This window comes from Kribbella sp. CA-247076 (assembly GCF_050942445.1).
Taxonomy (GTDB): domain Bacteria; phylum Actinomycetota; class Actinomycetes; order Propionibacteriales; family Kribbellaceae; genus Kribbella.
The window spans coordinates 390169-445623 of record NZ_CP192051.1; the positions used below are offsets into that span (position 1 = coordinate 390169).

The window sequence follows — 55455 nt, forward strand, 5'->3', positions numbered from 1 at the left end:
CCTGGCCACCCCGTCACCGGGTCCGGCGGACCCGGCGACACCGCAGCAGACCCCGTCCGCGGTACCAGAGCCGAGCCTGTCACCGTCGGCGGTGCCGAGCCTGTCGCCGTCCGCAGCGGTGCCGAGTCTGTCGCCGTCCGCGGCGGTGCCGAGTCTGTCGCCGTCCGCGGCGCCCGGGCCGGTCACCGGGCCGGAAGGCGTCAGCAGCAAGCCCGCGATCCCGCCGAGGCCGGCCGAGAAGGCGCCGCCGGCGAACCCGGTCGCCGCCTGCAAGACCTGGCTGAAGCAGGTCGCGGACGAGCGCGGCGAACCCGCGCCAGGACCCGCCGCCAAGGTCGTCGCCCGCCTCGACGGCCGGCCGGGCACCGTCCTGGTCCTTGCCGACGGCAAGTACTGGGCCGGCTGCGACACCGCGTTCGCCCGGAACGGCAGTGAGGGCTCGATCCGGCAGCCGGGCAAGATCGCGCAGCCGGCACCCCGGGACATCAATGCGTTCGCGGTGGCGGGCAACCTGATCCCGATCAAGGGCAAGCAGTACGAGTACTACTGGGCCGCCGGCCGGCTCCCGGCCGGGGTCGCGAAGATCTCGTACACCTTCCCCGACGGGAAGACCACGAAGGCGGTTGTCAAGGGCAACTACTGGTTGATGCAGCACCAGACCGCGACGCCGTGGAAGGAGGGCTCGGCGCCCGGGCCGCGGATCAAGGTCACGCTGTCCGGCGCGAACGGCCAGACCCTGCGGACGTTCTCCCTGGTCTGGGGCGAGCACACCTGCGCCCAGATCAGCCACGGCTGCTGATCGACGCGAACCGCCAGGCCATCACAATCGCCGCCCGGCGCGCCCCGCACGCGGGCGCGCGCCGATCCGGCGGGGATTGTGATGGCCTGGGCGTTCAGCAGGCGGCGAACGTCCCGGCGGCGACGTACGCCTTCGCGACGTACATGCCGGGGTGGACGCGCAGCCAGACGTTGCTGGTGCCCTGCGAGCCGGTGACGCTCGAGCCGGTCGTCTGGCACTCGACCGTCACCTGGGCGGACTTGCCGGCCATCCCGACGACCGCGCCGGACGAGTTCGGCGAGTTCCGCACGTTCAGGTAGCCGGACGTGATCGACACCGTGCCGCGGCCGCCGTCACCGGTCCACAGATACGTCACGTCGACCCAGGCGTTGTTCGTCAGCCCGAGCCCGTCCCAGAACGTCCCGTCCGCGAGGTCGATCCCGGCCGGGTTGGCGACGGTCCGGCCGAACTGGTCCTTCCCGCCGTTGTAGCCGTTCTGGTACGCCGCCTGCGCCTCCGGCCGGCCCTGCGGCAGGTCCTTCCACATCTCCCGGGTGGCGCTCGGGTTCCAGTAGTCGTCCTTGGTGTTCCACGGGCCGACGTCCCACACCGGCTCGAACGCGCACCGGGACGCCGTACACACCTTGACCGAGTAGGTGCCGGTGCCCTTGGCGGACAGCCCTCGGCGGGACGGCAGGGCGACGAAGTGGTCGCGGTTCACGATCACGTGCCCGTTGGCCGTCGTACCTCCGACGAGGCCTTCACGGGTGGCGAAGACCCGGGACTTCAACGGCGCGGCCTGGACGCTCATGCGGCTCGGGTCGGCCTGGTCGGTCGGCTGCACCTGCACGTCGCCGACCCACGGGACGCCACCGGCCGGTGGGGCGCTGACGATGATGCGCAGTTGGACCTGGTCGCTCGGGCCGGGCAGCGCGGTCGGCGTACCGGCCTTGGCGGGGGTCCACTCGGTCCACTTGTCCTTGACCCAGGCCCGTACGTCGACCTCCGCCGACGAACCGTCCGGCGTACCGGTGGTGTAGCCGACGACGACGGCCGACGTGGGTGCGTCGAACCGGACCGGGACGAGCTCGGCCAGGCCGGAGCGCTGCTTGATCTCGCTCGAGCCGACCGCGGCCGGGGCGTCACCGAGGACGATCCGGCTGCCCTCGACCTTGACGTTGCTCGATCCGGCGACGGGTTGGGCCGCGACCTGGACCGGATCGGTCGGTGCGGCGGTGCTCTGCACGGTGGTGTGCAAGGTCGTGGTGAAGATCGCGAGCGTCGCGGCCAGACAGGCCGTGAGCTGAGCGCGGCGGGTGGTACGCATGGGCGGAGACCTCCGGGGCGGTGAAGGTGTGCTGCGTGATTCACCCAATGTGACAAATCAACCGGGCCTCTGTATAGCCCGTGAATAAATTTCTTCGAAGGAGTTGGTGTACGGACAGAACCGGATCGGTCACCCAGCGGGTCTGGACCCGTGTGACACAGGCAGAGGAGATTCGATGACCGGGACCGCGGACGCCGACTTCGAGCGCTTCGTGTTGGCGCAGTCGACCCCCTTGCTCCGCTTCGCGGAGATGCTGTGCGGCGATCGGCACACGGCCGAGGACCTGGTGCAGCAGGCGTTGATGCGGTCCTATCCGAAATGGCACCGGCTGGACGGTGACCCGCTGCGCTACGTACGCCGGGTCCTGGTCAACCGGTTCCTCTCCCAGGCCCGCCGGCGCTGGAACAACGAGGTTCCCAGCGACCCGGTGAGCAACGACTGGGACCAGCGAGCGGTGGCGGACTTCGCCGGCGAGGTCCAGACCAGGGAGGCCGTGCTCTCGGCGCTCTCCGGTCTGACCGTGCGGGAGAGAGCCGTGGTCGCGCTGCGCTACTCGCAGGATCTCTCCGAGGCCGAGACCGCCGAGTTGCTGGGCATGGCCCCCGGGACCGTGAAGAGCACGGCCGCCCGGGCGCTGGCCAAGCTGCGGCTGGCACCCGACCTGATCGATTCCGGAGTTGGAGGACACTGATGAGTGACGAGCAGCGGGTACGCACCGCACTCGAGTACGACCTGGAGCCCTGGCAGCCGGACGCCGCCGACCTGATGCGTCGCGGCCGTCGGCTGGCCTGGCTCCGCCGTGGACTGGCCGCGGCGGGCGTCACCGCCTTGGCCGGAACCGTTGCGACGGTGTCCGCCGCGGTCGGCGGTCCGTCCGCCGCCAGAAGCCTGCTGGCCGGCGACGGCAAGCCGCCGGTCCCCTCGGTGCTGCCGGCCGACACCCCGACGCCGTCGGTCGACCCGAGCTGCCTGCCGACGTTGCCGAGGGCAACTGTGTCGGTGCACCAGACGATCGACCCGAACAACCCGCCGACGCCGGCCGTGCCCTCGGTCCCGGGCAGACCCGGGAAGCCCACGCTGCCCGGGGTGCCGTCCGGCAAGCCGTCGATCCCGACGGTCACCCCGTCGATTCCTGGCAAGCCGGGGATCCCGACCGCTGCGCCGTCCTTGCCCTCCAAGCCGACGCTGCCCTCCAAGCCCACGCTTTCTGGCAAGCCGACACTGCCTGCCAAGCCCACGCTGCCTTCCAAGCCCACGCTTCCTGGTAAGCCGGGGCTTCCGTCCGGCAAACCGTCGCTTCCTGGCAAGCCGGGTCTTCCGACCGCCTCGCCGTCCAAGCCGACGCTGACTGGCAAGCCCACGCTGCCTGCCAAGCCCACGCTGCCGGTCCAGCCCACACTGCCCACCAAGCCGGGTCTCCCGTCCGGGAAGCCGTCGCTGCCGTCCGTCGAGCCCACGCTGCCGTCGGTGCCGACCGCGCTGCCCTCGGTGGCGGTTCCGAGTGCGAAACCCGGGCTCCCGTCGGCCAAGCCGGTCCCCACGCTGCCCGACTGCGTGTACGGCGTACCGACCGCGATGCCGTCGGTGCCGGGACCGAAGCCGACCGTGCCCGCCGAGCCGTCGCTGCCGGTTCCCACCAAGAAGCCGCCGAAGCCGGCCGTCCCCACCGTGACGGCCTCCGCCGGGGCCAAGGTCACCGTCGACCCCGGTAAGCAGCCGACACTGCCGACGGCCAAGCCGACCCTCCCGACGGCCAAGCCGTCCGTCCCGAGGCCGACCCTCCCCAAGGGGACCCCGAGCCTCCCGACCACGTTCCCCACCGGCAACCCCTCCTCAAGCCGGTGAGGACCTGAGGTCGTCGCGACGACCTCGTCACCGGCGGGTAGGCGGTCTGCGAGTCCTGCCTACTCGCCGGTGACCCCATCCGTGAGTTCGCGGACGACGTCCAGCTGGCCGGCGTGCCGCGCGTACTCCTGGAACACGTGAAAGAGAATCCAGTTCACCGTCGGCCGTTCCTCGCCGAACCGGCCGCCGGCCGCCGCGCGGGTGGCGGGATCCACCCCCGTCACCAGACGACGGGTGGTCTCGCCACCGTCGTGCAACCGGGCGAGCAGTCCGGCGAGAGTCTCGTCGGGTCCGACCGACCACCTGCCGTCGGGGCTTCCGCCGGAGTCACCCCACGGCTCGTCCATCTGCTCCGCCGCGAAGCCCCAGTGGAGCCAGCGCCGTTCCATGTACACCAGGTGCTTGAGCAGCTCCAGCGGCGACCAGCCGGACGGCAGCCGGCTGGAGGTCAGCTGCTCCTCGGTCAGTCCGGTCAGCTTGCTCTCGATCACACCGCGGTAGTGGTCCAGGTAGCCGAGGTGCAGCGCGATCGTGTCGCCCTCGTCGATCGAGGGCACGGTCATCGCAGGCTCCGGAGGAACTCGCCGGTGGCCTCGTCGGCCGGGTAGAACGACTCGATCATCAACTCCGAGACGGTGACGTCGAGCGGCGTACCGAACGTCGCGATCGTGGTCAGCAGCGAGAGGTCGCGTCCCTCGTGCCGCAGGTTCAGCGGTACGACGACCTCGGTCGGGCCGGGGTGGACCGGCTTGTCGCCGGCGGCGTACTCCCGGAGTTCGTCGTACAGGTCCTGCAGCTCGGGGTCCGCCGTACTGGCGACCTGGCGTTGCAGGCTGGTGAGCGCGGCCGCGCGGACCTCGGCGAGGTTGGTGATCCGGCCGGCCAGGCCGTCCGGGTGCAGGGTCAGCCGGAGCGCGTTGACCGGTGCCTTGAGCAACTGTTCGTCGACGCCGGTGGTGAAGAGCCCGATGCCGGCGTTGGCCTCGACGATGTTCCACCAGCGGTCGATCACGAGCGCCGGGTACGGCTCGTGCGCCTTGAGCAGGCGGCGCAGCGTGGTCCGGATCGCGAGCATCGACGGCGAGTGCAGGGACGCCTCGCTGTAGATCGGTGCGTAGCCGCCTGCGAGCAAGAGCTGGTTGCGGTCCCGCAGGGGTACGTCGAGGTGCTCGGCCAGCCGTAGCACCATCTCCCGGCTCGGCTTCGACCGGCCGGTCTCCACGAAGCTCACGTGCCGGGTGGACACCTCGACCCGGTTCGCCAGCTCGAGCTGACTCAGCCGACGGAGCTCCCGCCATCCGCGCAGGAGCTCACCCACCGGACGCTGGAACGTCTCCTCGATCGTCGCTGCCATGGTCCGACCGTAACCGCTCGGGTGGTCGCCGCGATTACCTCCGGCGTCATCGACCGGAGGCGTCGGCCGGCGGCAGGGTTCTGGTCATCCGAACATCCGAGGAGGAACCATGAACGCCAGCACGCTCGCCGACCAGTACTTCGCCCTGTGGAACGAGACCGACGCCGACCGCCGGACCGAGCTGATCGAGCAGAACTGGACCGCCGACGCGACCTTCGTCGACCCGAGCTTCGAGGTCACCGGCCGCGACGACCTGAACAAGCTGATCGGCGCCGCCCAGCAGATGTTCCCCGGTCTCGCCTTCCACCGCATCGGCGAGATCGACGAGCACCACACCTTCCTGCGCTGGACCTGGCACCTGAAGGCCGACGGCCAGGACCCGGTCGCCGGCGGCACCGACATCGTCGTCCTCGACGGCGACCGCATCAGCCAACTCATCGGCTTTCACGACTTCGCCCCGGCCCACTAGGCGATGGCGTCGAGCAGGCGGGCGCAGCGGACGGGTCCTCGGTGAGGCCGACGGACAGGCCCCAGAGCCAGTAGTCGACGGTGCGGTAGGCGACCCAGTCGTGCGCGCGGTCGCGGTCGAGGGCGGCTTCGTGGACGGCGAGGTCGAAGTAGCCGACGATGTCGGTCATCTCGTCGAGGCGAGTCCACAGGATCCGGGCGAGGTCGTACTCGATGTCGCCGCGGAGCAGGACCGGGTCGACCGTCAGCCAGGGTTCGCGCGTGCCCGCGAGCACCTGGTCGGAGTGCAGGTCGCCGTCGACGGCCAGGTCGGCGGTGGGCTCGGTCAACGCGGGCGCCACGGCCAGCGCCGCACGGAGGATGCCGACGTCGAAGGGGCGATCCAGTCGCTCCCACTCACGCTCCAACCCGGCCGACCGCTCCGCCACCACGTCAGCGGTCGACAGCGCGTCCTCCGGTGGCGGTACGGCGAGCCGTCGCATCAACTGCCCGAGTACGGCGACCGCCTCGTCGACCGGCCTGGTCGTCAACGGCGTCGACAACCGCTCCAGCAGCATCGCGCCGGCGTCGACGTCGGCGTCGTACAGCAGCACCATCCCGCGCCCGTCCCAGAACCGCAGCGCCCGCACCTGCTCCTCGACCTCACGCCCCGGCGGCGACATCCGCAGTACCCGATCACCCACCGGCACCACGATCGCGTTCGACCCGAACGCCACCGGCCCGCTCACCGTCAACCCCCACACCCCACACTGCCTCTCCACCGCCCGAGGCAACCCCGCCAGCCACTCCGCCCCCTCCCCCCACCACCGAGGCATCCCCAAGAACCCATCCGGCACCTCGATCATCCGGCCAAGGTAGCCCGGGGCAGATCCCGCTGCCCCGAAGCCAGGTCTGTCCGGGGAGCGGACGGCGGATCATGATGTGGGCATGGGCGGAGATGCGTTGCGGTTCGATACCGGTATTTCGCGGCAGGTGGAGGCGGTGTACACGGCACCGGACGTGGTGGAGCAGCGGCGGATCGTGCGGATGGCGTTGGCGTTGCGGCCGGGGGACCGGGTGCTGGACGTCGGGGTCGGGCCGGGACTGCTGGCGGCGGAGATGGCGCCGGAGGTCGGGCCGGGCGGGCGGATCTGCGGGATCGACGTCAGCGAGAGCATGCTGGCGATCGCGAGTGCCCGGGCCGACGTCCCGGGCGGCCCGGGGATCGAGCTCGAGCTCGCGTCGGCCACGAGCCTGCCGTACCCGGCCGAGAGCTTCGACGTGGTCGTCTCCACTCAGGTCTTCGAGTACGTCGACGACGTGATCGGCGCGCTCCAGGAGGTACGCCGGGTGCTCCGCCCGGCCGGCCGCGTCGTGCTGCTGGACACCGACTGGGACTCGGTGGTGTGGCGGTCGAGTGACGACGAGCGGATGCGGCGGGTGCTGTCCGCGTTCGAGGAGCACCTGGCCGATCCGCATCTGCCCCGCACGCTGGCCGACGTACTGGACAAGTCCGGTTTCACGCTCACCCACCTGCAGGTGGTGCCGATGCTCAACGCCGGGTACGGCGACCACATGCTGAGCGCCGGCCTGATCGACATCATCTCCGAGTTCGTGCCCGGTCGACGCGGCGTCTCCGAGGACGCGGCGCGGGCGTGGGCCGACGATCTCCGGGCGCTGGGGAAGAGCTACTTCTTCAGCCTCAACCGCTACCTGTTCGTCGCGTCGGCGCTCTGACCGTTCGTCGCCGTACGCCGTCCGTAGCCGTGAAGACCGTGCGTCACCGGAGGGGTCCGAACTCGGCGGGCGCACCCTGGGATACGCCCGCCGGGGCCGGTCGTTCTCCCGCCCCTCAGTGGGAGAACTCGCGGCTCGGTGAACACCACCCATGCCCGAATGGCACTGACCGAACCGCGGGACCACCTACTGGTACCCCATGCGCCGGCGGTTCATACCTCCCGGCACGCGGAATCCCGGCGATCTTCACATTCCTCGAACCCGGGCGGACGTGGTCGGCGACCCCGGCCGCGCCTACGCTGGACGGCGGTTCCGCGCGCCGGGGGAGGCCGCGGACGTCAGGGGGAAGGACCACGGATGCTGTTCGACGACGAGTTGACCGACGACGACCTGGACGAACTGGAAGCCCTCGGCGCCGCCGAGGACGCGGACCTGATCGTCACCGCGGCCCTCGGGCAAGAAGATGCCTGAGGCAAGGATCGTCTGGCGGGGCAAGCAGCTGAACAAGCGGACCGCGGCGATGGTGGAGGCCGCGGAGAAGCTGTACCGGTCGAAGTTCGCGATCCTGCAGGGGTCGTACAACGCCGGCGGTGTGGCCGCGTCGGCCGGGACCCACGACGGCGGCGGCGCGGTCGACGTCGACGTCGCGTCGAAGAGCCCGGCGCAGCGGCGCGCGGTGGTGAAGGCGATGCGGCAGGTCGGGTTCGCGGCCTGGCTGCGGACGCCGGCCCAGGGCAACTGGCCGTACCACGTGCACGCGATCGCGATCGGCGACAAGGACCTGTCCCGGGGTGCGGCCAACCAGGTCGCGGAGTACCGGCGCAAGCGCAACGGGCTCGCCAACCGGGGCAAGGACGACGGGCCGCCCGGGTACTACGGGATGACGTGGGAGCTCTACCTCAAGGCGCACCCGCCGGCCCAGCCGGTGCCGGACGCCACCATCTCGCTCGGCGCGATGGCGCACGCCCGCACGCACGACGTGATGACCGGCGCGTGGGGTGCCGACCGCGCCCGGGTGATCGCATGGGCGGCGCACCCGAAGGTCGGCGCGATCACCAAGGCGGAGACCGTCCCGCCGAGGGGTGTGCCGTGGCACCTGCACTTCCAGCGGGTCATCCGCAAGGTGCAGCTGCACTTCGAGCTGGAGGTCACCGGGGTGTTCAACTCCGCCGTGGCCGCGGTGATGACGCGCTACGGCTACACGATCGTCGCCTGACGCGGTCCTCCACGCCATCACAATCGCGCCCGCCGCGGGCAGGTGAGCCTGCGCCCGCACGGATCCCGGTGATTGTGATGGCCTGGCGGTCCGCAGGAACGGGCAGGGCCCCACCGGTAGCAGCCGGTGGGGCCCTGGTGTCCACTACCGCCCGGGCATCCCCGGTGCAGCTGTGGAGGTGGAGAGCGGAACCGACGCCGATGCAGGGGTCAAGACGTCAGCTCCGCTTGCCTGTGTGGAGTTATCTCGTGTCGACCGCCCAGACGTGCGCCTGGTGGATCGCCGCCGGAGCGCCGACCGGGCCGAGGTGGTTCATCGTCGGTACGACGACGGCGCGGACCTCGGACCGCTTCACTTCCTCGAGCAGCGCGTGGAACGCCGCGGACTCGGCCGCGTCGCGCTCGGTGTACACCGTGGCGAGGGTGAACCCCTCGGCGCTGGCGAAGGCGGCGAGCGAGTTCGTCGCCGCGGCCAGCTCCTCCGCGCAGCTGAGCGCGTCGGCCCGCACGTACCCGAGAACGGTCGGCCTGGTCGTCATCGTCCTGGCTCCGCCATGCTGTCGCCACGGCTGTCCACCGGCACCGGCTCGCTCGTCACCCGCAGGGACGCGAACCGGCGCCGCATGGCTTCCTCGTACTGCGCCGCCTGCTCCGCGGCGGCGGTGTGGTCCGCGATCGGGTGAGCGCCGAACCAGACTCGCACGCGGCGGTGCGAGGCGGGGATTTCGAGCGTCTCGGTCATCAGCGGTCCTTCGGCGGTCTCGATCGGTGCACCGGACGGCTTTGTCCGCTGCTGTGAAAAGAACACAACAACCGCAGGCCCCTCCGGAACAGTTCCGAAAGGACCTTTACAGAGCCTTGACGCAGAGTAGGGAAACCCTACGAAAGCGCTGGTCAGGGCAGTCGCGGCGAACCGGTCCGGACCGGTTGAAATGTCCTGTCAAGAATGCTGGCAGGGATTTGCCAATAACGATTCGGTGTCACCGCTTTTTCGACCGGCACCGAAATATATGACGTCCTGCTAACCGTTTGCACTCACCTGCTTACCCACCGGTATCCGCAGGCCGCCGCTCGCCACCAGCACCCCGAGTACGGCGGCCGCCAACGGTACCGCGAGACCGGCACGGAACCCCTCGACGGTCAACTCGTCCGCGGCCGTCAGCACCGCGGCGACGACCGCCAGCCCGAGCGCGGACCCGAACTGGAACGACGTCGTCAGTACGCCGCTCGCCAGCCCCTGCTCGTCCTCGGCGACCCGCTCGGTCGCCGCGATCGTCAACGGCCCGTACGCCAGCGCGAAGGCGAGACCCAGCAGCAGGAAAGCGGGCAGCATGGCCGCGAACGTCGTACCCAGCGGGAGGAAGGCCGTGTAGGCGAGGACGGCGAGGACGAAGCCGCCGAACACGACCCGGCCGTTGCCGAAGCGGTTCACCAGCCACGGGGTGAGGGTCGGCGCCAGCACCGAGTCGATGCCGATCACCATCAGCGCCAGCCCGGTCTCCCACTCCGACCAGTGCCGCAACTCCTGCAGGTAGAGGACGGCGACGAACTGGAAGCCGACGAACGAACCGACCAGCAGGATCGCGCCGACGTTGGCCCGGATCAGCGCGGTGTTCCGCAGCAGGCCCAGCCGGACCAGCGGCGAGGCCACGCGCTGCTCGATCAGCACGAAGGCCGCCAGCAGGACCAGGCCGCCGGCGCCGGTCGTCAGGGTTTGCGTCGCGGAGACGTCCGGCGCCCGGACGACCGTCGCGACCAGCAGCAACATGGCACCGGTGAGCGCCAGGGCTCCGGTGAAATCGAACCCCTGGCGAGGGGTCGCGCTCGGAGCGTCCCGGGGGATCAGTGCGATCGCTCCGGCCAGGATCGCCGCCGACACGATCACCGGCGCGAAGAAGACCCAGCGCCAGTCGATCGCGGTCAGCAGTCCGCCGGTAACCATGCCCAGCGAGAAGCCGCCGGCCGCCGTACCGGCGTACACCAGCAGGGCCCTGGTGCGCTGCGGGCCTTCGGGGTAGGTGGTGGTGATGATGGACAGGCCGGCCGGGGTCATGAAGGCCGCCGCGACACCGGTGACGAACCGGGCCAGGATCAGCACCCAGCCCTCGGTCGCGAACCCGCCGAGTCCGCTGAACACCAGGAAGACGGTCAGCCAGGTGACGAACATCCGGCGCCGGCCGAGCAGGTCCGCGGCCCGGCCGCCGAGCAGCACGAACCCGCCGTAGCTGAGGGCGTAGCCGCTGACGATCCACTGCAGTTCGCCGGTGGCCAGGCCGAGCTCGGCCCGGATGGACGGCAGTGCGACGCCCATCATCGAGATGTCGATGCCTTCGAGGAAGATCGCGCCGCAGAGCACGAACAGAACGGCCCACGAGCGGCCGGTCAGCCACTCCTGGGTGGCGGGTGATGCCACGAAAGACTCCTTCGATTCATGGTTACCTCTTGTAACTGACCCCATCATCGGGAACCATGAGGAGCTGTGGAAGAAGGCACTTCAAAGGAACCGGGTGACTCCTGCTGCACCGTGGACGCGTTCCAGTGGGACACCCGGGAGGACTGTGAGGTCCGGCAGATCCTGGACCGGATCGGCGACAAGTGGTCCCTGCTGGTGATCGCGCTGCTGGACACCCGGTGCATGCGGTTCACCGAGCTGAGGAAGACGATCGACGGGATCAGCCAGCGGATGCTGACAGTGACGCTTCGGCAGCTCGAGCGCGACGGTCTGGTCAAGCGGACCGTCCATCCGGTCGTGCCACCACGCGTCGACTACGAGCTCACCCCACTCGGCGTCACCCTGCACGCCACCATCCAGCCGCTGGTCACCTGGACGGAGACCCACCAGTCCGAGATCGCCGCCGCCCGCGCGAGGTACGACGCGTCGGCGGTGTCCTCGTGAAACTCGCCGGATGACCGGGTACGGCGACCAGCGTCAGAGCACCCGCGAGCACGGCGAACGCCGCGAGCGCGTTGAGGGTGAAGGGTAGATCGAGGAGCACGGTGACCGCGGGGGCCGCCAGTGCGCCGACGAGGAGGGCGAGCGAGTCGGCGGCGAAGAACAGCGCACCGACGCGGCCGAGCATCCCGGCCGGAGCGGTGCGCTGGATCGCGGTCTCGGCGGTGATCAGCAGGATGCTGCCGGGGAGCCCGACCATCGCCGCGGCGGCGATCGCCCAGGGGACGTTCGGTGCGTTGAAGAGGGCGAAGTACGCCCCGGCGGTCAGCAGTTGGGTCACCACGAGGACGTCCCGGATCCCCAGCCAGGTCAGGGCTTTCTTGCTCAGCGCGGCGCCGATCAGGTAGCCCGCACCGAGCCCGGAGATGAGGTAGCCGAGCACGTACCCGGGGGCGTGTAGACGCTCGACGGTGAACGGGACGAGCAGGGCGGTCAGACCGGCGTTCGCGGTGAGGAAGACCGTTTGGCCGAGCAGGATCCCGCGCAGGGTTCGGTGGCCGGCAACGTACCGGAATCCGGCGAGCGGGTGCTCCGCGCTGTCGGCCGATGGGTTGCCTGCTCGCTCGGCGGTCGCGTGGCGGCGGGTGTGGACCGTGGAAATGGTTGCCGCCGACAACAGGTAGCTGACGATGTCGACGGCGAGCACGAACTCGATTCCCGGGCCGGCGAGCAGGAGTGCACCGAGTGGCGGTGCGGCCAGCCGGCTCGTGCTGCCGGTGAAGGCGTTGAGAGCGTTGGCCGCGGCCAGCTCGTCGCCGGTGCCGACGACCGCGGGGAGCAGTGCGCGGGCGGCCGGGCGGAAGACGGTGGTGGCGGTGCTCTCGATCAGGATCGCCAGGTAGATGGGCCAGATCCGGTCCGCGTCGGCGAACACGATCAGCGCGACCGCGGCCGCGCTGACGAGGTCGGCGATGCACAACGCGCGGACCAGGTCGCAGCGATCGAGCAGGACGCCGGCCCAGGGTCCGATCAGCAAGGCGGGCAGAGCCTCCAGCGCGAGGGCCAGGCCGGTCGCGACCGCGGATCCGGTCAGCGTGAAGACGTGGAAGGGGATCGCGACGATCAGCAGCCAGGACCCGATCCCGGAGACGGCGTTGCTGATCCACAGTCGGCGGAAGTCGCGGTTCCTCACGCCGCGGACGCTATCTTGCTGAGACAGATCTAGGCAAGAGTGTTCTGTGGGAATAAGATGTCCTGGTGGAACTGGGCGAAGTACTCCGCGATCGGCGCAAGGCGGCCGGCCGGACGATCGCGTCGGTCGCGGTCGACGCCGGCCTGTCCGTCCCCTACATCGCCAACCTGGAGAACGGGCGCGGCAACCCGACCGTCTCCGCGCTGGACCGGCTCGCGACCGCACTCGGTGCCCGCCTGGAGCTCGGCATCGCCGACGAACCGTCGCCGCACCCGCCGTCGGCCGGCGCGGAGCTGCTGACCGCTTCCCCGCGATCGTCCGAGGTGGTCGCCGTCCTCGCCGACCGTCAGTCCCGGCCGCGGGCCGCGGTCCGCAGGCACCTCGTCGAGACCTTGGACGCGCTGGGCGTGGTCCTCGGCCGGCCGCCGGTGGTCGCCGACCTGGACCGGCTGCTGGATCTGCTGTTGCTGGCTGAAAATCGGTCGAGTGGTGCCGGGCGGGGACCGTAGGGTCCGGAGCATGGAGATCGGGGCGCGGATCGCGCGGGCGCAGTTGACCGGACTGAGCAGGTCGCGGCGGCCGGTGGTCGCCGGGCCGTTGGCGGGGATGCTGCACGAGCGCGACGACGCCTGGTACATGTCGACGATGGTCGCCGCCGAACCAGGCCGGCCGTTCGATCCGGACGCCGTACCGGGTGCCCTGGTCGCGGTCCGGAAGGCGTTCGCCGACCGGGGCCGATGGTTGAGTGCCGAGCTGATCGACGAGGCCAACCCGGGCCTGGCCGAGGCCCTCGAGGCGCAGGGCATGACGATCGTTTCCCGCCCGCCGCTGCTGGTGGTTGAGCCGGACGGCCTGCGCGTCCCGGAGCTCCCGGCCGGCGTCACCGCCCACTTCGTCACCACCGACGAGGAGCAGGCGGAAGCCAACGCGGTGTCGGCGGACGCCTTCGAGATCGAGGGTGGCGCGAACTTCGCGCGACACGCTGATCCGGTCGACGGCGGCTGCGTTCTCGTTCGCGTCGACAGCGTACCCGCGGCCAGTGCGTCCTGGACGGCGGTGGCGGACGCGGTCACCGAGGTCGCCGGGGTCGGCACGATCCGCACGCATCGCCGTCGCGGGCTCGGCTCGATCGCGACGGCGTACGCGACCCAGCAGGCCTTCGAGCTCGCCGGCGCCACGCTCGCCTGGCTCACCCCGGGCGACGACGGCGCCGACCGGATCTACCGCGGCCTCGGCTACGCGCCGAGGGCGACCGCCGTCCACCTGGGCGACCCGGGCGGTCACCTCGCCGACCTGCGCTGACAACACGTCGGCGGTCGTAGCAGCGCAGTTGCTTCGGGGCGCTGAGAAGTTTCTTGGGCGGTCTGTCGATCGGATGCGATCCCGTTCGACCTGAGGGCGTGGCGCGGACAGCGCCGACGAACGCACTCACCTTGGAGAACCATCATGACCGCCACCGCAACCACACCGACCGTCGAACGCGCCCCGACCAGCACCCGGACCCTGCTCGGTGCGCTCGCCCTGACCGGGCCGCTGTGGGCCACCGTGTCGCTCGTCCAGGCCGCGACCCGCGACGGGTTCGACCTGACCCGGCACCCGCTCAGCATGCTCGCCACCGGCTCGCTCGGGTGGCTCCAGATCACCAACTTCGTCGTCGCCGGCCTGCTGGCCGTCGCCGGTGCCCGCGGCCTGGCGCGGGCCCTCCCCAGCCGCTGGGCGCCGCGCCTCGTCACGACGTACGGCGTCGGCTACATCCTGGCCGGCGTGTTCACGATGGACCCCGGCGGCGGCTTCCCGGCCGGTACGCCGACGGACACCCCGGCGACCTTCAGCTGGCACGCCGGTCTGCACCTGCTCGCCGGAACGGTCGCCTTCATCGCGCTGAGCGCCGTACTGGTCGTCCTCGGCCGTCACCTGCTCCGGCGGGGCGAGCGGCGCTGGGCCGTCGCCGCCTTCGCCGGGGCGGCCGCCGTCCCGGTCGTGGACGTCGCTTCGATGGCCGGCGTCGGCGCGGGCTCACTGGTCCTTGCCATCGGCATCCTCTCGGCCATGCTGCTGCTCTCCGCGATCGCCGCGAAGCTCCGCAGCGCCCTCTGACCCTTCACACTGCACCCCAAGGAGAAAAGTCATCATGAAGTTCGCACTCGTCTACCAGTACGACCCGACCACCGACGGCCCCACCGAGGCGGAGATCCCCGAGTGGGTCAGCGTCGACCAGCAGATCAAGGACGCCGGCGTCTACGTGTACGCCGAGGGCTTCCACGCGGTCGGTGCCGGCCGCACGCTGACCCGCCGCGATGGTGAGGTGGTGGTCGAGGACGGCGTCGCCGCGCGGTCCGGGCCGGTCGTGGCCGGGTTCATCGTCGTCGACGTCGCGGACATGGACGCGGCGCTGGCGTGGGCCGAGAAGGTCCCGACGGCCCGGTACGGCAGCGTCGACGTCCGGCCCGTCGTCGAGTGGAACGGCTGACGGCGCGCCGTCGGCGAGTCCGAGGAGGAGTCCGATGAAGTACATGCTGATCATGCGGGAGACTGGCGAGAAGCCGGCCGACGCCCCGGAGCCGTCGTTCGAGGAGTGGGTCGAGGCGATGGGCCGCTTCAACGGCGAGCTGATCTCGGCCGGCGTCCTGATCGCGGCCGAGGGACTGGACGACCCGGACCAGGGCGTCGTGGTGGACTACGGCTCCCAGCCGCCGATCGTCACCGACGGCCCGTACGGCGAGACGAAGGAACTGTTCGGCGGTTACTGGATCCTCGACGTACCGACCATCGACGACGCCGTCGAGTGGGCGAAGCGGGTACCGCTGACCGGGCCGGGGACCAGGGCCGAGATCCGCCGGATCACCAGCATGGACGACATCCCGGCCGGCAACGAGTGGACCGAGAAGGAACGCGACTGGCGGGAGGCGACGGGCCAGCTGTGACGGAGGCGTCGAGCGGCCGGCGGGCCGTGGAAGCGGTGTGGCGGATCGAGTCGGCCCGGATCGTCGGGGCGCTCGCCCGCTACACCGGCGACTTCGCCCTCGCCGAGGACCTCGCCCAGGAAGCGCTCGCGGAAGCCCTGGTGGCGTGGCCCCGCGACGGCATCCCCCGGGAGCCGGCCAACTGGCTGCTCACGGTGGGACGCCGTCGCGCCATCGACACCTTCCGCCGCAAGACCGCGCTCCGCGAGCGGTACGCCGAGTTGTCCCGCGACCTGTTGGAGGGAGACATGACCGCAGGAGGTATCCACGGCGCCCGGCCGGACACCGGGGACCTGCTGTGGGATCCGGACCGGATCGACGACGACGTGCTCGCCCAGTTCTTCATGACCTGCCACCCGGTGCTGTCCCGCGAGGCCGGCATCCCACTCACCCTGAGGGCGCTCGGCGGCCTGACCAGTGACGAGATCGCCCGGGCCTTCCTGGTCCCGACCGCGACCGTGCAGGCCCGGATCACCCGCGCCAAGAAGACGCTGGCGGCGGCCGGGGTGCGGTTCGAGCTGCCGTCCCCGGAGGACCGGCGGGCCCGGCTGCCCGCCGTACTCAACTCGATCTACGTCATCTTCAGTGAGGGCTCGTCCGCGAGCACCGGGCCGGAGCGGATCCGGACCGATTTGGCCGGCGAGGGGATCAGGCTGGCACGGGTCCTCGCCCGGCTGGTTCCCGACGAGCCCGAGGCGCAGGGTCTGCTGGCCCTGCTGGAGCTCACCGCGGCCCGGTTCCCGGCGCGGGTCGACGAGAACGGCGACGTCGTACTGCTGGAGAACCAGAACCGGCGCCGCTGGGACCGCGACGCGATCCGGCGCGGCCGGGCGGCGCTCGCCCGGGCCGAGAGCTTCGGCCGTGGGCTCGGTGCCTACGGGTTGCAGGCCGCCATCGCCGAGTGCCATGCGGTCGCACCGGACGTGGACAGCACGGACTGGGCGCGCATCGTTGCGCTCTACGAGGCGCTCGGAAGGCTCGCGCCGTCCCCGATCGTCGACCTCAATCGCGCGGTGGCGGTGACGATGGCCGACGACGCCGCTGCGGGGCTGGCGATCGTCGACGAGCTCATCGCCGCCGGTGCGCTGTCCGGGTCACATCTCCTGCCGGGCACCCGCGCCGAGATCCTGATCCGGCTCGGCCGCCCGGCTGACGCCGCCGCAGACCTGCGGCGTGCCCTGGAACTGTGCGCCAACGAGCCCGAACGCCGCCTGCTCCAACGCAAGCTGGACAGCCTGACCTGACGTGGGTCACTCGCGCCGGTAGATCGACAGGGTGATGCCACCGTCGAACGATCGGGTGTCGGTCAGTCGCAGTGACTGCGGCACGCCGTCCGGGAACAGCCGGCGTCCCGCACCGACCACGGTCGGGTAGACGAACAGCCGGTACTCGTCGACGAGGCCCGCCGAGATCAGTCCGTGCGCAAGGGTGATGCTGCCGGTGCAGACGATGTCTGTGCCCGGCTCCTCCTTGATCCGGCGGACGGCGTCCAGGTCGGGCAGGATCGTGGTCGGCTCCCAGCCCGGATCCCGGAGCGTGGTCGAGACGACGTACTTGTGCACCTGGTTCAGGTACGCCGTGACGCCGGTCGTGTCGTCCTGCTGCAGCGGCCAGAAGCCGCGCATCTCCTCGAACGTGACCCGGCCGGTGAGGAACCCGTCCGCCCGGGCCGCCTGCTCGGTCAGCACGTCGAGCAGGTCCTGCCCGCCGCCGCCCGGGTCGAACCAGTCGCCCGCCTCGACGACGCCGTCCACGGTGATGTTCTGGGTGACGATCAAATCTCGCATCAGCTCTCCTCTGCTCGTAGATCCCAGCTGGTACGTCGGAGCCGACCGCCACCCGTCGACGTCAGCGGACGGTGAAGCCCGCCTTCCGGAAGGCGTCGGCCAGCGACGTCTCGTCCATCGGAGTCTCGGCCTGCGACCCACCGCGGCCACCGCGGCCGTCCCCACGACCGCCCTGGCCGCCGACCCCCCGGCCACCCCGTCCGCCCTGACCGCCCGGGCCTCCCGATCCGCCCGATCCGCCCGGCCCACGGCCCTGACCGCCCGACCCGCGCCCTTGCCCACCGGGCCCGCGACCTTGGCCGCCCTGACCAGACCCGCGACCTTGACCACCTTGGCCGCCTTGACCACCTTGGCCGCCGGGTCCACGGCCGCCCTGGCCGCCCGCCGTACGGGATCCGCCCGCCGTCCGGGAGCCGCCCGTCGTACGGGAGCCGCCCGCCGTCCGGGAGCCGCGGTCGCCCGGACGTCCGCCGCCCGCGCCGGGCTCGTCGTCGAGGCGCAGCGTCAGCGAGATCCGCTTGCGCGGGATGTCGACCTCGAGCACCTTCACCTGGACGATGTCGCCGGGCTTGACCACCTCGCGCGGGTCCTTGACGAAGTTCTTCGACAGTGCCGACACGTGCGCCAGCCCGTCCTGGTGGACACCGATGTCGATGAAGGCGCCGAACGCGGCCACGTTGGTGACCTGGCCCTCCAGCCGCATCCCCGGCTTCAGGTCGGCGATCTTGTCCACACCCTCGGCGAACACCGCCGTCTTGAACGCCGGCCGCGGGTCGCGCCCCGGCTTCTCCAGCTCGGCCAGGATGTCGGTGACCGTCGGCAGGCCGAACATGTCGTCGACGAAGTCGGCCGCGTTCAGCTTCTTCAGGTCGGCGGACCCGATCAGCGACTTCACGTCCCGGCCGGTCGCGTCGAGGATCCGGCGGACGACGGGATAGGACTCCGGGTGCACGCTGGACGCGTCCAGCGGGTCCGCGCCGTCGGGGATCCGGAGGAACCCGGCCGCCTGCTCGAACGCCTTCGGCCCGAGCCGTGCCACCTCCTTCAGCGCCGACCGGCTCGTGAACGGCCCGTGGGTGTCGCGGTGCAGCACGATGTTGTCGGCCAGGCCGGGGGTGATGCCGGAGACGCGCGTGAGCAGCGGCGCGGACGCCGTGTTCAGGTCGACGCCGACCGCGTTCACACAGTCCTCGACGACGGCGTCGAGGGAGCGAGACAGCGCGTTCTCCGCGAGGTCGTGCTGGTACTGGCCGACGCCGATCGACTTCGGGTCGATCTTCACCAGCTCGGCCAGCGGGTCCTGCAGCCGGCGGGCGATCGAGACCGCGCCACGCAGTGAGACGTCCATCCCGGGCAGCTCCTGGGAGGCGAACGCGGACGCCGAGTACACCGACGCGCCGGCCTCGGAGACGACCGCCTTGGTCAGCGTCAGCTCCGGGTGCTTCGCGATCAGTTCGGCGGCCAGCTTGTCGGTCTCGCGCGACGCCGTACCGTTGCCGATGGCAATCAGCTCGACGTTGTGCGCGGCCGCGAGCGCGGCCAGGGTGGCGATCGACTTGTCCCACTGGTTCTGCGGGACGTGCGGGTAGATGACGCCGGTGTCGACGACCTTGCCGGTGGCGTCCACGACGGCGACCTTCACGCCGGTCCGGAAGCCCGGGTCCAGGCCCATCGTCGCCCGGGTGCCGGCCGGCGCGGCCAGCAGCAGGTCGCGCAGGTTGGCCGCGAACACCCGGATCGCCTCGTCCTCGGCGATCTGGCGCAACCGCATCCTGAGGTCGATGCCGAGGTGCACCAGGATCTTCGTCCGCCACGCCCAGCGGACGGTCTCGACCAGCCACTTGTCCGCCGGGCGGCCCTGGTTCTCGATGCCGTTCTGGCGGGCGATGGTGGTCTCGTACTCCGTCGGGCCGTCGGGCTCCACGCCGGCCGGGAGCGGCTCGACGGTCAGCGTGAGCACGTCCTCCTTCTCGCCGCGGAACATCGCCAGGATCCGGTGCGACGGCATCTTCGTGAACGGCTCGTCGAAGTCGAAGTAGTCCGAGAACTTGGCCCCCTCGGTCTCCTTGCCCTCGCGGACGGCCGACGCCAGCCGGCCCTGCGTCCAGAGCCGCTCGCGCAACTCGCCGATCAGGTCGGCGTCCTCGGCGAACCGCTCGACCAGGATCGCCCGCGCACCGTCCAGCGCGGCTTGCGGATCGGCCACCCCGGCTTCGGGATTCACGAACACGGCCGCGGCCGCGAACGGCTCCACGTCGGGGTCGGCGAGCAGGCCGTCGGCGAGCGGCTCCAGCCCGGCCTCGCGCGCGATCATCGCCTTGGTCCGCCGTTTGGGCTTGAACGGCAGGTAGATGTCCTCGAGCCGCGACTTGGTGTCGGCGGCAAGGATCGCGGCCTTCAGCGCGTCGTCGAGCTTGCCCTGGCTCTCGATCGACTCGAGCACTGTCCGCCGGCGTTCCTCCAGCTCCCGCAGGTACCGCAGGCGTTCCTCGATCGTGCGCAGCTGCGCGTCGTCGAGCATCCCGGTGACCTCTTTGCGGTACCGCGCGATGAACGGGACCGTCGACCCTTCGTCGAGCAGCGTGACCGCTGCCCGCACCTGGCTCTCACCGACCTCCAGCTCGCTGGCGATCCGCTGCTCGACCGACTGCACCACCACGTCCGATTCCCCTCTACCGACAACGATCCACGGGCGGCCCGCACCCGCGTGGCCCATATCCTTCCCCATCCCACCCCCCACCCCGAAACCCGATACCCCTCCCTGTGGACAAGTTCCGTGCAATGATCACGCCACGGCCTGGGAGGAACACATTGCGGCATTTCGGCGAGCACGTGGTGCGCGTGGCGGCACGCCCATGAACGGGAGGCCGGAGTCGCCGGGGCGCGGTCCGACCTGGATCGGCATCCCTGCGCTGGTGCTGATCCTCCTCGGCGTCCTGGTGCTGGTCGACATCACCTCCCGGCAGCGGTTGAGCCGTGACCTGCTGGACGACGGGATGGAGACCGTGGCCGACTCGGTCCAGGTCGAGGTCACCGGTGGAGCGGGCCGGCCGGCGATCTCCGAAGTACGCGTCGACTTCACCGCCCACGGCGTGGACCGGATCAGGACCACGCTGGACAGCATCAGGAGCGACCGGCAGGGGATGCCCGAGGGCGTGCAGGCTCCGGCCGCGGGGACGCGCTACGCGATGCCGCTGCACATCGTCTACCGCCAATCCGACCCGTCGACCGCGCTGGCGCTGGCCGACGCGCGCGAGTGGGCCGACGACAAACACGTCTCCCGCCTGGGTCTCGGCCTCGTCGGAAGCGGTGCCGCCCTGCTCCTGCTGGCCATGCTTCTGCTCACCGTCAGCGCCCGCCGCCGGGGCCTGTCCTGGTACCAGTGGTACGCCGAGGCCCCGGCCCGCCACCGCAGATAGACGAACTCCCCGCACCGGCGGTGCGGGGAGTTCGTCGTACTCGTCTCAGGCTGCTTCGAGGGCGAGGTCTTCCTCTTCGGCAACCTCAACCGGCTGCTTCGCCGGGCGCATGAGGGTGCAGGCGATGACGACGGCGGCGGCGACGATGGCTGCCGCGATGCCGAAGGCCAGGTGGTAGCCGGAGGTCAGGGCGTCCAGGGGAGCGGCGCCCGCGGCCTCCAGGCCGGCGGTACGAGTGGCCGACAGGGTCGCCAGGACGGCCAGGCCGAGCGCCGCGCCGACCTCGGCGGTGGTGCCGATCAGGCCGGAGGCCAGACCCGCGTCCTCGGGCTTCACGTCCGCCATCGACAGGCCCATCAGCGCCGGGAAGCAGATGCCGCCACCGAAGCCCAGCAGCGCCAGCACCGGCAGCACGTGCACGAAGTAGTTGCCGTCGACCGGGGCCTGGGTGAACAGCGCCAGGCCGAGCACGACCAGCGACAGTCCGGCGATCAGCGGACGACGCGGACCGAACCGCATCACCAGCTTCTCGGAGTACTTCACCGACAGCAGGCCCATCACCACGGTGGTCGGCAGGAACGCCAGCCCGATCTCCAGGGCGTCGTACCCGAGCACCCGCTGCAGGTAGAGGGAGCCGAGGAAGAAGATGCCGAACATGCCCGAGGTCGCCAGCGCCTGGATCAGGTTCGCCCCGGTCAGGTTGCGCGAGCGGAAGATCCGCAGCGGCACCAGCGGGGTGGCGGCGGTCGCCTCACGGACGATGAAGCCGGCCAGCAGGACGGCGGTGACCAGGCCGAGCAGGAGCGTCCGCGGCGCGGTCCAGCCCTCTTCGGCGGCCGGCTTGACGATGGTGAACACGCCGACCATCAGCGCCGCGGTGATCAGCACGGCACCCGGCACGTCGGTGCCGCGTCCCAGCCCGAGGCCCTTGTCCTTGGCGATCAGCTTGACGGCCAGTACGGCGGTCAGCGCGCCGATCGGCAGGTTGATGAAGAAGATCCAGTGCCAGTTGATCGCCTGGGTCAGCACCCCACCGGCGAGCAGCCCGATCGAGCCGCCGGCCGATGCCACGAAGGCATACACGCCGATCGCCTTGGCCTGCTCGCGCGGCTCGGGGAACAGCGTGACGATCATGCCCAGGATCACCGCGGAGGTCAGCGCACCGCCGACGCCCTGCGCGAAGCGGGCGATCACGAGGGTCTCCTGCGACTGTGCGAGTCCGCACCACACCGAGGCGATGGTGAAGACGATCAGGCCGCCGACGAAGACGTTCCGCCGGCCGAGCAGGTCCCCGAGCCGGCCGGCCAGCAGGAGCAGGCCGCCGAAGGCGATCAGGTAGGCGTTCACCACCCACGCCAGCGAGGAGCTGGTGAAGCCGAGGTCGTCCTGGATGGCCGGCAGGGCCACGTTCACCACGGTGACGTCGAGCACGATCATCAGCATGCCCGCGCACAGCGTGTAGAGGGCCAGCCAGCGCGAGCGGCCGCCCTGCGCGGCCGGCGTCGTCGCCAGGGTGTCGGTCGTCGCGTACATTTCCGGTTCTCTCCTTGGTCCGTTGGGGGCCTTACACCCCTACGTCGGACCAGGCCGGCTCAGATTGACACGTTCTCCGAAGTTTTTCTGGAGGGTTTCGACAGCCAGTACGCGATCAGTGCCGGGACCAGCCCCGAACCGACCACGAACAGGGTCGGCAGCCGGGAGAGCAGCGCGAACCAGGTGATCAGCCCGATCACCCCGCCGGCGACCGGCAGCGACCGCCGGAGCAGGAACAGGTTCGCGGACCGGAACAAACTCTTCGTGGTCGTCTCGTCACCCGCGGTCGGCAGGACGGCGAGCGCGCTCAGGTACAGCCCGACGATCATCCCGGTCAGCGGAATCAGCACGGCCAGTGCGAGGATCCGCGCGACCCCGGCGCTGCTCGCCCAGAAGGTCAGCCCGAAGGCGAGCGCGACGCCACCGAAGTACAGCCCGAGGCCGGTCAGCCAGAACCGCCTGAAGGCCCACTTGAACTGCTGGAAGTACCGGCGCAGCAGCGACGGCCGGTCCTGGCTGATCGCGTCCGGCACCACCCGCTGCATCGCGAACGCGGCCGGGAACAGCGTGACGATGCCGACACTCAGCACGAGGAAGACCAGTTGCAGCATGAGCAGGTCGCCGACGACCGACAGCTTCGACAGGACGGCGTTGGTCCGGCCGGCACCTTCCACGGCTTGCCTCCTCGTTCCGCACGGGTGTTGGTTGATCGTATGATCACGATCAATCACGAACCACAGGGGACTGCATGCTTGCACCGGAGCGCCACGAGCTGATCCTGCGGAGCCTGCGGCGGCACGGCCGGCTCCGGGTGACCGAACTGGTCACCGAGCTCGGCGTCTCCGCGATCACAGTACGCCGCGACCTCGCCGAGCTGGACGCGGCCGGTCTGCTCCGCCGGGTGCACGGCGGTGCGATCGGGCCCAGCGCCGAGGGCCGCAACGGCGCCCACGGCAGTCAGCTCACGCTCGGCATCGTCGTCCCGAGCGCGGCGACGTACTACTCCGACGTGATCCGCGGCGCCGAGGCGATGGCCGACCGGTACGGCGCCCGCCTCGTGCTCGGCGTCTCCGGGTACGACGCAGTCAAGGAGCAGGAGCGGATCGAGCGGGTGCTCGGGATCGGCGTGGCCGGGCTGCTGATCAGCACCGCCCTCGGTGACCGCGAGGCTGACCGGATCGGGTCGCGGCTCGACGACATCGACGTACCCGTGGTGCTGATGGAGCGGGCGTTCGGCTTCCCGGCGGTGGCGCGGGAGTACGACCACGTGCGTACCGACCACGCGTACGGCGCGATGCTCGCGCTCCGCCACTTCGCCGGGCTCGGTCACCGGCGGATCGCGATCAACCTGCAGGCGACGGTGACGGCGTACTGGCTGCGCCGGGGGATCGAGGCGGCGGCATCCACGCTCGGGGTCGAGCTCTTCCTGTCGCCCGTGGACCTGCCGGAGCACGGGGAGGATCCGGCCGCGCTGGCACAGCTGGACGCGTTCCTGGCCGAGGTCGAGTCGTTCGGCAGCCGGGCCGTGCTGGTGCATTCCGACGAGCACGGCGCGCGGCTGGTGGAGCGGGCGATGGAGCGCGGGCTGCGGGTCCCGGAGGATCTCGCGGTAATCGCGTACAACGACGTGACGGCCGCGCTGGCCGTCGTACCGCTCACAGCGGTGTGCCCGCCCAAGTTCGCGCTCGGGCAGACGGCGTGCGAGCTGCTGCTGCGCAAGCTCCAGGCGGGTCCCGGCCCGGTGCAGCACCTCAGCCTGCTGCCGGACCTGAACATCCGCACCTCGTGTGGAGCGGTCCTCGCGGCGCCGGTTCGTTCCGGAACTGATCGATAGTGATCATTCGAGCGCCAGGGTATTGACGAGGAAAGCCCTTTCCCATACTTTCGCTGCACTTGGGTGGTGGTCCGGTCACGGACCCCGGCCGAACCAGGCAGCGAAGGAGTTCCCCTGTGAGACGTGGTGTGGGACTGACCTTGCTGGCCGCCGCGCTCAGCGTCGTGGTCAGCAGTTGTGGCAGCGGGGTGATCGACAAGAGCACGGACGGAGTCCCGCCGGCGGAGGCCACCGGGACGCTCCGCGTGCTCCTGCCCTCGTTCCCGCCCAGTACGACGGGCCGGGAGGAGTTCGCCAAGGTCGTCGCGGACTTCAACAAGGTCTATCCGAAGATGAAGGTCGAGCCGGACTTCGCGACGTACAAGAACCTGAACGAGAAGCTGTCCACCTCGATCGCGGCCGGCATCCCGTACGACGTGATGGTCACCGGCGTCGGCTGGGTACAGCCGTTCGCGTCGAAACGGATCTTCGCCGACCTCGGTGACTACGGCGTCACGCCGGACGTGATCAAGGAGAAGAGTCTCGGCGCGCTGATCCCGGCGGCGACGTACGACGGCAAGCTGTACGCCTACCCGCTGGTCGCCGACGCCCGCGCGGTCGCGCTGCGCAAGAGCGCCTTCCGCGAGGCCGGCCTCGATCCGGAGAAGCCGCCGACCTCGCTGGCCGAGATCAAGACCGCGGCCGAGAAGCTGACCAAGCGCGACGCCGACGGCAACATCACCCGCAGTGGATTCGACCTCGCCTCGGCGACCGGCTTCCGGCAGTCGTTCACCACCTTCCTGGCCTCCACCGATACGCCGCTCTACGTCGGCGGCGAGCCGAACTTCAACAACCAGCAGGGCCTGGACACGCTGCTGTGGATCAAGTCGATGATCAACAACGTCCAGCCGTACGGCCAGCAGAACGCGGCTCAGCAGCCGCTGGTGTTCAGCGGCGAGGCCGCGATGGGCATCGTCAACGGTGGGATCGACTGCTCCGAGAAGGGCGTCGGCCAGAAGGTCTGCGACGACCTGAAGTTCTTCCGCTTCGACAGCGGCAAGGAGATCGAGTACGTCGGTGGCGACCTGGCGTCGATCGGGTCGCGCAGCCGGCACAAGGACGCGGCCTGGACGTTCATCGAGCAGCTCACCAAGCCCACCACCCTGGACGCGATCGCCAAGCTGAACAAGAAGATCCCGGCCTACAAGGACGCGAGCAACTCGCCGCAGGCGAAGTCGAACCCGTTGAGCCAGTTCGTCGCCGACGGGCTGGTCTACGCGGTGAACGAGAACGAGGTGCCGTCCAACTGGCTCGAGATGCGTGGCAACTTCGACATCCAGCTCACCCAGGCGGTCCTCGGTCAGAAGGATCCCGCCAAGGTGCTGGCCAACCTGGCAGGACAGTCACGATGAGTACGACGCTGGAACGTCCCGCACTCGACAGTCCGCGCACGGTGGCTCCGGGCAAGGACAGCCGGACGCTGATCAAGAGCCAGGTCCGGGCCGGCTGGGCCCTGCTGGCTCCCGCCCTGCTGCACTCGGGCGTCTTCATCGTGATCCCGGTGATCGCGGTGCTGGTGCTCAGCCTGACCGACTACAGCTTCGGTGACACCTGGGCCTGGGTCGGGTTCAGCAACTACACCGACCTGTTCCGCGACGTCGACTTCCAGGCGTCGCTGTGGCACACGGTGCTGTACGCGATCGTGGTGATCCCGATCTCGATGGCGATCGCGCTCGCGGTCGCGATCGGGCTGAACCAGAAGATCCGCGGGCTCGGGTTCTTCCGGACCGCGTTCTACATCCCGACGGTGACCGCGACGGTCGCGGTGGCCACCATCTGGCTGTGGATCTACAACCCGGGCTCCGGCCTGGCGAACGGGTTCCTCAGCCTGTTCGGCTTCGCGCCGAACCGCTGGCTGGCCGACCCGGCGACCGCGCTGCCGTCGCTGATGGTGGTCGGCATCTGGCAAGGGCTCGGGACCAAGGTGATCATCTACCTGGCCGCGCTCCAGGGCGTCTCCCGGGACCTGCTGGAGTCGGCCCAGCTGGACGGCGCCAACCGCTGGCAGCGGTTCGTGAACGTCACCTGGCCGGCCATCGGCCCGGTCCAGTTCTTCGTGCTGATCACCTCGATCGTCGGCACCTTCCAGGTGTTCGACCTGGTCTACGTGATGACCCAGGGCGGGCCGGGATCGGAGACCCGGGTGCTCGTGATGGACATCTACCAGAACGCGTTCCAGGACCTGAAACTCGGCTACGCGTCCGCCGAGACCGTGATCATGATGGTCGTGATCGCGCTCTTCATCGGGGTCGGACGCCTGCTCCAGAAGGCGGATGTCAATGACTAGCGCAACCCTGCCGGCGGTCGCCGCCGGCCAGTCGTCCAAGGAGTCCGCGTTCCGGCCCGGCCGGATCCTGCTGTACGTCGTGCTGACGGTGGGCGCGGTGCTGATGATCACGCCGTTCGTCTGGATGGTGCTGACCGCGTTCAAGAGCAACGCCGAGATCGCCCAGTTCGGCTGGCTGCCCGAGGAACTGCGCTGGCGGAACTTCGTCGAGGCGATGCAGACCGCGCCGTTCCTGCGGTACTTCCGCAACAGCCTGATCATCGCGGTCGGCGAGACGGCCTTCACCCTGGCGGTCTGTACGACGGCCGGCTACGCGCTGGCGAAGCTGCCGCTGCGCGGGTCGAAGATGCTGCTGAACTACTTCATCGTGCTGCTGCTGGTGCCGTTCCAGATCATCCTGGTGCCGCTGTTCCTGATCGTGAAGTCGATCCCGCTGTTCGGCGGCAACAACATCCTCGGCCAGGGCGGTATCGGCTGGCTGAACTCGTGGTGGGGCCTGATCATCCCGCTCGGCGCGGCCCCGCTGTTCACCTTCCTCGCCCGGCAGTTCTACGTCTCGGTGCCGAACGAGCTGGCGCAGGCGGCCCGGGTCGACGGGCTCGGCGAGTTCGGCATCTTCTGGCGCATCATGACCCCGTTGATCAAGCCGGCCCTGATCACGATCGCGGTGTTCCAGATCGAGGCCGCCTGGAACGGGTTCCTCTGGCCGCTGATGATCACCACGTCCGACTCGATGCGTCCGCTGCAGCTCGGGCTGGCGATCTTCTCGCAGAACCCGGCCGAGATCGAGTGGCCCTACCTGATGGCAGGTACGGCGCTTGCGACGCTGCCGATGATCGTGCTGTTCGTGTTCGCCCAGAAGCGGTTCGTCGAGGGAATGGCGAACGTGGGCATCAAGGGCTGACGAACAAACGCCCCTCGCTTCGCTCGGGGCGGGGAGGTGGTGGCGGAATCGCCCTCGGTTCGCTCGGGGCGGGAGGTGGAGGCGCAAGCGGCCCCGGAGGTGGAGGCGGAAACCTCGTCCAGGTGCTCACCCCGCCCCGGGTGAGCACCTGCGAGGCCCCCCACAACATGCGGTGGTCCCGAAGAAACACCGGAGCGTCCCACTCGGTCCCCCCGCCGGGTCGCTCACCCTTTTATCGTCACAGTGTGGCCGCCGTTACATCATTCCTCCGGAAATTTCGGGCGGATTCCGAAGGATTTGCTCGCGACCCTGCGGAATGACGGCGGTCGTACACGGTTCGCACCCGGCCCGCCACGGTGGGTAGAGAATGGTTGCTCGGGGCACCTGGGACGACATGCGGATCCGGGTGCTCACGATGAACGTCCAGCACGACGCCGGCGACCCACGCCGTACCGGGCTGATCAACGTGGAGCTCCGGCGGTTGTCGCCCGACCTCGTCGCGTTGCAGGAGGTCCGCAAGGACCAGCTCGCCACGCTCCTCGACGGAACCGGGCTCGCCCACGTCACCCACCAGGAGGACGTCCTGCGGTCCGACTGGTCCGACGGCACGGTGCTGGCGACCCGGTGGCCGCACCGGGTGGTCGACGTCCAGGAGCATCGGCCGGCGGAGGGGGACGTGCACTGGTGGACGCTGGCCGCGGCGGTCGACGTACCCGAGCTGGGGGAGCTGCTGTTCATCCAGCCGGCGACGCCGTGGCGGCTCGACCAGGCCGGGGCCCGCGAGGCGCAGTTGCTGGCGGCGGTCGAGGTGGATCAGCTGCACCGGTTCCGGTTGCCCTCGATCATCGCGGGTGATCTGAACGCGACGCCGAAGTCGGCCGGGATCCGGTTCCTGACCGGGCTGCAGTCGCTCGGCGGCCGCAGCGCCCACTACCACGATGCGTGGGTGGTCGGCGGCAACGGGACCGGGTACACCTGGACGGTCGCCAACCCGCTCGCAGCGGCGGAGATCGAGCGCCTCGTCGGTCAACCACACCACCGCCGCCGGATCGACTACATCTTCGTCGGATCCGCGCACTCGCATCCCACCGCCCGCGCCCGGATCCTGCATGCGGAGCTGATCGGCGACGCCCCCGTCGACGGCGTCTGGCTCAGCGACCACTTCGGCGTCCTCGCCGATCTGGAGTACTCGCTTGACCCGTTGGCCGGTTAGCATTCCGTTCGTGACTGCCGGGTCGGCCATGGGCCATTCACGAGTCGGGTTCCCGGCTGCGTTCTGAGCGCCGGTAGGGCCATTCGCGGCCCACCTTCATCTCTGTGCTGTCGACGTTCCGCACTGTCCACAACAGACCAGAGAGAAGAGAATCCTGAACGACCTCATCGAGCAGTTCCGGGCGAACGCCGGCCAGCTGGACGACGGCAGGTACTTGCTGTTGACAACCACCGGCGCCCGCTCCGGCAAGCAGCACACCGCGATCCTCGGCTACTACCCGGACGGTGATCGCGTCCTCGTCGTCGGCTCGGCCGGCGGCGGTCCCAAGCATCCCGACTGGTACCACAACCTGGTCGCCAACCCCGAGGTCACGGTCGAGACCGGGCTGTTCACCTACCCGGCCACGGCCGTCGTCCTCGAAGGCGCCGAACGCGACGAGGTGTTCGCCCGCCTGGTCGAGGCCGACCCGGGCTGGGGCGAGTACCAGTCCCTGACCGCGCGCACCATCCCAGTCGTGGCGCTGGTCCAGCAGCCCGGCCCGCCGGCCGGTGGTGACGGGTCCATGGCAGGGCTGCTGAAGCTCGTCCACACCGCCTTCCGGCGCGAGCTGGCGCTGATCCGGACGGAAGTCGCCAACTCCGGTACGGCGAGTCTCGGCGCGCAGCTCCGCATCAGCTGCCTCACGTTGTGCCAGGGGTTGCACTTCCACCACACCGGCGAGTCCACCGCGATGTTCCCGGCCCTCGCCGAGCAGCACCCGGAGTTGGCCGACGCGATCGCCACGCTCCAGGCCGAGCACGACCAGATCGCCGTACTCCTCGAAGAGCTGGAGAAGCTACTGTCGGCGCCGACGCCTGATCTGCTCCCGCAGGTGGACCGGCTGATCGACGCACTCACCGCACACCTGGACTACGAGGAGGCCGTTCTGCTGTCCTACTTGTAGTGCGCCCTTGCGTACGACGGCCGATGAGGATCAGCGTTGGCCTGTGGACGACGACGCTGTGGAGGCCGGCCGGGAAGCCCTGTCACGGGGTGCCTGGCCGGCTGCCCGCCTGCAGTTCGAGCGGGCGCTCGAGGTCACGGCCACGGCTGAGGCGTACGAAGGGCTGAGCTGGGCGGCGTGGTGGCTCGAGGACGTGAGTGCCTGCCTCGACGCGCGGGAGCAGGCCTATCGCCGGTACCGACAGGCCGACGACGTCCGCGGTGCGGCCCGGATGGCGTTGTGGCTGAGCGACGATCACAACGAGTTCCACGGCGCGGAGGCGGTCTCCGTGGGCTGGTTCAACCGGGCTGCTCGGCTGCTCGGGGACCTGGACTGTCCGGAGCGTGGCTGGCTGACGGTGTTCGAGGCGCACGCCGCACTTGGTCGCCACGACACCACTCGCGCGCGTGAGCTCGCCGTACAGGCCGGGGAGGTGGGACGGCGCCACCGGGAGGTGGATCTGGAGATGTTCAGCCTTGCCACCGAAGGGCTGGCGCTGGTGGCCGACGGTGCGATCGGGCAGGGGATGCGGTGCCTGGACGAGGCGTCGGCGGCCGCGCTCGGGGGAGAGTACGAGAACCTCGCGCCGGCGGCGTGGACCTGCTGTCAGTTGATGTCGGCCTGCGAGGAACTGCGTGACTACGAGCGCGGTGCGCAGTGGTGCCGGCTGGTCGAGGAGTTCAGCCGGCGGATGGAGGCGCGGTTCGTGATCGGCGTCTGCCGGGCGCACTACGCGGTCGTCCTCGGCTGGCACGGAAAGCTGGCCGAGGCCGAGTCGGAGTTGCTCGGCGCACAGGAGGATCTGACCGCCAAACGCCCGTACTGGCGGGCAGAAGCGGTAGTGCGGCTCGGTGAGCTGCGGCGGCGGCAGGGACGGACTGTAGAGGCGGACGCGCTGTTCAACGAGGTGTCGTGGCATCCCCTGGCCAAGCGTGGGCTGGCCGAGCTGAGTCTGGATCGGGGAGATGATCCAGCGGCGGTCCGCGCTGTACTGGACCGAGTGCTGCGGCAGATACCGGCGGGCTCGGTCAATCGGGCCTGGCCGCTCGAGTTGCTCGTACGGGCCGAGACCGCACTGGGTGAGCTCGATGCGGCCGCCGCGCATCTGCAGGAGTTCTGCGCGATCGCGGCCGCCGTGGAGACTCGGCCGATGCGGGCGGCGGCTCGCTATCTGGAGGGGCTGCACGCGGCGGCGCTCGGCGACCACGACCGGGCGCGGGCCTGCTGCGAGGACGCCGTCGAGTTGTACGACGGTCTCGCGCCGTTCGAGGCGGATCCGGCCCGGGAGGCATTGGGCCGGGTGCCGCGGCAGACGATGCTCACCGCGCGACAGGTCGCCGTACTGCGCCTTGTCGCCGACGGACTCGGGAACCGGGACATCGCTGAGCGGCTGGTGATCAGTGAGCACACGGTGCACCGGCACGTGGCCAACATCTACGCGCGGCTGGGCTGTTCGACTCGGGCCGCCGCGGTCTCACGGGCCACTCACCTGGGTCTGATGGCCTGAGCGGGCCATCAGCTCGACTTGGCTGCTTCAGGTGAAGCGGAGGCCGGTATGCCTGTCGATTCTGGAAGTCATGGAGCAACTGACGGAGTACAAGGAGCAGGTGCGGACGACCTGGTCGGCGGGGGACTACGACGCGATGATGCGTCAGGAGGGTCTGTACGAGGTCGGGGCGCGGCTGGTGCGGACGGTCGCCGTCGGAGCCGGGGAGGAGGTGCTCGACGTCGCCTGCGGGACGGGCAACGCGACGCTCCCGGCCGCTCGGGCCGGCGCCCGGGTGACCGGTCTGGATCTCACTCCGGCGATGCTCGAGCGCGCTCGGGAGCGGGCCTGCGAGCTTGCGATCGAGTGGGTCGAGGGCGACGCCGAGGAGTTGCCGTTCGCCGACGGGCGGTTCGACGTGGTGCTATCGACGTTCGGCTGCATGTTCGCGCCCCGGCACGAGGTCGTGGCCGACGAGTTGGCGCGGGTCCTACGGCCGGGCGGACGGATCGGGTTGTGTGCCTGGACCCAGGCCGGTGTCGGCGACTTCTTCCAGGCGGTCGACGGCTACTTCCCGCCGGATCCGCCGTTCGTCGATCCGCCACTGGCCTGGGGCGACGAGGATCACGTGCGCGAGGTGTTCGAGGGCACGGGAATCGAGCTGTCGTTCAGTCGCGAGGTGTTCGTCATCCGGCACCCGTCGGCCGAGGCAGCGGTCGAGTGTTACGCGAACGCCTTCGGGCCGATCGTGATGGCGCGGGAAGCGCTGGGTGAGCGGTGGGCGGACCTGCGGAACGACTTGCTCGAGTTGTTCGCGTCCCATGACGCCGAACTTCCGGCGGAGTACCTGGTGATTCAGGGACGGCGGGCCAGCAGGGCGTAGGCGTTGGGGAGCCGGCCGTTCCAGGCGGCCGCGTCGGTGCCGTCCGCGGGACGCCAGAACGGCTCGGCGTACTCCTCCAGGAACTCGATCTGCAAGCCGGCGGCGACGATCGCGGTCACGAGCTGGCCGAAGTTCCATTGCCACTCCTGGGCGCCGTTGGCCGGGAACGTGTCGTTCACGTGCGACGCCGCGAAGTAGCTGCGGTCCGGACGGATCCGCGGCTCGTCCGAATCCCAGGTCCACAACGGCACGGCGGGGTGCGCCTCGTAGACGAAGAGGTGGCCGCCCGGCCGCAGGACCCGGGCCGCGTCCGCTGCCCAGGCGCCGAGGTCGCGCATCCAGATCAGCGCGCCCTTGCCGGTGTAGACGAGGTCGGCGGCTCCGTCGCGGATCGGTACGCCGGGAACCTCGGCGACGACGTACTGGCAGGCGAGGCCGAGCTCGGCCGCTCTCCGGTGCGCTGCGCCCGCGGCCACCTCGCTGTAGTCGACGCCGACGACCTGCCGGGCGCCGGCGTTCACCAGCGCGACGTCGTCGAGCCCGTGCCCGCTCTGGAAGTGCACGACGGTCGGGTGGTCGTCGAGCAGCGGCTGGAGGATCTCCGCCTCCCGCGGAAAGAACCGCCCGCCACTGCGGGCCTGCTCGAGCAGGTCGTCGTACTGGCGCACGTGCTTGGTCGAGGCCTTCTCCCAGGCCACCCGGTTGCTCCGCACCACCTTGTCCATCGGCCCAGTCTTTCGTACTAGCGGATCCAGCCCGCTCGGTGGGCGGCGACGGACACCAGGGCGGCCAGCGCCAGCCGCACCCCGTGCTCCCTCGCCAGTCCGATCAGACCGGCGCCGTACGTCGCTCGCAGGCCTCGCGGGCCGACGGAGACGTCACCGCTGAGCTTCTGCATGACCTTCGCGGCCCGTCCGGCCTTGAACCGCCCGATCCACAGGCCTTTGAGCGTGTAGCTTCCTGAGTGCGTGACCGTCAGCCCCGCGTCGTACGTGATCGTGTGCCCGGCCAGCACGGCGCGCCGCGCAAGGTCCCGGTCCTGCGACTTCACGAAGGCCGCATCGAACCCACCCAGCTTCCGGAACACCTCGGCCCGGAACCCACAGTTGCCGCCGTTGACGTAGTCGACGTGTTCGCCGTTCTGCCGACTCCGGTGCTCGAAAGCCAACCGCCGCAGGCGATTCAGCACGCCGTCTCCCTCCTCGACCACCCGGCCGGCCACCGCCGCGTCCTTTCCCAGGAGGTCGAAGGCCAGCCGACGTACCCAGTCCGGCCCGGGCACCGTGTCGTCGTCCAGGAAGCCGATCAACTCGCCCCCCGCCAGCTCCACCGCCCGGTTCCGCGCCACACTCACGCCCTGCCGCGACCCCAGCCGCACCAGCCGCGCATCGCCGACCTCCGGCTCCGCCGACCCGTCCACGGCCACGATCACCTCGAACCTGGGTGCCCGGGTCTGATGCGCGAGCCCTTCGAGGATCCGCGTGAGATCACGCCCGACCGTCGGCACCACCACCGATACCCGCAGTACGTCGCTCAACTCGTGCAGCAGATCGAGATCGTGCAGATCCTGCGGTCTGAGCGCGTAACCCTGATGCGTTCGGAGCTGCGTGCTCAACGGCATGCACCGCACCTCCCGCCCGCCGATCAGCCCGACACTCGGCGGCGGGATGTAGTACGCGTTCCCGTCGAAGTCGAGCTGCTCCGTCCCGCCGTCGGCCAACGACGTACTCGGATGCAGGTCCACCCGTTGTCCGTCCACGGCATGCGTCAACTGCACAGTCACGTCGGCGAACCGCTCGTCGGTGACGACGTACCCGGCCGTCCCCAGCACCCCGATCACCGTACCCAACTGCCCCCGGACCACCCCCAGATCCAAATCCCCGTGCACCCGCGTCTGCCTCCCCACCAAGGCATCCACACCCCACCCGCCGTCAACCCAGACATCAAGCTCGCCCAGCAGCTCGAGCACCACCAGAACCCGCTCGGCCGTCATCACCCGCCCGAGCATAGGTGCGCGGCATCACTCGTTGTGGAGGACCTGGGCGATGGTGGTCCGGGCGGCGGTTCTGGCCGGCACGTAGGCGCCCAGAGCGGCGATGGTGATGCCGGCGAGGACGAAGAGGGCCAGCAGGGGGCGGGGGTAGACGTCGAGCATGAAGTCGGGGACGGCGACCTGGGCGCCGTTGGCCATCGCGGGGACGACGAGGCGGTGGGCAATCACGCCGAACGGGATGCCGAGCAGGCCGCCGATCGCGCCCAGAGCGGCCATCGAGGTGACCACCATCAGCGTGACCTGGCCCGGCGTCATGCCGATCGACTTGAGCATGCCGAGGTCGCGGCGCCGCTCCCGGGTGTTGAGGACGACGGTGTTGAACACACCGAGCGCGGCCACTGTCCCGAGCATCACCGTCAGCAGTACGACGGTCGCCAGCACGATCGCGACGAACGCGCCCGGATCCTGGCCGGGGACCTCCTGCAGTCCCGGATCCCCGGCCTGCACGGCTTTCACGTAGCCGTCGAGGTCGGTGCCCGGCTCGAGCTGGATCTCGTACATGGTCGCCCGCAGGTCCGGTGCGATCAGCGCCAACGTCTCCCAGTTGGACAACATCTCCTCACTGGAGTTGTAGAGCGCCTTCGCGACGATCCGCATCTGGACGCTCTTGTTCTTCCACTGCAGCGTGATCGTGTCCCCGACGGACAGGCCGCGCTGCCGCAGGAAGCGCTCGGACACGGCCACCTGCCGCGGTCCGTCGAACCAGTGCCCTTCCAGCACCCGGAAGCCGACCTGGTCCGAGTCGCCGCGGTAGAAACTGACGCGAAGCTCCTGCTTGGTGCCGGGCAGCCGCATCGGCAGGTCCCGGCTCGCCGTCACGTAGGCGGCTCCGGGCGTCGTACGCAGCAACGCCTCGTCCTCGGGATCGCTCAGCTTGGCGGACGGTCCCGGCGGCCCGGCGCCCTCCGGAGCGAGCTGCGGTCCCTCGTCCACCACACCGGGGGACATCGTCAGGTCCACGGCGCCCACTCGGCTCGCGGCGGTCTGATAGTTCGTCAGCGACGTACCGAGGCCGACCGCCAACGTCACACTCGTCACCCCGAGTACGACGGCCGCCAACGTCAGCGCCGTCCGTCCGGGCCGCGCGAACGGCATCCCGAGCCCGAGGCTGACGGACCGCGGCAGCCGGGTCCCGCTCAGCCAACGCTGCGCCCGCAGCCCGCGGCCGGCCCGCGGTGCGCTGCCGGCACTGATCGCCTCGGCTGCTGACAGACCCCGAGCCCGCAGCGACGGCACCAGTGCGGAAAGAGCCACCAGCACTGGTACGCCGACCAGCGCGGCCACGTCCACCCAGATCGGAACCCGTACGCCGTCAGCGCCGTAGTTCTCGAAGGCCCTGGCCAGCAAGGACCCCGCGAGGACGTTGCCCAGAACCGTCCCCAGTGCACAGCCGACGATCGCCGGGATCGAGATCATCGCCAGATAGACCGCCATCACCTGGCTCGGCGTGAATCCGAGCGCCTTCAGCACGCCGATGTGCTTGAAGCCTGCCACCACCGCCCCACTGACCACGTTGGCGACAATCAGCACGGCGACCGCCAGCCCGAGCCACCCGAACACCATCAGGAACGGCACGAACGTGTTCGGCTCACCAGTGGCAACCGCCCGCAGCGCAAGGTATGACTGCGTGCCGAGCAAGGCACCTGACGGCAGACCGGTAGTCACCGCGGTCTGCCCGGCCGACACCTGTGCGTTGGTCGCGGACTGCGTGAAGCGATACAGCACCTGGCTGCCGGTCGGCTTCAGTGCCGTCATCTGCTCGGGCGCCACCCAGGCGTCCGCGGACTCGCTCACGCTGTAGGCGAACCCGACCACCGTGAGCGTCGTCCCGCCGGCCGCGAACTGCGTCCCGACCATGGGTGCGCCTCGCCCGCCGCGATCGACCGGGTTCCGGTTGAGCACGATCTCGCCGGGCTTCTCGGCCCAGCGTCCCTCCCACACGTTGAGGCGGTCGACCGGGCCGCCACTGTCCGCGCGACCCACGACCACGAGCGGCAGCGGGCGTCCGCTCGTCGTCAGGTCCACAGCGGCCACGCCGAAAGGTCCTGCGACCGCCTCGACCTGGGACTGTTTGGCGGCCGTCATCAGTTGGCTGTCGGAGACCTTGCTCCGGTCGTACGACGCGACCAGGTGTGCACCGCTCTGACGCGCGTACGCCTGGTCGAAGGGGCCTGACGAGGCTGCCAGGAGGCCTAGCGCCACCACGATCATCGTGGTCGACAGCGCGACCACTACTCCGATCACCACGGTCTGCAGGCGTCGGCGTCGTACTGCCGCTCGGGACACCGGCCAGACGGCGCTCACGGCGTACGCTCCAGGGTGCGCTCGCGGGCGACCTGTCCGTCGACCACTTCGATCAGTCGGCTGGCGCAGCGGGTGGCGAGTTGCTGGTCGTGAGTGACGAGCAGCAGGGTCTGGCCGATCTGGTTGAGGTCGAGCAGAAGGTCCGTGACTTGTTCGCCGGCACGGGTGTCCAGTGCGCCGGTCGGTTCGTCGGCGAGCAGGATGGCCGGCCTGTTCATCAGCGCCCGCGCGACAGCGACGCGCTGACGCTCGCCACCGCTCAGTTGGGCCGGGTACGTGTTGCGGCGCCCCGCGATGCCGAGCTCCTCGAAGAGTTCCAGCGCGCGCTTCCGGGCCTGGCCCGAGGACGTGCCGGTGAGCTGGGCCGCCAACGCGACGTTGTCCAGGGCGGACAGGTCGTCGAGCAGGTTGAAGAACTGGAAGATCATGCCGATCCGCCGGCGCCGGTAGAGCGCCAGGCCCTTTTCGTCGAGCCTGCCCAAGTCCTCGCCGTGGACCACGACCGTGCCGGCAGTCGGCCGGTCCAGGCCCGCGACCATGCTCAGCAGGGTCGACTTGCCGCTGCCCGACGGCCCCATCACCGCGACCGCCTCGCCGGCCCGGATCTCCAGCGACACCGCGTCCAGCGCGACGGACTCGCCGTACTCCTTGCGGACCCCGTCGAGCCGGACGACCGCCTGTTCGTTGCCTGCTGCATCCGTCATGGCTGCACGCTAGGTCGGCCGGCGTCCGGCGTACGTCAGTCTGCGGGCGGAACGTCCGGACCGCGTCATCCTGGGGATGTACGCCTGTGGATGATGCGGAGTCCCCAGGCCGTTTGGGACAGTGGACAGGTGATCACGATCGGGCTGCTCGTCCTGGCCTGCCTGGCGGCCGGGGCACTCGCGGTCGCGCTGGTTCGGGCCCGGCGCGCGCACGCCCGGGCGCTGGAGGAACGCGGCTGGTTGCTGGAGCGCGAGCGGGAGAGCGCGGCGCAGAGCGCGGTCGACGCCGAGCGCGCCCGGATCGCCCAGGACCTGCACGACATCGTCAGCCACAACGTCAGCGTGATGGTGATCCAGGCAGGCGCCGCCCGGCACGTACTCGCCACCGAGCCGGCCGACGCGGAAGCGGCGCTGCTCGCGGTGGAGGCTGCCGGCCGGGACACGATGGCCGAGCTCCGGCACCTGCTCGGGCTGCTCGCGCCCTCGGCCGACGGAGCGGCCGAGGAGTTGTCGCCGCAGCCCAGTCTGAGCCGGTTGAGTCCGCTGATCGACCGGATCGCGTTCGCCGGGCTGCCGGTCGACGTACGCATCTCCGGCGAGCCTCGGCCGTTGCCGGCCGGCGTGGACGTCACGGCGTACCGGATCATCCAGGAGGCGCTGACCAACGCGCTGAAGCACGGCGACGGGGTGAAGGCCGAGGTGACCGTGCGGTACGCCGACCACGCTCTGCGGGTCGAGGTACTCAACACTGGCCCGAGCGTCCTGTCCGGCGTTCGCCCACCCGGTCCGGACGGGGATGGCCGCGGCTTGCTCGGGCTACGCCAACGGGTCGCCGTGTACGGCGGGGACCTCGACGCCCGGCGGCGACTCGGCGGCGGGTTCCGGGTGCGGGCGAAGATCCCGCTGGAGCGCCCGTGACGGAACCCCGGGTGGTGATCGCGGACGACCAGGCGCTGGTGCGGATCGGGTTCCGGATGATCCTGACCGCTCGCGGGATCGAGGTGGTCGGCGAGGCCGGCGACGGCGGCGAAGCGGTCGAGGCAGTACGGCGGTTGCGGCCGGACGTCGTCCTGATGGACATCCGCATGCCGACGATGGACGGTCTGGAGGCGACCCGCCGGATCCTGGCCGAGTCACCGGACTGTCGCGTGCTGATGCTGACGACGTTCGACCTGGATCGCTACGTGTACGCCGCTCTCGCGGCCGGGGCGAGCGGATTCCTGCTGAAGGACGTGACGCCCGAGCACCTGGCTGCGGCGGTCCGGCTGGTCGACACCGGGGACGCCTTGCTCGCTCCGTCGATCACTCGGCGGCTGGTCGAGCGGTTCGCGGTGGGGTCTGCGCAGCCCGCCGTACATCGGGATCTGGCTGTGCTGACGCCGCGCGAGCTGGAGGTGCTCACGCTGATGGGCCACGGCCTGTCCAACGCGGAGCTGGCCGGTCAGCTCACGTTGAGCGAGGCGACGGTGAAGACCCATGTGGCCCGAATCTTCGCCAAGTTGTCGCTCCGCGACCGCGCGCAGGCCGTCGTACTGGCTTATGAGACCGGCCTCGTGTCGCCGGGTGATCGCACCCCTGATGGTTGACCATTGCCACTGACAACGACGGCGAACTAGAGTCCGCATCCTGCCGGAGGGGACGTGTAGTCATGGCTGATGGAACGTGCATCCTGTGCGCGAAGAGTGGGCCGTTCCGCCCGCGCGGGGCGAAGGACGGGTACGGCATCGAGGAGTGCCCGGAGTGCGGGCTCGTCCAGCTCGTGCCAACGCCGACGCCGGAGACCCTGCGTGCGCTCTACGAGGGGGAGTCGTACTTCGGCGGCGACGGCGACACGGGCTACTCGCAGTACGAGAGCCAGGAGCTCGAGTACCTCGCGACCTTCCGCGAAGACGTGAAGCGGATCGCCGAGTTCGTGCCCTCGGGACGGGTGCTCGAGGTGGGCTGCGGTTACGGGTACTTCCTGAAGTGCGCCCTGGATGCCGGCTACGACGCCTACGGCATCGACCTCTCGCCGGCAGCCGTCAAGTGGGCTGCTGAGCGCCACCCGGGTCGAGTGTTCTGCGGGCTGCTCGAAGAGATCCCGGAGATCCAGGAGCAGCAGTACGACGTCATCTTCGGCTCGCACCTGATCGAGCACCTCACCGAGCCGGGCGCCTTCCTCGAGACGGCCGCGCGCCTGCTCAAGCCGGGCGGGTTGGTCGTGCTGGTCACGCCGAACATCCGCAGCCTGCTCGCCCGGGTCTCCGGTCCGCGCTGGGTGTCCTTCAAGATCCCCGAGCACGTCAGCTACTACGACCATGGCACCATCACCGAGCTGCTGAACCGCGGCGGCTTCAGCGTGCGCGCGATCGACCCCGCCTACCAGTACTACGCCCTTCCGTTCGTCAGCTCCCGGGTCCGGGAGCTCCTGCATCCCGTCTCACGCCTCGTCCCGCCCGTCGAGAACACGAAGCTCCTCCGGGACCGACGCATCCGCGTCACCAGCGGTTCGATGCGAGTGATCGCCGCCTTGATCTCCTAACGCAGCAACTCGTGGCACCCAGGGCGTCTGAGGGATGGACGTCTCAGCTGGGAGGCTCACGATGAACGTTCCGCACACCCTCCGCCGCCACTGGATCTGGCCGGCGGCCGCCGCCCTGACAACAGCCGGGATCGTCCTCGCACTGAACGCGTCCGCCGACCCACGCCCCACCCCCGGCACGACACCCGCGCCCCCACCCGCACCTGACGCTGCGTCGTCCGAGCGCACCCTCGAGCTTCCGACGTCAGGCTGGAAGCCGGGCAACCCCGCCATGACAGCCCTTCGCACCGGCATCATCCGAGTCACCGCCGACGGCTGCCCCTACCTGGCGCCCTCAGACCCACGATCCCCAGCCACCCGCACACCCCTCATCTGGCCCGCCCGCTACACAGCCCGCTACGGCAACGACGGCAAACTCCAGATCCTCGCCCCCAACGGCGCCCCAGTAGCCCGCGAAGACACCCCCTTCTCTGCCGGCGGCGGCATGATCCCCACCCAAGCCACCCACCCCTGCCTCTTCAACGCCCCCGACGCCTTCGTCATCATGCAAGACCTGACCCGCTGAACGCCGTCATCCCCAGAAACGACAGACGGGCCGACCGCCGCAGCGCCGGACCCACCTGATGTCCGTCCACCCGGAAACTCCCGGGGACCAGCGGAGGATACGAGATTCGAACTCGTGAGGGGTTGCCCCCAACACGCTTTCCAATTCCTTGGAGCCGTGTTCGGCAGAGTTCAGGTACGGCTCCCACGTCTGGTTGGCACATCGGTCGAGCGACGGCGAACGGTCGCGAACGTAGGTGAATGAGACCAGAACTGAGACCGTCCGACCTTCGGTGGCGCGTCTCCGGGGCATCGCGATCGGCTAGAGATCTGCTCTCACCGAAGCAGTCTCCGATTCAGGTATGAGGACGCAGCGGTCGCTTTGCCTATTAATTCTGGCCAGCGTCGCCGTGTAGGCATCATTTGGAACAGACGAACATCAGGAACCTTGGATACTTCCAAGCCTCCGGATAGAGAGCGCGTGATTCGTCAGATGGCATCGGTTCGATGATCGAATCAACTGAGAAGCCAGCGGTAATCATTGCGGAGTGGTACATCTCAAGCGGGCGATGAACGTGCGTGCTAGTGAGTCCCGAATTGGATTTCGATATTGAGAACTCAGCTTCTATGAAAATCTCCTTCTCGTACTCGAACCAATCGGCGTCGGCATATCCCCAGTATCGTGGCCAGAACCAGGGGTGAGTGATCGTAGAGATGAAATGTGCCTGCGATGCCGCAAGTTGGAAGATGTCCCGAAGTACCCTGACCAGATCCGGTGAGTCCATCAGGGTCATGTGTGCCAAGATGGCGTCGAATTGATCTGTGGCAGAACTCGAATACGTCTCGGCTGACGCGTGCCGAAAGTCAACACGACCTGTGGAGTTTGATCTTGCCAGCTCAATAGATCCCCTGCTCGGGTCTATGCCAACGGTGTGCTCAAAATTTGGCGCAAGTAGTTCGGTGAAATAGCCGCTGCCGCAACCAACATCTAGGAGAGTTCGGGGTGCTGGCTCCAACAACGCTCTCTCAACTGCTGGACGTAGTACGTGCGTAAAACTTATGTCTTGACCGGTGCGCAATTGATGATCGCGCACCGGCGAGAGGCTGTCCCACTCCTTCGCGACAAGCTCGACTGTCCTAGGGGTGGTTTTGTGCGGCTTAAGATTCAAACTCGGTCAGGCCTTCGGGAGTATCGCTTCACTATTTCCAATAGATCCTGGGACAGATTGAATGCAGGATCGGTCAGCTCCGAGAATTCCTCGACCCGATGCTTGCCGTCCTGGGCGCGCCCAATTGCAACTCGGGTGTCATTCCGGTTGATGTTGATCATCGTAAACCGTGATCTGATCACGTAGTCGATATTTCCGTAGTAGTAGACCTCGGCGCCGAGGGCTTGGAGTTCCTCGCTGATCCTGATCTCTTCAGGTAAGAACAGGTGCAGTTCGCCATCTCGAGCTTTCTGGCGCAAAAGATTTCGCATCTCATCTGTAGAAACCCAGCTCAGATCGCGACTGAAAATCGCCACGCTGCTCGCATTGCTGATCCAGTGGTACATGTAGCGTCGGATGGCTTCATGTCCCTTGAAGTATTTTACCGGGCGCTCGCGAAAATCATTGACGTCTACCCATATGGCAATAATTGTCAGTAGCCCAGAGGTCACGAAAAGGGCTATCTGGAATACGGTCCAAGGTTGTTCTGGGCGACGGGTAGCTAACACGACGCCCACAAATGACGCTAGTGCGCCGATACTGATAATGATGTCTCGTAGGAGACGTTTCACTAGTTCCTCCCCGGTCGTCCGGCAGTCGATGCCTTCCTCGCATGTGTTGATCGCCTGGACACAACGCCCCGCTTCGTCATCCGTAGGCAGCTCAGAGTATCGGTGTTCTGCGCGGCGTCTGAGCCCGGCGTTGTCTTGAGAGTTCTTCGCATCAGGCGGCAGTCGCCGCGCTCGCGAGGAGGCTCCGTGATCCGTGGCGCAACGCGGCCACCAGCATCGTCTGTCAGTACTGACGCCGTGGTGCTGCCTGATTGGCAATTCAGAGACCAGACTGAGACCACTGAAGGGTCCGGCCCGGTCGCTGATGCGGCCAAGCTGGTTCCATTCGGTCTCCGAGAGAGCCCCGATGTTGCCCTGACCAGCGGAGCGCCGGTCGGTTGGCCGCTCGGAGAGTGACGAAGGAAACGAGATTCGAGCTCGTGAGGGGTGCCCCCACTACGCCTCCACGACCGCAATCAGCCGTTTGGCTGGGTTCAAGAACCCTCTTGGCAGCCGGCTCCGGTGAGCCCTGATCGTTGGCGAACGATCCCGAACTGCGGTGGATGAGACCCATGTCGAGTCTCCCGCGGCCGGTCTGCTACCCAGTTGAAGAGGCTTCTCACCTGCGAGGATGTAGCCACGGCGCTGAACTTACGTGTGACTTAGGCAGATGGAGACCCAACTGGTGCGTCACGAGGTCCGCGCGCCTTGAGAACCTCCTGAGACTTCGGCTACGAAGCAGCGACAGTTGCCCTGGGTACGGCTACAGTGGTTGGAAAGTTGCTGGAAAGATGGAGGAAGACGTGCTGGAACTAGAGCAACCCGCGCCTTTCGCCCTGGATAGGCCGCCGCTGGTCCAAGCGCTTACCCAAGTTCAATTCCCCCAGATCGCCCGCCTCTCCACCCTTGCTGGCGTCGCAGACATCCAGGATGCTCTGCTCGACAGCTTCCCCTACATGCAGCAGGTGGACGTGCAAGAGCTGCAGGTTGCCTTTGGGCCGGGTGGCGTCAACCCACAAGCGACCGCCAACAAGGTGACGCACTTCAAGACGGACGACGGGTGGAGCTTCGAACTAAGTGCCGGCGCTGCGGCATTGACCGCCACTCCGAGCGCGTATAAGAGCGCGCGGACTTTTGCAGAGAGACTTAGACAGGGCCTCGTCGCGCTGTCAACGGTGCCTGGCTTGAGCCGGTGCACCCGGCTCGGTGTCCGTTACGTCAACATCGCCCCCGTCTTCGCGAGTTCAACTGAGTGGACAGACTGGTTTAAGCCAGAGCTTCTGGGGTGGGCTCGCCCGGGACTCTTGGCGCCTGACACCGAGCTGGCCGCCATGATTACCGAGACGCGGACCAACTCTCGCATGGGTGGTTCGTTAGCTTGGGCGTCAAAAATTGAAGGCGTCATCAGGCATGGCTACGCGCCGAAGGGCAGCGTCCTGCCGCTTAGTCAGCCGCAGCCTCTCGACGAAACCTCATTTATCCTCGATCTCGATCTGTTTGTAACCGAGCACCAACCATGGGACGCCGAAGTGCTCGTCGAACAGTACATTGCACTTCATTCACAGATAGAAACGTTCTTCTATTGGACACTCACGGACAAGGGTAAGGAAGTATTTGGATATCGAGAGGAGTCCAATGGTTGATACACAGGCCACACGGCGCCTAACTTCCATGGCGAGTGATTTCGAACATCTCACTAATTTGCTGCCCGGCACCTGTAATGCCTGGAACGCCGCGCTCATTCAGAGTGATCGGGGAATTGTAGATCTATTCGCCGCCTCCCGCGAGCCAAACTTCCCGGGACGCGAGTATTCGCCCATGTTCCTGATCCCTGCCTTGGTCATTGACGGCTCGGCCGTATTCGCAAGTCGCGAACTGTCCCCCATGAGAGGACGTATCCATATCTCGGAGGCCGAGACCAACCTGCGACCGAGCAGGCAAACGGTCGCTGACATGCTTGCAGACGTTCAGGATTGGACCGATTGGTCATACAGGCGAGTGGCAGCAGTTCTCGGGACCACTCACCCGACCATCGCGCGTCTAGCGCAGAATATCACCTCGGCGCGGTCTTCCTCGGCCATTGAGAGCCTCCGCCAGGTGCACGGCGTGCTGGAACGTCTGGCACCGCTGCGACCGGACGCGAGCGACCTTGCGGAACTCCTCTCGCAGCGCAACCCGGCGTCGCAAAATTCTGTTGAGGAACTGCTCCGGGCCGGTGAGTACAACAGCGCCTACCGGCTAGCCTTGACGATCGTTTCAGGCGGAGATCGCGAGATGCTCGGCGGATCTAGTTTTGCTTCGATTCCTGCCACCTATCCGGTCGACGGGGATGGTTGGGTGTAGCGATTGTCCGAGATGAAGGATGCTCCGCCACCGGATTGCGCCGAAGGCTCATTGCGGTCCCTTGGGTGGCAGCAAGGATGCGTCTTCGAGTTGGAGCTACCACACTATTCATTGGGCATTGATAGTGACGGGCGACCGGCGGCCACGCCGGATGTGCACGGTGAGTGGATGATTGCCACACAAGACTGCGAGTTGGCGTGGACAGATGCGGACAGGGATGACTATTGCATCGAGGTTCGCCCGGTGTTTCATGAAGATCCACCGGACATGTGGGGAATTCGAAGCCAGCGAATCCTTCTTACCCAGGTGCAATATCTGGATTCTCAATCGCCGCGGATGATGCTATCTCCGCGACTAATTGCGGCGTCGAAAGATCTGCTGCACAAGTTGTGCTTGATGCCGAGTGCGGCACGAGCGGTGAAGACATGGCTCGGACTCCGCTATGATCGGCCCGCAGTTCCAGGCATCTTTGTCGATCTGCACATGGCGCTGAGGAGCCAGGTGACCAAAAAGTCCCGTAGAAAACTCGGCTTCTATGTGCGCGACGTGATGGTTCGCTACGCAAAGAATGGCGAAGGGCTCGTGACCTTTGAGCTGTTTGCGGTTCTGCCGAGAAGCGACACGCCGGAAGGCGCGGCGGCGGCAGTTGTTCGCGACAAGATTGAAGAATGGCTAGCCGACATAGCCAAGTCCATTCCCGTCTCGCTCGGAGTCGCAAGCCAAGTGCTTGCAGTGCCGGCTGATCGCGCTTCTATTGCCTTTCTTGAAGAGGCATATGCAGTGGATGCTAGCGATGTCAGCTGGCCGCGTGGGGGCGGTAGTCTGGTTGGAGCGAGCCGCTAGGTGTCATTTCCGAATGGATTAGGGCAGAGCGGCGGCTATCTCGGCCATCGCCCGAATGATGATATCGGCACGCGCCAAAGCGAGCGCTTCATCCTTTCCGGGTTTGTTGGCGTATCCGACGGTGTGCGCGCCAGCGGTGCGGCCGGCTTCCATATCGCTCGTCTGGTCGCCGATGAAGATGCAGGCCGCTGTCGGCACGCCGAGCGCCCTCGTAGCGTTCTCGATCAGGTGCGGGCTGGGCTTCATTAGCGTTGGGTCTGAGGGATCGCGGCCCTCCACGTGGGCTACTTGGTCGGCTAGGCCGGTGCGAGCGAGGTAGCGTACGACGGCTTCGGCGTAGTTGTTGCTCACGATCGCCACTCGCTTGCCGCCGCTCTGGCAGGCGGCCAGCGACTCTGCAGCGCCTGGAGTAGGCAGTGCAGATTCCACCGCCTTCAACTCGGCGTCCTGCAAGGCCCTCTCAAGCCGGGCGGCCAGCTCCCGGTCGTGGGCGGCTGCTAGTGGTTCGTGTTTGAAGTGGTCTGACGGTTGGCTTTCCTGAGGACTTGGTCGGCGGTCTTGGTCCAGACGAAGGGGTGGCAGCGGTCGTTCCAGCCGTCGATGAAGGCGCGGATCTTGGCGTTGAGGTCGCGCACAGAGCCGAAGGTGCCGCGGCGGATGGCCTGGCGTTCGATGATGCCGAACCAGACCTCCACCAGGTTGAGCCACGATCCGGACGTCGGGGTGAAGTGCACCTGGATACGCGGGTTGGCTGCCAGCCAGGTACGGATCTCGGGGCGCTTGTGGGCGGCGTAGTTGTCCATCACCAGGTGCAACTGGTCGTCGGGGTAGGTCTTGGCAACCTGCTTGAGGAAGGCCAGGAACTCCTGGTGGCGGTGCCGGGGCTTGACCGCTGCGGTCACCACGCCGGTGGCGATCTCCAGGGCCGCGAACAACGTGGTAGTGCCATGCCGGACGTAGTCATGGGTGCGCCGCTCGGCCAGCCCGGGTTGCATCGGCAGGACCGGCTGGGTCCGGTCCAACGCCTGGACCTGCGACTTCTCGTCCACGCACAAAACGATCGCGTTCTCCGGCGGCGCCAGATACAACCCGACCACATCGGTGACCTTGGCGACCAGCTCGGGATCGGTGGAGAACTTGAACGTCTCCACCCGCCACGGCTGCACCCCGTAATCGCGCCAAGCCTTGGCCACCGTGCCATTACTCACCCCCAGCCGAGCGGCCAGCAGCCGGCTCGACCAATGCGTCACCCCCAGCCGCTTCGGCGGCGGCTTCAGCGTCTCCGCCACGATCTTGCGATGGTCGACCACCCGCGGCCGACCCGACCGCGGCTCATCATCCAGCCCTGCCAGCCCACGCTCCGCGTACCGCTCCCGCCAGCCAATCACCGTCGGCCGCGAGACCCCCACCCGCTGCGCGATAGCCGTATTGGCCTCACCATCGGCCGCCAGCAGCACGATCCGCGCCCGCTGCGCCAGACCCGCCCGACCCGACGACGACCGAGCCATCCGCACCAACCGCTCCCGATCACCCTCACGAAGAGTCAGCGCAGCAGCAGGTCGATTCGCCATGCCCCCATCCTGACGTACACCAACCGTAAATCAACTAACTACACGCGACACTAGCGCTTCGCTGGGCTGACGTCGACCTCGACACCAAGCAATTGCGTGTGAAATGGACGGCGCTCCGGCCGATCTACGGACACGGATGCCGCGACCGGAGCGGACGAAACCCCGGCTTCTGCCCACAGAAAGTCAGGATCAATCCTCTGATCGGCGAGACCAAGAGCCGCGCGGGGAAACGCACTATCGGACTGCCGGATCAGCTTGTCTCGCTGCTTCGCGACCACCGAGCTGCGCAGGACGCAGAACGACAACGGGCGCGCCAGCTCTGGACCGATGGTGACTGGGTCTTCGCCAGCACGACCGGCGAGCCGCTGAATCCCAACACCGACCACCACGAATGGAAGGCACTCCTACGGCGTGCTGCTGTCCGCGAGTCGCGACTACACGACGCACGACACACCGCCGCGACGATGCTTCTCGCCCTGGGGGTTCCTGAGCGAGCTGCAATGGGAGTGATGGGCTGGTCCTCGACAGCAATGGCTGCCCGGTATCAGCACATGACGGACCCGATCCGACGAGACATCGCCCAGCGTCTAGGAGGGCTGCTCTGGGAACCGGGCGACGATCGGCCGGACGATGGCACGGCCGGCGTCGCGGTACCGGCCGAGAGAACAACTGAGACCAAAACTGAGACCAAACGACTCCGGGGCGGCTCCCAGATGTGGGAGCCGCCCCGGCTGTTGTCTGCTCTCCGAGAGTCTGAAACCGTGCTCTGACCTGCGGTTTCTTCATACCGAGAGACTGGCGGAGGATACGAGATTCGAACTCGTGAGGGGTTGCCCCCAACACGCTTTCCAAGCGTGCGCCCTAGGCCTCTAGGCGAATCCTCCAAGCGGAGAGGATACGCGAGAGGGCTGACGAACCTGAAATCGGGCCCGTGAACCTGGCAGGCGGCTCTGGCGACTGTACGGGCAGGAGGTGAGTGTGGAGCCGGAATGGGTGGCGGTGGTGGTGCGGGCGCAGTTGGGCGAGCGGGAGGCGGTCGCCGAGCTGGTCCGGGGTTGGCACGAGCCGGTGTGGGGCTACGTACGGCGGATGCTCGGCCGCGACGACCTGGCCGACGACGTCTCGCAGGAGGTCTGGCTGGCCGTCGTACGCGGACTGCCTCGCCTGAAGGAGCCGGAGCGGTTTGCCGCCTGGCTGTTCACCATCGCTCGTCGCAGTGTCGTCAACCAGCTCCGGGACAAGTACGCCGACCCGCCGCCACCGGCGTACGACGAACCGGACCTGGCGGACCACGTGGTCGACCGGGTCGACGTACGGCGCCTGGTCGACAAGGTACCCGTGGTCGAGCGGGACGTGCTCGTGTTGTTCCACCTGGAGGACCTGAGTCTGGAGGAGTGCGCCGAGGTGCTCGGAGTACCCGTCGGGACGGTGAAGTCGCGCCTCCACCGAGCGCGCCGGCTGATCAGGGAAGGAGTGGAGCCGTGATCTCGGCCGAGGAGACGATCGCAGGATTGCAGGACGCGCTGTCGCTGCGCCGACGGGTCCGCTCGCTGGTTCAACTGTCCGGCGCGGCGGCCGTCGTCGCGCTCATCGCTGCCCTCTGGCTGACCGAGGACGACCTCCCCGCTAGGACACAGGCCGGTTTCGCGGCGATCATCGCCATCGGCCTGCTGACCATCGGCCAAGCGACACGCGCCCTCCGCCGCCGCGGCAGCCTGTTCGCCAAGGACCGCGTCATCGCCGGCTGGATCGCCGCGGCCTTCGCGGTCCTCCTCGCCGCGGGGCTCGCACTCGCCGGCCGAGGCCTTCTCGGATTGCCAATCGCGCTCGCGGCGTTCGGATTTCTGCTCTTCACCCGACAAGCACGTAAGAGATTGGAGCGACGATGAAACCGATCGGACCCCTCGCCATAGCGCTGCGGCGCTTCGCGAGCAACCGCACCGCCGTCCTGATCGCGGCGGCCCTGATTGTGCTGCTGGTGGTCGGCCTGCTCGTCTAGGGTCGTCGGCATGGACGCCACCGACCCGAACGTCGTACACCCGATGCCCGAGGCCGAGCGCGTGGTCCTACTGAAGGCGGTGGTGACGTCACCGCTCATCGACGTCGGGGACTATTCGTACTACGACGACCCCAAGGACCCGACCGCGTTCGAGACCACGAACGTGCTCTACCACTACGGCCCCGAGAAGCTCCGCATCGGCAAGTACTGCGCTCTCGGCGAGGGCACCACGTTCATCATGAACGGCGCGAACCACCGGATGGACGGTCCGTCAACGTTCCCGTTCCCAATCATGGGCGGCGCGTGGGCAGAGAACTTCGACCTGATCACCGGGCTGCCGGGCCGTGGCGACACGGTGGTCGGGAACGACGTGTGGTTCGGGTACCGCAGCCTGGTCATGCCCGGCGTGACGATCGGGGACGGCGCGATCGTCGCGTCCGGGGCGGTCGTGGTGGACGACGTACCGCCGTACGGGATCGTCGGCGGCAACCCGGCGAAGCTGATCCGCACCCGGTTCCCTGCGGCGGACATCGCCAGGCTGCAGGCGATCGCGTGGTGGGACTGGCCGGTCGACCGGGTCACCGCGAACGTCCGCGCGATCATGTCCGGCAGCATCGACGACCTGGAACTCAGCTGAGCAGAGTGCCCGCCAGCGTCCGCCACTGCTCGATGGGCTGCGGTCCGGTCACGCCGGTGATCACGTTCACCGCGACGTGATCGGCGCCGGCGTCGAGGTGCTCGCTCAGCTTCGCCTTGATGTCGGCCGGCGTACCCCACGCGGCCAGCGCGTCGACCATGTGATCGGGCAGCTCGGCCTGGTCCTTCGGACTGAACCCCTGCCGCTCGAGCGAGGCGGCGTACGACGGGAGCTGCGGGAAGAACCCGATCGTGTCGCGCGCGATCGCCCGCGCCCGGTCCGCGTCGGTCTCCACGACGACCAGGTGGCTGACCGCAAGCAGCTTGTCCGGACCGAGCACCTTCCGTGCCTCGGCGGTGTACGTCGCTGTGGTCAGGAACGGGTACGCACCGGCCGTCCGCTCCCGAGCGAGCTCCAGCATCCGCGGACCGAGCGCCGCGAGCACTCGACGCTCGAGTGGTACGTCGACCTCGTCGAGGTACGTGGTGAGCGTGGCGAACGGCTTCGGCCCGCGCGCACCGCCGAGACCGACCGTGAACCGGCCCGGGGCGGTCGACTCCAGCGCGGCGTACGTCGTACTGACGTCCGCGGCACTGTACTGGTCGACGGAGAGGATGCCGCTGACGAAGTGGATCGACTTGGTCGAGTTGATCAGGTCGATGATGGTCTGGAGGCCGGGCAGCGGACCGCCGGACAACCAGATCGCGGGGTAGCCGAGCTCCTCGGCCGCCTGCGCGGCGGCCAGGGACTCCGGAGTGCTGTCAAGACCGGTGGTGATCCCGAACGGACCGAATTGATGATTCGTCACCTAACCAGGGTACGTGCTGCGGATTTCGGGCCGGGCCGGGCGATCACGTACACTTCTGGCTGGTTCCCCGCGTGGCGGTATCTCGCCCAACTCCCCCAGGGCCGGAAGGCAGCAAGGGTAAGTGAGCTCTTCCGGGTGCGCGGGGAATCCTCATGTCCGGGCCCTGTCTAGGCTGGTGCAGCCGATCCACGACAGAGGGAGCCCGATGAGCGACGAGCGCCGCTATCTGCAGGAACTGATCATCGCCGAGCTCGGCGTGCCCGCGTCCTTCGACGCGGACACCGAGATCGAGCGGCGGGTCGAGTTCCTGGCCGACCAACTCCGGCGCAGCGGCGCGACGGCGTACGTGCTCGGCATCAGCGGCGGCGTCGACTCCGGTACGGCGGGACGCCTGTGCCAGCTCGCGGTCGAGCGGGTCCGGGCCGAAGGCGGTCAGGCGACGTTCGTCGCGATGCGGCTGCCGTACGGCGTCCAGGTGGACGAGGCGGACGCGCAGCGGTCGCTCGAGTTCATCAAGCCGGACGAGACCCTCGTGGTCGACGTGAAGCCGGCCACCGACGCGATGGTCGAGTCGGTGCGGCACGCGGGGCTCGGCGGCGACCGCGAGGACTTCCACGTCGGCAACATCAAGGCACGGCAGCGGATGATCGCGCAGTACGTCGTCGCCGGCGCGCGCGGCGGGCTCGTCGTCGGGACCGACCACGCGGCCGAGGCGGTGATGGGGTTCTACACCAAGTACGGCGACGGCGCGTGCGACCTGACCCCGCTGTCCGGGCTGACCAAGCGGCGCGTCCGGGCGATCGGCTCGCGGCTCGGCGCGTCCGACGAGCTCACCGGCAAGGTGCCGACCGCCGACCTGGAGACCAACAAGCCGGGCATCCCCGACGAGGTCGCGCTGGGTGTCACCTACGAGGAGATCGACGACTTCCTCGAGGGCCGCGAGGTCAGCGAACGGGTGGCCGCCACGATCATCGCGGCGCACCGCCGGACCGCCCACAAACGGGCGATGCCACTGGCGCTCTGACGCCTGCCGAATGTGCCGGACGAAGTCCGGTTGAGGTCATGGTCAAGGCCATTCACGGCTGGCAGAGTGTCGGCATGAAGGGTCTGATGCAGGACTACCAGCTGTCCCTGGACACCATCTTCCGCCGGGCGGAGCAGTTCTACCCGGACAAGACCGTGCATACCGGCGGTCCGGCGCCGTCGACGCTGACGTACGCCGAGTGGGCCGCGCGGACCAGACGACTAGGTGGCGTGCTGGACGCGCTCGGGATCAGCGCGGACGGCCGGGTGGCGACCTTCGCGTGGAACTCGGCGCGTCACCTCGAGCTGTACTTCGCCGCGCCCTGCACCGGCAGAGTCCTGCACACGTTGAACATCCGGCTCTTCCCCGACCAGGTCGTCTACATCGCGAACCACGCCGAGGACGAGGTGGTCTTCGTCGACCGGTCGCTGCTCGGGCTCTTCCTTCCACTGCTCGACCGGTTGCCGCTGCTCCGGCACGTCGTGGTGATGGACGATCTGCCGGCCGGGGCGTCCGGGGCGGAGGTGCCGGACGATCCACGGTTCCATGACTACGAGCAGCTGCTCGCCGCGGCGGAGCCGGCCGAGTTCCGCGTCGAGGACGAGAACCAAGCGGCAGCTATGTGCTACACGAGCGGGACGACGGGCAATCCGAAGGGCGTGGTGTACTCGCACCGGTCCACCTGGCTGCACTCGATGGGTGTGCTCACGAACGCCGGGATCGGGCTGAACGAGACCGACACCGTGATGCCGGTCGTGCCGATGTTCCATGCGAATGCGTGGGGTCTGGCGCATGCGGCTCCGATGGCCGGCGCGTCGCTGGTGTTCCCGGGCCCGGACATGTCTCCGCAGGGGATCCTCAAGCTGCTGCAGGAGCAGGAGGTCACGTTGGCCGCGGGCGTGCCGACGATCTGGCAGGGGCTTCTGCCGTTGCTCGATGACGGCGTCGAGTTGCCCAAACTACGGCGGGTGCCGTGTGGTGGGTCCGCCGTACCGATGGCGCTGTCGGAGGCGTTCCGGGAGAAGCTCGGCCGGCCGATCCTGCAGGCCTGGGGCATGACGGAGACGAGTCCGGTGGCGACGGCGGCGCACGTTCCGGCGCGGTACGAGGAGCTTCCCGAGGACAAGAAGGCGCGTCTCCGGGCCCGGCAGGGACAGCCGTTGCCGGGCGTCGAGGTGCGGATCGTCGAGCCCGGGTCGATCACGCCGTTGCCGTGGGACGACGAGGCGACCGGTGAGCTGCAGGTGCGCGGTCCGTGGATCGCGGCGGAGTACTACCGGCCCGACGAAGGCGTCCAGCTCAGCACGGAAGACGGCTGGATGAAGACCGGTGACGTGGCCGCGATCGACGAGTTCGGCTCGGTGCGACTTGTCGACCGGACGAAGGACCTGGTGAAGTCCGGCGGGGAGTGGATCAGCTCGGTCGAGCTGGAGAACCTGTTGATGGCTCATCCGGCGGTCAAGGAGGCCGCGGTGATCGGCGTACCGCACCCCAAGTGGGACGAGCGTCCGCTGGCCTGTGTCGTCCTGCAGGAAGGCGAAAGCGCTACCGGTGAAGAGATTCTGGAGTACTTGAAGCCCCGGGTGGCGAAGTGGTGGCTTCCGGATGCGGTCGAGTTCATTGAGGAGGTTCCGAAGACATCGGTCGGGAAGTTCTCGAAGAAGGACCTCCGCAGCCGGTTCGCCGACTACCGACTTGAGTAGGTCAGCCGAAGTCCTCGCCGAAGTGCTGCCGCAGATGGGTCAGCGTCGCGTCGACGAACTCGGTCGGCCAATGCTCGCCCGTCTGCTCGGCCAAGGCGGTTCCGCGGCGGATGAACTCACGGCACAGGTACTGGTTCGCCTTGATGACGTCGGCCGGGTCGGAGCCGGCTGCCGGGATCGCCTCGAGGGTGGCGCGTTGTTCGTCCGAGAGCAGGGCGTTCAGCCGCTTCGCTCCACCGGTCCGTCGTACGCCGCGCTCAGCGAGCATCAACGCGATTAGCTGGTCGCGGAGCGCGCCGACGCCCTGGTTGGCGACGATCCGCTCGTCCCGGCCGAGCACGGTGACCAGATTCCCCAGGAAGTAGAAGAAGAGGTTGACCACCGTCTCCGGCCAGTACGGCGCTCCGGGTCGGCCGCCCGTACGTGCGATGTCGCCGTCCGGAAACAGCGTGCCGTCGCGGTCGAAGAGGACGCGGATTCCGTCGTACTGATGGCGATCGAAGGAGTTGAGTGGATGGCAGAAGAGATCAACATGCAACCAGTCCGGCGTGATCCCCAACCCACCGACGAGCCCCGGCACGCGGTCGGTCAGCACGGTCGGTCCAGTCAGCAGGCGCAGTACATCGGGCCAGTTCTCCTCGAACCACGGCAGGCTCTCGTCGGTCACCACGCAATGCACGTCGACATCGCTGAACCTGTCCGCCTCGCCCGTCCCGTAGCTGCCGACCAGGTAGACGCCGAGGATCCGCTCGTCCTCCGGCAGGACGGCGCGGGCGCGCTCGATGACCTGCAGCTGTCGCTCTTCCCCGACCGTCACCCGCGCCAGCGTACTCACCCGCCGTACAACGGCCGCCCGGTGTACTCCGCCCACCGGATCACCGACTACGCCGGCCACGGTGCCGGGCCCGCGGAACCTGTCCTTTCACGGTCCACCCCCGATGCTGGCGTACGGTCACGTCGTCCGATCGCACCGGGGACTTGTGGATAACCGGGCGTGGGGACGAATTGTCGGCGGTCGGCGCTAGGGTTGCGGGCGTGGAAGCACCCCTTGCGTTGTACCGCCGGTATCGCCCGGAGACGTTCGCCGAGGTGATCGGGCAGGACCATGTCACCGCGCCGCTGCGGAACGCATTGAGCAACAACCGGGTCAACCACGCCTATTTGTTCTCCGGTCCACGCGGGTGCGGCAAGACCACCAGCGCCCGGATCCTGGCCCGTGCGATCAACTGCGAGAAGGGCCCGATCGCCGAGCCGTGCGGAGTGTGCAAGTCCTGCACCGACCTCGCCCGCGGCGGACCAGGCAGCATCGACGTGATCGAGATCGACGCCGCCTCCCACGGTGGTGTCGACGACGCGCGCGACCTCCGTGAGCGGGCGTTCTTCGCGCCGGTCGAGAGCCGCTACAAGATCTACATCATCGACGAGGCGCACATGGTGACCACGCAGGGCTTCAACGCCCTGCTCAAGCTGGTCGAGGAGCCGCCGCCGCACCTCAAGTTCATCTTCGCCACCACCGAGCCCGACAAGGTGATCGGGACGATTCGATCCCGGACCCACCACTACCCGTTCCGCCTGGTCCCGCCGAAGGTGCTCGGCGACTACATGGCCTCCCTGTGCGAGGCCGAGGGCGTCGCGATCGAGCCGGCCGCGCTGCCGTTGGTCGTGCGGGCCGGCGCCGGTTCGGTCCGTGACTCGCTGAGCGTGCTCGACCAGTTGATCGGTGGCGCGGGGCCGGACGGGGTGACGTACGAGCTGGCCGTCGCGCTACTCGGGTTCACGCCGGACTCGCTGCTCGACGCCTGCGTCGACGGGTTCGCGGCACACGACAGCAAGGCCGTGTTCGAGACGATCGAGAAGGTCATCGAGACCGGCCAGGACCCGAAGCGCTTCGCCGAGGACCTGCTCCGACGGCTCCGCGACCTGGTCGTGCTGTCCGCCGTACCGAACGCTGTTCACTCCGGCCTGATCGAGGCCGCCGAGGACCAGGGCGAGCGCCTTCAGACTCAAGCCGCCGGCATCGGACCCGCCGAGCTCACCCGCGCCGCCGACATCGTCGCCGCCGGCCTGCTGGAGATGCGCGGCGCCACCGCACCGCGGCTGCAGTTGGAGCTCATCTGCGCCAAGGTCCTGCTGCCCGGCGCCGACGACTCCACCAACGGCATCCAAGCGCGTCTCGACCGAATGGAACGCCGCCTGACCATCGGCGTCCCCACCCCCGACCCCACCCATCCCAACCCAGACCCAGCCACCAGCCGAGCCGCCGCCCGAGCCGCAGCCGGAGGACCCCCAGCCGCAGGCGCAGCGCCCACCGCCGACCCAGCGACCGCCGGAGGCCCGACGGGTACGGCGTCCGCCGCAGACCCAGGGGCCGTGAGTACGGCGTCCGCTGCCGACCCAGGCTCCGAGGGCACGATGCACCCCGGCGGTGCCGCGACCCCCGCCACAGCTGGTGTCGAACCGAGCGCCGGCGCACGCGTCGGGACCGGCGCGCCGACCACTCCGGGCGGCTCCACGGCCCCGAACGA

General features: G+C 68.8%; 58 protein-coding genes, 1 tRNA gene and 1 other RNA gene (2 of these 60 cut by a window edge). 37 read left to right on the forward strand and 23 right to left on the reverse strand.

Features of this window, described 5'->3' with window-relative positions; genetic code table 11:
• Positions 1–799: the 3' portion of a hypothetical protein gene (locus ACQPYZ_RS01940; protein ID WP_433164600.1), read on the forward strand. Its footprint begins 179 nt before the window's first position; the window shows 799 of its 978 coding nt (coding positions 180–978); its start codon lies off the left edge, out of view; the stop codon is at positions 797–799.
• Positions 800–893: 94 nt separating this feature from the next.
• Here the strand turns inward: ACQPYZ_RS01940 and ACQPYZ_RS01945 are convergent, their stop codons facing one another.
• Entirely contained in the window at positions 894–2105 is a 1212-nt protein-coding gene (locus tag ACQPYZ_RS01945; protein ID WP_433164602.1) for a hypothetical protein, read from the reverse strand.
• A 175-nt stretch (positions 2106–2280) separates the two neighbouring features.
• Here ACQPYZ_RS01945 and ACQPYZ_RS01950 point away from each other — a divergent pair, with 175 nt between their 5' ends.
• Together ACQPYZ_RS01950 and ACQPYZ_RS01955 are read left to right on the forward strand one after the other, a co-directional pair.
• A complete protein-coding gene (locus ACQPYZ_RS01950; RefSeq protein WP_433164604.1) occupies positions 2281–2796 on the forward strand; it encodes a SigE family RNA polymerase sigma factor in 516 nt (171 codons plus the stop codon).
• Positions 2796–3950, forward strand: coding sequence for a hypothetical protein (locus ACQPYZ_RS01955; protein ID WP_433164606.1), 1155 nt, complete (start codon positions 2796–2798; stop codon positions 3948–3950). Before ACQPYZ_RS01950 ends, ACQPYZ_RS01955 begins: the two co-directional genes overlap by 1 nt.
• Positions 3951–4009: 59 nt before the next feature.
• Here ACQPYZ_RS01955 and ACQPYZ_RS01960 read toward each other — a convergent pair whose 3' ends face one another.
• Together ACQPYZ_RS01960 and ACQPYZ_RS01965 are read right to left on the reverse strand one after the other, a co-directional pair.
• The gene (locus ACQPYZ_RS01960; protein ID WP_433164608.1) at positions 4010–4513 is read right to left on the reverse strand and encodes a DinB family protein; all 504 of its coding nucleotides are present in this window, start codon (positions 4511–4513) and stop codon (positions 4010–4012) included.
• A complete protein-coding gene (locus tag ACQPYZ_RS01965) occupies positions 4510–5304 on the reverse strand; it encodes a helix-turn-helix domain-containing protein (RefSeq protein ID WP_433164610.1) in 795 nt (264 codons plus the stop codon). Before ACQPYZ_RS01965 ends, ACQPYZ_RS01960 begins: the two co-directional genes overlap by 4 nt.
• 109 nt (positions 5305–5413) lie before the next feature.
• On the opposite strand from ACQPYZ_RS01965, the gene ACQPYZ_RS01970 reads away from it, so the two are divergent.
• On the forward strand, positions 5414–5773 hold the full coding sequence (locus ACQPYZ_RS01970) for a nuclear transport factor 2 family protein (RefSeq protein WP_433164612.1): 360 nt from the start codon (positions 5414–5416) through the stop codon (positions 5771–5773).
• Here the strand turns inward: ACQPYZ_RS01970 and ACQPYZ_RS01975 are convergent.
• Positions 5739–6500 (reverse strand): aminoglycoside phosphotransferase family protein, encoded by a 762-nt coding sequence (locus ACQPYZ_RS01975; protein ID WP_433164614.1) that lies wholly within the window; start codon positions 6498–6500, stop codon positions 5739–5741. The two genes, ACQPYZ_RS01970 and ACQPYZ_RS01975, sit on opposite strands and share 35 nt — an antisense overlap.
• Before the next feature lie 199 nt (positions 6501–6699).
• Between ACQPYZ_RS01975 and ACQPYZ_RS01980 the strand changes: the two genes are divergently transcribed.
• Positions 6700–7488, forward strand: coding sequence for a methyltransferase domain-containing protein (locus tag ACQPYZ_RS01980; RefSeq protein WP_433164616.1), 789 nt, complete (start codon positions 6700–6702; stop codon positions 7486–7488).
• Between the two features lie 463 nt (positions 7489–7951).
• Complete coding sequence (locus ACQPYZ_RS01985) at positions 7952–8704, forward strand: hypothetical protein (RefSeq protein ID WP_433164617.1); 753 nt, start codon at positions 7952–7954, stop codon at positions 8702–8704.
• Positions 8705–8945: 241 nt separating this feature from the next.
• On the opposite strand, the gene ACQPYZ_RS01990 is transcribed toward ACQPYZ_RS01985, so the two are convergent.
• The 3 genes from ACQPYZ_RS01990 to ACQPYZ_RS02000 all read right to left on the reverse strand — a co-directional run bounded on the left by ACQPYZ_RS01990 (position 8946) and on the right by ACQPYZ_RS02000 (position 11116).
• Positions 8946–9242, reverse strand: a complete 297-nt coding sequence (locus tag ACQPYZ_RS01990) for a hypothetical protein (protein ID WP_433164619.1) — start codon at positions 9240–9242, stop codon at positions 8946–8948.
• Positions 9239–9445 (reverse strand): hypothetical protein, encoded by a 207-nt coding sequence (locus tag ACQPYZ_RS01995; RefSeq protein WP_433164620.1) that lies wholly within the window; start codon positions 9443–9445, stop codon positions 9239–9241. The genes ACQPYZ_RS01990 and ACQPYZ_RS01995 overlap by 4 nt, the downstream gene beginning before the upstream one ends.
• Positions 9446–9724: 279 nt before the next feature.
• On the reverse strand, positions 9725–11116 hold the full coding sequence (locus tag ACQPYZ_RS02000) for an MFS transporter (RefSeq protein ID WP_433164622.1): 1392 nt from the start codon (positions 11114–11116) through the stop codon (positions 9725–9727).
• Positions 11117–11227: 111 nt separating this feature from the next.
• On the opposite strand from ACQPYZ_RS02000, the gene ACQPYZ_RS02005 reads away from it, so the two are divergent.
• The gene (locus ACQPYZ_RS02005) at positions 11228–11599 is read left to right on the forward strand and encodes a winged helix-turn-helix transcriptional regulator (RefSeq protein ID WP_433164624.1); all 372 of its coding nucleotides are present in this window, start codon (positions 11228–11230) and stop codon (positions 11597–11599) included.
• On the opposite strand, the gene ACQPYZ_RS02010 is transcribed toward ACQPYZ_RS02005, so the two are convergent.
• Entirely contained in the window at positions 11523–12788 is a 1266-nt protein-coding gene (locus ACQPYZ_RS02010; protein WP_433164626.1) for an MFS transporter, read from the reverse strand. The two genes, ACQPYZ_RS02005 and ACQPYZ_RS02010, sit on opposite strands and share 77 nt — an antisense overlap.
• Before the next feature lie 65 nt (positions 12789–12853).
• Here ACQPYZ_RS02010 and ACQPYZ_RS02015 point away from each other — a divergent pair, with 65 nt between their 5' ends.
• The 6 genes from ACQPYZ_RS02015 to ACQPYZ_RS02040 all read left to right on the forward strand — a co-directional run bounded on the left by ACQPYZ_RS02015 (position 12854) and on the right by ACQPYZ_RS02040 (position 16995).
• Complete coding sequence (locus ACQPYZ_RS02015; RefSeq protein WP_433164627.1) at positions 12854–13297, forward strand: helix-turn-helix domain-containing protein; 444 nt, start codon at positions 12854–12856, stop codon at positions 13295–13297.
• Between the two features lie 10 nt (positions 13298–13307).
• The gene (locus tag ACQPYZ_RS02020; RefSeq protein WP_433164629.1) at positions 13308–14090 is read left to right on the forward strand and encodes a GNAT family N-acetyltransferase; all 783 of its coding nucleotides are present in this window, start codon (positions 13308–13310) and stop codon (positions 14088–14090) included.
• Between the two features lie 144 nt (positions 14091–14234).
• A complete protein-coding gene (locus ACQPYZ_RS02025) occupies positions 14235–14885 on the forward strand; it encodes a DUF998 domain-containing protein (protein WP_433164631.1) in 651 nt (216 codons plus the stop codon).
• Between the two features lie 34 nt (positions 14886–14919).
• A complete protein-coding gene (locus ACQPYZ_RS02030; RefSeq protein ID WP_433164632.1) occupies positions 14920–15258 on the forward strand; it encodes a YciI family protein in 339 nt (112 codons plus the stop codon).
• Positions 15259–15292: 34 nt separating this feature from the next.
• Positions 15293–15712 (forward strand): YciI family protein, encoded by a 420-nt coding sequence (locus ACQPYZ_RS02035; RefSeq protein ID WP_433164634.1) that lies wholly within the window; start codon positions 15293–15295, stop codon positions 15710–15712.
• Entirely contained in the window at positions 15709–16995 is a 1287-nt protein-coding gene (locus ACQPYZ_RS02040) for an RNA polymerase sigma factor (RefSeq protein WP_433164636.1), read from the forward strand. The genes ACQPYZ_RS02035 and ACQPYZ_RS02040 overlap by 4 nt, the downstream gene beginning before the upstream one ends.
• Positions 16996–17001: 6 nt before the next feature.
• Here the strand turns inward: ACQPYZ_RS02040 and ACQPYZ_RS02045 are convergent, their stop codons facing one another.
• On the reverse strand, positions 17002–17538 hold the full coding sequence (locus tag ACQPYZ_RS02045) for a dihydrofolate reductase family protein (RefSeq protein ID WP_433164637.1): 537 nt from the start codon (positions 17536–17538) through the stop codon (positions 17002–17004).
• Between the two features lie 61 nt (positions 17539–17599).
• Entirely contained in the window at positions 17600–20197 is a 2598-nt protein-coding gene (locus ACQPYZ_RS02050; protein ID WP_433164639.1) for a Tex family protein, read from the reverse strand.
• 196 nt (positions 20198–20393) lie between these two features.
• On the opposite strand from ACQPYZ_RS02050, the gene ACQPYZ_RS02055 reads away from it, so the two are divergent.
• A complete protein-coding gene (locus ACQPYZ_RS02055) occupies positions 20394–20957 on the forward strand; it encodes a hypothetical protein (RefSeq protein ID WP_433164641.1) in 564 nt (187 codons plus the stop codon).
• A gap of 45 nt (positions 20958–21002) precedes the next feature.
• On the opposite strand, the gene ACQPYZ_RS02060 is transcribed toward ACQPYZ_RS02055, so the two are convergent.
• Entirely contained in the window at positions 21003–22490 is a 1488-nt protein-coding gene (locus tag ACQPYZ_RS02060; protein ID WP_433164642.1) for a DHA2 family efflux MFS transporter permease subunit, read from the reverse strand.
• A gap of 59 nt (positions 22491–22549) precedes the next feature.
• Complete coding sequence (locus ACQPYZ_RS02065; RefSeq protein WP_433164644.1) at positions 22550–23164, reverse strand: YesL family protein; 615 nt, start codon at positions 23162–23164, stop codon at positions 22550–22552.
• 74 nt (positions 23165–23238) lie between these two features.
• On the opposite strand from ACQPYZ_RS02065, the gene ACQPYZ_RS02070 reads away from it, so the two are divergent.
• The 8 genes from ACQPYZ_RS02070 (at position 23239) to ACQPYZ_RS02105 (ending at position 32118) form a co-directional block, all read left to right on the forward strand.
• Positions 23239–24324 (forward strand): substrate-binding domain-containing protein, encoded by a 1086-nt coding sequence (locus tag ACQPYZ_RS02070; protein WP_433164646.1) that lies wholly within the window; start codon positions 23239–23241, stop codon positions 24322–24324.
• Between the two features lie 116 nt (positions 24325–24440).
• Positions 24441–25715, forward strand: coding sequence for an extracellular solute-binding protein (locus ACQPYZ_RS02075; RefSeq protein ID WP_433164648.1), 1275 nt, complete (start codon positions 24441–24443; stop codon positions 25713–25715).
• On the forward strand, positions 25712–26650 hold the full coding sequence (locus ACQPYZ_RS02080; RefSeq protein ID WP_433164650.1) for a carbohydrate ABC transporter permease: 939 nt from the start codon (positions 25712–25714) through the stop codon (positions 26648–26650). The genes ACQPYZ_RS02075 and ACQPYZ_RS02080 overlap by 4 nt, the downstream gene beginning before the upstream one ends.
• Entirely contained in the window at positions 26643–27554 is a 912-nt protein-coding gene (locus ACQPYZ_RS02085) for a carbohydrate ABC transporter permease (RefSeq protein ID WP_433164651.1), read from the forward strand. The genes ACQPYZ_RS02080 and ACQPYZ_RS02085 overlap by 8 nt, the downstream gene beginning before the upstream one ends.
• 367 nt (positions 27555–27921) lie before the next feature.
• Positions 27922–28767, forward strand: coding sequence for an endonuclease/exonuclease/phosphatase family protein (locus tag ACQPYZ_RS02090; RefSeq protein ID WP_433164653.1), 846 nt, complete (start codon positions 27922–27924; stop codon positions 28765–28767).
• A gap of 196 nt (positions 28768–28963) precedes the next feature.
• Positions 28964–29710, forward strand: coding sequence for a nitroreductase/quinone reductase family protein (locus ACQPYZ_RS02095; protein WP_433169603.1), 747 nt, complete (start codon positions 28964–28966; stop codon positions 29708–29710).
• A 43-nt stretch (positions 29711–29753) separates the two neighbouring features.
• Entirely contained in the window at positions 29754–31256 is a 1503-nt protein-coding gene (locus ACQPYZ_RS02100; RefSeq protein WP_433164655.1) for a LuxR C-terminal-related transcriptional regulator, read from the forward strand.
• 70 nt (positions 31257–31326) lie between these two features.
• Positions 31327–32118, forward strand: a complete 792-nt coding sequence (locus tag ACQPYZ_RS02105; protein WP_433164656.1) for a class I SAM-dependent methyltransferase — start codon at positions 31327–31329, stop codon at positions 32116–32118.
• Here the strand turns inward: ACQPYZ_RS02105 and ACQPYZ_RS02110 are convergent.
• The 4 genes from ACQPYZ_RS02110 to ACQPYZ_RS02125 are packed head-to-tail and all read right to left on the reverse strand — an operon-like array spanning position 32091 to position 37179.
• Positions 32091–32843: a class I SAM-dependent methyltransferase gene (locus tag ACQPYZ_RS02110; RefSeq protein ID WP_433164658.1), complete on the reverse strand. Its 753-nt coding sequence runs from the start codon at positions 32841–32843 to the stop codon at positions 32091–32093. The two genes, ACQPYZ_RS02105 and ACQPYZ_RS02110, sit on opposite strands and share 28 nt — an antisense overlap.
• 17 nt (positions 32844–32860) lie before the next feature.
• Positions 32861–34111 (reverse strand): nucleotidyltransferase domain-containing protein, encoded by a 1251-nt coding sequence (locus ACQPYZ_RS02115; RefSeq protein ID WP_433164660.1) that lies wholly within the window; start codon positions 34109–34111, stop codon positions 32861–32863.
• 27 nt (positions 34112–34138) lie between these two features.
• Positions 34139–36475 (reverse strand): FtsX-like permease family protein, encoded by a 2337-nt coding sequence (locus tag ACQPYZ_RS02120; RefSeq protein WP_433164662.1) that lies wholly within the window; start codon positions 36473–36475, stop codon positions 34139–34141.
• Positions 36472–37179, reverse strand: a complete 708-nt coding sequence (locus ACQPYZ_RS02125; protein ID WP_433164664.1) for an ABC transporter ATP-binding protein — start codon at positions 37177–37179, stop codon at positions 36472–36474. Before ACQPYZ_RS02125 ends, ACQPYZ_RS02120 begins: the two co-directional genes overlap by 4 nt.
• Before the next feature lie 129 nt (positions 37180–37308).
• On the opposite strand from ACQPYZ_RS02125, the gene ACQPYZ_RS02130 reads away from it, so the two are divergent.
• From ACQPYZ_RS02130 to ACQPYZ_RS02145, 4 genes are all read left to right on the forward strand, one after another.
• Positions 37309–38097, forward strand: a complete 789-nt coding sequence (locus ACQPYZ_RS02130) for a sensor histidine kinase (protein ID WP_433164666.1) — start codon at positions 37309–37311, stop codon at positions 38095–38097.
• A gap of 56 nt (positions 38098–38153) precedes the next feature.
• A complete protein-coding gene (locus tag ACQPYZ_RS02135; RefSeq protein WP_433169605.1) occupies positions 38154–38765 on the forward strand; it encodes a response regulator in 612 nt (203 codons plus the stop codon).
• Between the two features lie 62 nt (positions 38766–38827).
• The gene (locus ACQPYZ_RS02140) at positions 38828–39700 is read left to right on the forward strand and encodes a class I SAM-dependent methyltransferase (RefSeq protein WP_433164668.1); all 873 of its coding nucleotides are present in this window, start codon (positions 38828–38830) and stop codon (positions 39698–39700) included.
• A gap of 61 nt (positions 39701–39761) precedes the next feature.
• The gene (locus ACQPYZ_RS02145; RefSeq protein WP_433164670.1) at positions 39762–40265 is read left to right on the forward strand and encodes a hypothetical protein; all 504 of its coding nucleotides are present in this window, start codon (positions 39762–39764) and stop codon (positions 40263–40265) included.
• Between the two features lie 397 nt (positions 40266–40662).
• On the opposite strand, the gene ACQPYZ_RS02150 is transcribed toward ACQPYZ_RS02145, so the two are convergent.
• Complete coding sequence (locus tag ACQPYZ_RS02150) at positions 40663–41337, reverse strand: class I SAM-dependent methyltransferase (protein ID WP_433164672.1); 675 nt, start codon at positions 41335–41337, stop codon at positions 40663–40665.
• A 71-nt stretch (positions 41338–41408) separates the two neighbouring features.
• The gene (locus ACQPYZ_RS02155) at positions 41409–42023 is read right to left on the reverse strand and encodes a hypothetical protein (RefSeq protein WP_433164674.1); all 615 of its coding nucleotides are present in this window, start codon (positions 42021–42023) and stop codon (positions 41409–41411) included.
• A 770-nt stretch (positions 42024–42793) separates the two neighbouring features.
• On the opposite strand from ACQPYZ_RS02155, the gene ACQPYZ_RS02160 reads away from it, so the two are divergent.
• The 3 genes from ACQPYZ_RS02160 (at position 42794) to ACQPYZ_RS02170 (ending at position 45188) form a co-directional block, all read left to right on the forward strand.
• Positions 42794–43645, forward strand: a complete 852-nt coding sequence (locus ACQPYZ_RS02160) for a TIGR04255 family protein (protein ID WP_433164676.1) — start codon at positions 42794–42796, stop codon at positions 43643–43645.
• A 28-nt stretch (positions 43646–43673) separates the two neighbouring features.
• The gene (locus tag ACQPYZ_RS02165; protein WP_433164678.1) at positions 43674–44345 is read left to right on the forward strand and encodes a hypothetical protein; all 672 of its coding nucleotides are present in this window, start codon (positions 43674–43676) and stop codon (positions 44343–44345) included.
• Positions 44346–44513: 168 nt separating this feature from the next.
• Positions 44514–45188 carry a hypothetical protein gene (locus ACQPYZ_RS02170; RefSeq protein ID WP_433164680.1) on the forward strand — a complete coding sequence of 225 codons (675 nt, stop codon included), beginning with the start codon at positions 44514–44516 and terminating at the stop codon, positions 45186–45188.
• 18 nt (positions 45189–45206) lie between these two features.
• Here ACQPYZ_RS02170 and ACQPYZ_RS02175 read toward each other — a convergent pair whose 3' ends face one another.
• Positions 45207–45641, reverse strand: a complete 435-nt coding sequence (locus ACQPYZ_RS02175; protein ID WP_433164682.1) for an HAD family hydrolase — start codon at positions 45639–45641, stop codon at positions 45207–45209.
• Positions 45642–45685: 44 nt separating this feature from the next.
• Positions 45686–46759 carry an IS630 family transposase gene (locus ACQPYZ_RS02180; RefSeq protein WP_433164684.1) on the reverse strand — a complete coding sequence of 358 codons (1074 nt, stop codon included), beginning with the start codon at positions 46757–46759 and terminating at the stop codon, positions 45686–45688.
• A 98-nt stretch (positions 46760–46857) separates the two neighbouring features.
• On the opposite strand from ACQPYZ_RS02180, the gene ACQPYZ_RS02185 reads away from it, so the two are divergent.
• Positions 46858–47529, forward strand: coding sequence for a tyrosine-type recombinase/integrase (locus ACQPYZ_RS02185; protein WP_433164686.1), 672 nt, complete (start codon positions 46858–46860; stop codon positions 47527–47529).
• Positions 47530–47555: 26 nt separating this feature from the next.
• Here ACQPYZ_RS02185 and ACQPYZ_RS02190 read toward each other — a convergent pair.
• Positions 47556–47643, reverse strand: a tRNA-Ser gene (locus ACQPYZ_RS02190).
• A 94-nt stretch (positions 47644–47737) separates the two neighbouring features.
• Here ACQPYZ_RS02190 and ACQPYZ_RS02195 point away from each other — a divergent pair.
• The 3 genes from ACQPYZ_RS02195 (at position 47738) to ACQPYZ_RS02205 (ending at position 49395) form a co-directional block, all read left to right on the forward strand.
• Complete coding sequence (locus tag ACQPYZ_RS02195) at positions 47738–48244, forward strand: RNA polymerase sigma factor (protein WP_433164688.1); 507 nt, start codon at positions 47738–47740, stop codon at positions 48242–48244.
• The gene (locus ACQPYZ_RS02200) at positions 48241–48648 is read left to right on the forward strand and encodes a hypothetical protein (RefSeq protein ID WP_433164689.1); all 408 of its coding nucleotides are present in this window, start codon (positions 48241–48243) and stop codon (positions 48646–48648) included. Before ACQPYZ_RS02195 ends, ACQPYZ_RS02200 begins: the two co-directional genes overlap by 4 nt.
• Before the next feature lie 120 nt (positions 48649–48768).
• Positions 48769–49395: a CatB-related O-acetyltransferase gene (locus ACQPYZ_RS02205; RefSeq protein ID WP_433164691.1), complete on the forward strand. Its 627-nt coding sequence runs from the start codon at positions 48769–48771 to the stop codon at positions 49393–49395.
• Here ACQPYZ_RS02205 and ACQPYZ_RS02210 read toward each other — a convergent pair.
• A complete protein-coding gene (locus tag ACQPYZ_RS02210; protein WP_433164693.1) occupies positions 49388–50203 on the reverse strand; it encodes a TIGR03620 family F420-dependent LLM class oxidoreductase in 816 nt (271 codons plus the stop codon). The genes ACQPYZ_RS02205 and ACQPYZ_RS02210 overlap by 8 nt on opposite strands.
• A gap of 58 nt (positions 50204–50261) precedes the next feature.
• Here ACQPYZ_RS02210 and ffs point away from each other — a divergent pair.
• The 3 genes from ffs to ACQPYZ_RS02225 all read left to right on the forward strand — a co-directional run bounded on the left by ffs (position 50262) and on the right by ACQPYZ_RS02225 (position 52930).
• Positions 50262–50358, forward strand: an RNA gene (gene ffs, locus ACQPYZ_RS02215) — signal recognition particle sRNA small type.
• A 50-nt stretch (positions 50359–50408) separates the two neighbouring features.
• Positions 50409–51227, forward strand: a complete 819-nt coding sequence (gene nadE, locus ACQPYZ_RS02220) for an ammonia-dependent NAD(+) synthetase (protein ID WP_433164695.1) — start codon at positions 50409–50411, stop codon at positions 51225–51227.
• A 74-nt stretch (positions 51228–51301) separates the two neighbouring features.
• Positions 51302–52930, forward strand: coding sequence for a long-chain fatty acid--CoA ligase (locus tag ACQPYZ_RS02225; RefSeq protein WP_433164696.1), 1629 nt, complete (start codon positions 51302–51304; stop codon positions 52928–52930).
• A 1-nt stretch (position 52931) separates the two neighbouring features.
• On the opposite strand, the gene ACQPYZ_RS02230 is transcribed toward ACQPYZ_RS02225, so the two are convergent.
• Complete coding sequence (locus ACQPYZ_RS02230; protein ID WP_433164698.1) at positions 52932–53747, reverse strand: nucleotidyltransferase domain-containing protein; 816 nt, start codon at positions 53745–53747, stop codon at positions 52932–52934.
• 218 nt (positions 53748–53965) lie between these two features.
• Between ACQPYZ_RS02230 and ACQPYZ_RS02235 the strand changes: the two genes are divergently transcribed.
• Positions 53966–55455, forward strand: the 5' portion of a protein-coding gene (locus ACQPYZ_RS02235) for a DNA polymerase III subunit gamma and tau (protein WP_433164699.1). 1618 nt of this gene lie beyond the right edge of the window; 1490 of the gene's 3108 nt are visible here — the first part of the coding sequence; it begins with the start codon at positions 53966–53968; the stop codon falls past the right edge of the window.

Bases quoted from the DNA above. Each gene is read 5' to 3' on its own strand.
- ACQPYZ_RS01945 (WP_433164602.1), bottom strand. From the start codon at position 2,105: ATGCGTACCACCCGCCGCGCTCAGCTCACGGCCTGTCTGGCCGCGACG.
- ACQPYZ_RS01950 (WP_433164604.1), top strand. From the start codon at position 2,281: ATGACCGGGACCGCGGACGCCGACTTCGAGCGCTTCGTGTTGGCGCAG.
- ACQPYZ_RS01955 (WP_433164606.1), top strand. From the start codon at position 2,796: ATGAGTGACGAGCAGCGGGTACGCACCGCACTCGAGTACGACCTGGAG.
- ACQPYZ_RS01960 (WP_433164608.1), bottom strand. From the start codon at position 4,513: ATGACCGTGCCCTCGATCGACGAGGGCGACACGATCGCGCTGCACCTC.
- ACQPYZ_RS01965 (WP_433164610.1), bottom strand. From the start codon at position 5,304: ATGGCAGCGACGATCGAGGAGACGTTCCAGCGTCCGGTGGGTGAGCTC.
- ACQPYZ_RS01970 (WP_433164612.1), top strand. From the start codon at position 5,414: ATGAACGCCAGCACGCTCGCCGACCAGTACTTCGCCCTGTGGAACGAG.
- ACQPYZ_RS01980 (WP_433164616.1), top strand. From the start codon at position 6,700: ATGGGCGGAGATGCGTTGCGGTTCGATACCGGTATTTCGCGGCAGGTG.
- ACQPYZ_RS01985 (WP_433164617.1), top strand. From the start codon at position 7,952: ATGCCTGAGGCAAGGATCGTCTGGCGGGGCAAGCAGCTGAACAAGCGG.
- ACQPYZ_RS01990 (WP_433164619.1), bottom strand. From the start codon at position 9,242: ATGACGACCAGGCCGACCGTTCTCGGGTACGTGCGGGCCGACGCGCTC.
- ACQPYZ_RS01995 (WP_433164620.1), bottom strand. From the start codon at position 9,445: ATGACCGAGACGCTCGAAATCCCCGCCTCGCACCGCCGCGTGCGAGTC.
- ACQPYZ_RS02020 (WP_433164629.1), top strand. From the start codon at position 13,308: ATGGAGATCGGGGCGCGGATCGCGCGGGCGCAGTTGACCGGACTGAGC.
- ACQPYZ_RS02025 (WP_433164631.1), top strand. From the start codon at position 14,235: ATGACCGCCACCGCAACCACACCGACCGTCGAACGCGCCCCGACCAGC.
- ACQPYZ_RS02030 (WP_433164632.1), top strand. From the start codon at position 14,920: ATGAAGTTCGCACTCGTCTACCAGTACGACCCGACCACCGACGGCCCC.
- ACQPYZ_RS02035 (WP_433164634.1), top strand. From the start codon at position 15,293: ATGAAGTACATGCTGATCATGCGGGAGACTGGCGAGAAGCCGGCCGAC.
- ACQPYZ_RS02045 (WP_433164637.1), bottom strand. From the start codon at position 17,538: ATGCGAGATTTGATCGTCACCCAGAACATCACCGTGGACGGCGTCGTC.
- ACQPYZ_RS02055 (WP_433164641.1), top strand. From the start codon at position 20,394: ATGAACGGGAGGCCGGAGTCGCCGGGGCGCGGTCCGACCTGGATCGGC.
- ACQPYZ_RS02060 (WP_433164642.1), bottom strand. From the start codon at position 22,490: ATGTACGCGACGACCGACACCCTGGCGACGACGCCGGCCGCGCAGGGC.
- ACQPYZ_RS02070 (WP_433164646.1), top strand. From the start codon at position 23,239: ATGCTTGCACCGGAGCGCCACGAGCTGATCCTGCGGAGCCTGCGGCGG.
- ACQPYZ_RS02080 (WP_433164650.1), top strand. From the start codon at position 25,712: ATGAGTACGACGCTGGAACGTCCCGCACTCGACAGTCCGCGCACGGTG.
- ACQPYZ_RS02085 (WP_433164651.1), top strand. From the start codon at position 26,643: ATGACTAGCGCAACCCTGCCGGCGGTCGCCGCCGGCCAGTCGTCCAAG.
- ACQPYZ_RS02090 (WP_433164653.1), top strand. From the start codon at position 27,922: ATGGTTGCTCGGGGCACCTGGGACGACATGCGGATCCGGGTGCTCACG.
- ACQPYZ_RS02105 (WP_433164656.1), top strand. From the start codon at position 31,327: ATGGAGCAACTGACGGAGTACAAGGAGCAGGTGCGGACGACCTGGTCG.
- ACQPYZ_RS02110 (WP_433164658.1), bottom strand. From the start codon at position 32,843: ATGGACAAGGTGGTGCGGAGCAACCGGGTGGCCTGGGAGAAGGCCTCG.
- ACQPYZ_RS02115 (WP_433164660.1), bottom strand. From the start codon at position 34,111: ATGACGGCCGAGCGGGTTCTGGTGGTGCTCGAGCTGCTGGGCGAGCTT.
- ACQPYZ_RS02125 (WP_433164664.1), bottom strand. From the start codon at position 37,179: ATGACGGATGCAGCAGGCAACGAACAGGCGGTCGTCCGGCTCGACGGG.
- ACQPYZ_RS02135 (WP_433169605.1), top strand. From the start codon at position 38,154: ATGATCCTGACCGCTCGCGGGATCGAGGTGGTCGGCGAGGCCGGCGAC.
- ACQPYZ_RS02140 (WP_433164668.1), top strand. From the start codon at position 38,828: ATGGCTGATGGAACGTGCATCCTGTGCGCGAAGAGTGGGCCGTTCCGC.
- ACQPYZ_RS02145 (WP_433164670.1), top strand. From the start codon at position 39,762: ATGAACGTTCCGCACACCCTCCGCCGCCACTGGATCTGGCCGGCGGCC.
- ACQPYZ_RS02160 (WP_433164676.1), top strand. From the start codon at position 42,794: ATGGAGGAAGACGTGCTGGAACTAGAGCAACCCGCGCCTTTCGCCCTG.
- ACQPYZ_RS02165 (WP_433164678.1), top strand. From the start codon at position 43,674: ATGGCGAGTGATTTCGAACATCTCACTAATTTGCTGCCCGGCACCTGT.
- ACQPYZ_RS02170 (WP_433164680.1), top strand. From the start codon at position 44,514: ATGATTGCCACACAAGACTGCGAGTTGGCGTGGACAGATGCGGACAGG.
- ACQPYZ_RS02180 (WP_433164684.1), bottom strand. From the start codon at position 46,759: ATGGCGAATCGACCTGCTGCTGCGCTGACTCTTCGTGAGGGTGATCGG.
- ACQPYZ_RS02205 (WP_433164691.1), top strand. From the start codon at position 48,769: ATGGACGCCACCGACCCGAACGTCGTACACCCGATGCCCGAGGCCGAG.
- nadE (WP_433164695.1), top strand. From the start codon at position 50,409: ATGAGCGACGAGCGCCGCTATCTGCAGGAACTGATCATCGCCGAGCTC.
- ACQPYZ_RS02225 (WP_433164696.1), top strand. From the start codon at position 51,302: ATGAAGGGTCTGATGCAGGACTACCAGCTGTCCCTGGACACCATCTTC.